Below are 56,793 nucleotides of genomic sequence, written 5' to 3'. Positions count from 1 at the left end.
TCTGATCACGACGCTGACGGAATCACGCAGCCGCGTCCCTTTTCCGCCCGTTTTCGAGGCGCTTCTGATGGAGACGACGATTGAACTGCTCCGGGAAGCCGGAGCCCGGCTCCCGACCAAAATCGGCCAAACGATCGGCATCGTTGGCGGTATCGTCATCGGACAGGCGGCCGTCCAGGCGGGTTTTACGAGCAATATCCTGATTATTGCGGTGGCCTCTTCGGCGATAGCCTCTTACGTGATTCCCAGCTATACAATGAGCGCTTCCATCCGGCTGATCCGCTTCGGTCTGGTTATCGCCGCCGGCGTGCTCGGCAATTTCGGCATAATGGCCGGTATCGCACTGGTCATCATCCACCTGGCCAAATTAACGAGCTTGGGCGCTCCATATACGATTCCCGTCGCCCCCCTCAAATTAAAGGACTGGAAGGACATCTTTATCCGCGCCCCTTTCTGGAGCCTGAAAAGCCGACCTGCTCAATCCTTGTCGATGAACAAAAAATACAACAAGCTCAAAAAGTAGGTGGTTGCTTTGTCCAGGGAAAGATTGTATACCCACCATGTCGGATTTCTCGTTTTCAATACGCAGATGGGCGTCGTGTTCTTCACTCTTCCCCGGATCGCGGCCACCTATTTCGGAACGAACGGATGGGCATCCATGCTGATCGTCTGTGTAATCGCCACCTTCAATATCTACCTGATTTCGCTTGTCAACAAATTAGGCAAGGGAGAGTCTTTCTTCGATATCCTAGAGAAAGCGATTTCCAAGTGGGTGCTGGCGCCGCTTTACCTGTTCATGACCGCCGTGTTCAGTATGATCGGGTGCCTGGTAGTCAAGCAGTATGTGCTCATTTACCAGCTTCTGATTTTTCCGTCTACGCCCGATATCGTGTTGAAGCTGGTAGTCGATCTGCTTGTACTGCTTCTTCTTCTCAAAGGAATTTATACCATTTCGAAAGCGAACATCATATTCTGTCTGCTTTTGCTGCTGCTTGCCCCGATATTCGTTGCTTTTACGACGGAGTTTGATTCGGTCCGGCTAACCACCTCCCTTTTTAAAGATGGAGAGAACAGTGTCAAGGGATTCATCACCATGTACAGCGCGTCTATGGGTTACGAGATCAGTCTCTTCTTCATTCCCTACGCAAGCAGGAGCGTCAAGTGGATGCGGGGAGTTTATATCGGAAATTTCGTGGTTACGTTCGTCTATCTTATGGTGACCTTCATCTGTTACGGCGTGTTCAGCTATGTCCAGCTTAAACTTCAATCTTTCCCGCTGCTGGATTTGCTTGCTTATTTGAAATTTCCGTTTATGGAACGCATTCAGAATTTCCTTTACAGCGTTTTTCTGATTTCGGTTATCGTTACGTCCTCCATGTATTTCTGGACCAGCAAAGAGACCCTTAGCAGGCTGGTTCCCAAAATAAAAGGGACCTATCTATCCGCAGCCATCATGTTTGCCACGTTTTTTATTTCCTATATGGCCCAGACCCTGACCGTCGTGGAGAAGTGGTTCGGTTATCTCAGTGTCATGATTATTGCGCTGGCGTTCTTTCTTCCGGTATTTGCCCTCGTTGTCCTACTTTTCCGTAAAAGGAGTCTGCCGAATGTTTAAGATGCGGCATCTTTTTCTTCCTTCGCTGCTTTTCCTTACCGGATGCTCAAGCGACCAGAATATACTGGAAAAGATCGGATACATCCAATCCGCCGCTTATGACTGGGCGCCCGACAACAAAATGAAGGTCACCCTCAGTATCCCGGTGATCGAGAGGGAGTCCCGGGACGGATACGACGAAATACTGACCATTACAGCTTCGAGCAGCAAAGCGGCGAAAAACCTGCTGTCCCGGAAAACGAGCCGGACCCTGGTCAGCGGCCAGCTCAGAAACCTGCTTTACGGCATCGAGCTGGCCAAAACCGGGCTGCGTCGGAACATGGACTCCATTTTGCGCGATCCTTCCATCTCCAAGAGATCCAACATTATCCTGACGGAAGGCGAAGCGCACGATATCATCAACCGGGATTACACGGGGCATCCCAAAACGGAACAATATGTAGACAAACTGCTTCAAAAAGAATTCCAGCTTCAGAATACGCCGCGCATTCTCCTCCATCAATTTATCCGGGATTATTTTGATGAAGGCATCGATCCCATCGCGACCGTCATCCGCATTTCCGGTAACGATTTGGAAGTCAGCGGGATCGGTTTATTCAAAGAAGATGTGTATATCACGAAGCTGCCTACGAAAGACATGATCTTTTTCAATCTGCTGTACCAGAATCAGAAGCAGGGCGAATTTTCATTTACCCTGAACGACGAGGATACCAAATCGATCATGTTCAATGCCATCTCCAGCAAGCGGAAAATTAAAATCCGCCGAGATGAGGAGGGCGTTCTTCATGCGGATATACAAATGGTAGTCCATGGAAGCGTCCTTGAGTATATCGGCAAACTAAATTTAAGCACGGATGACAGCGCCAAGGTCGAGAAGATGATGTCGGCCTATATCTCGGAGCATTCCGAGAGGGTCCTCTCGTTTATGCAAAAACACGGCGTCGATAGCATCGGGCTTGGCCGGTATGTCTGGAACGAACTGGGGTATGCGGAGTGGAAGAAGCTGGACTGGGCAGAGGCCTATCCGTCCGTACAAGTCCATGTCAATGCCGATTTCCATATCAAAAATTTCGGTAATTTCTTTGATTGAACGCAGACAAATGCAAGAAAAGGCGCGGCAGCCCGTTTTGATGGGTGCCGCGTCTTTTCTGTTGATTTCTCCGAAGTTCGAATTTCCGCCGAAGTACTTATTTTTCCTCCATGCCTTGTGCGTAAGGAGCTTTCCTTGTATACTGTCTTAGCAAACATATGTTTGCATTCCTATCATCGTCAGTCAACGGAGGCATTATGAAAGGTTCAACTCATCTCGCAATCGGCACTGCCATCGGACTTGCCGCGTCCGCTTTTCATCCCTTTACCCCAACGAATTTTGCGGTGTACATATCGGTGGCCGCTTTCTCCGCGTTGAGCGCGGATCTGGACGGTCCCAGCATGCTGAGCAGCAAGCTCGGCAAAATTTCCAAATGGCTGCGCGAAGTGTTTCTGTGGGGAGGCGCTTTGCTTGTAGCAGCCGTGGCCTACCTCTTTTTTACGGAGCATCAGTTTTACCCGGAACGGATGACGATCGCGGTCATGATTTTTCTGATCGGCTTCGTGACCAAGGAAGGAATCATCCGCAACGCGCTGGTCAGTCTGGTCGGAGCGGGCCTCATTTACTGGGGCTGGAATACTCAAATGAGATGGCTGATCGGACTCGGCGCTTTTGTCGTCTGGGCTCCCTGGTTGAAACACCGCGGGATGACGCACACGGTATGGGCGCTTGCGGCTTGGGGCGCCATCGGCATGGAGCTGGAGAAACAGCTGCAGCTGGAAGGCATTATGATGGTCGCCGTCGCGGGCTACTTCTCCCATCTGTTCGCCGATACCTTGACGCCAAGCGGTGTGAAATGGCTGTATCCGTTCTACAAAAAGTCTTTCAAAATCCCGTTTTTGTAGGTTTTGAAGGGCATCGTCCTCCATCGTCGTCTTATTAGGCAGATCACATAAGGACGGTGGAAGACATTGAATAAATCACCAGATTTTACAGCATCGTTTTTTTATTTGCTTGCTCTACTTCCCATGGGACTGTTCGGCTTTGTATATGCAGTCGTAGGGATAGCATTGTCAATCGGGCTTATGCCGATTTTTATCGGATTCCCGCTTCTTCTGTTTGTACTGCGGACGAATCGGAACCTGACGGACCTGGACGCCCGACTCGCCTCCCGGCTGCTCGGCCTGGAACCGCAGACCAAGGCGGAAACGTCCGGCGGCACTCATCGGGGAGAACGGAAGTCCTTCTGGGCCCTGCTCGGCGCGGAGCTGGTCGACGCAAGATCGTTCAGCGCGCTGCTTTGGCAGTTCATCCGGCTGCCGCTTGGCATTCTCGCTTTTGCGTTCGCGGTCTCGATTGCCTCGGTCGTCCTGGCTCTGCTGGTTTCTCCGATTGTGTACTGGGTTCTTCTTCAGACCCTCCACATCGATATATTTCAGGATCAGCTGAACTTCTTCCTGATGAACGAACGAATCGATTCCATGCAGCTTTCCCTGATCCATACGGGAATCGGCATCCTGGCAGCTCCTGTCGGCGTGATCGCTATCCGCAAACTGGCCCAGTTCATGGGCTCTATCGCCGTGGAGATGACCCGCATCGGGGCGCCGGCGTATCATTCCGCTCCCCGGTTCCGATAGTATAAAGAGCTGTCTCCCTCAGGGGAAGACAGCTCTTTTTTAGTACATTCTTTTCCGCTGTGGCTCCTTCGGGATTCTATCCCAAACGACAATGAGCAGAGTAGCCAGCGGCCCGATCAGCAGCGAAATGAAAAACCAGTTTAATCCGCTCCTGTTTTTCCCTTGGGCCAGACCCGCATTGATGAGCGCCAGTGTCAGCCAGCCGATCCCGTTTTCCCCGTTTACCTCCAAAGTCGCGTCCCTCCATTCCCCGCATGCTTGAGCCTCAGGAAATAATCGGAGAAATAAGCGATTCATTTCCCGGGCAACCGCATAAAACGCTAAGATAATCGTTCAGATGACATCCTTCTCCAAACCCTGTAATTCCGCTTCAAAAATGCAACTCCCACGCCGAAAAATCATTCGTTTTCCGTGAGAGGAAAATAGTCCGATACCCGGGATTCCAGGAGTTCGATGAGCTCCTCGTCCATAAATCCGTACTCGTCCGGAATCTCCAGGCAAATCACCCGCTTATGCCTCACGATAGAGCCGAATTTCTCCTCGATTCTTCTTTTATGCTTCTTCTCCATGACGAAAATAACGTCCGCCCAGCCCACGTGACCTTCCGTCACCTTTATTCGCGCGTTCTGTTCCGTTCCGGCGGAACGGACCTGCCAATCTTTTAGCCCGTTAAACACTTTCTCAGCCGTTAAGCTTCGCCACCTGTTGCGGCTGCAAAGAAATAATAGTTTAATGGTCCGCCTCTCTCCCTCGTAACGCGAAATTCAGCAGGAGCCGGCCTTCGCAGATGTTACTTACCAGATTTAATGCCGAAATGCTGACAAACGCGAGTCCCCCGTAATCAAACAACTCGGCCCCTTTGTATAACGATAGGGTACGGTAAAGGCTGATGGGCTCCCGCCCCGGAAAGCGGAACGTATACTCGTTCTCCACCTGGGTCATTACGTTTTTAAAAACCTGTACGGACAAGTATAATTCGCCTTCCAGACGAATGAGAGCATATTCCTTATGACTTTCCGGATAAACGTCAAAATCCGCAGATTCTACCGCATATTCCGGCGAATGTTTCATAATCAAGTGAAGCTGGTCCCCCGTTATCGGTACTCCAAGTGCTCTCAGATACGCCCCCTGTTGAAAATCCACAAGCTTAGACAAGGACATAAGTATAAAACCGCCCACTAGACTTATAAACGCTGCCGGCAGATTGCCTGCCGAAAAAGAGAAAAACGTTCCGAACACGAGCAGAAACAAGCCTGCGATGCTTTGAATAGTCGTCACGGCGACTTCCTTCCTAGAACCGGATTTGTTTGAGCTGGGTCAGCAGGCGGTCGGCCTTTTTCCGGATTGTGCTCCTGTTGTCGGGGAGAAGCTGTACCCCGGCAATGGCGGCGATTTCCTCGCTTACTTCACCGATTGTCAAAAAATCCGTATCTATGTGATGTTTGAAAACTTCCTGCGAGAGTCCCTCCCTGCAGCGGTCAATCTGACGGGCCGCCCACGAATTCGCGCCTTCTCCTCTCGATCTTAATCGTTTGAGTAGCGTTTCCTTGGATGCGCAGAGGGCGAAATGGTGAACCGTCCTGTTATCCCGGCGCAGCCTTCCCACGATCTCGTCGAAATAAACCGGGTTGACGAGCGTCATCGGAACGAGGATAACGCCGTCAAATTTGCCGCTTATGTAGTTCAGCATGCCGTAATTGCTTTCCCGCCACATCGGATAATCTTGAAAATCATCCAGCGCCGTGGAAGAAGGCACATTTTTGCGTATAAAATAGCCCGCGTTTTCGGGATCGTATAAAAACGAGCCGGGTATCCGCCGGTGCAGTTCGTATGTCGTTTGGGACTTACCGGATCCAAAAGCGCCGTTCACCCATATAATCACGTAAGTCACTCGCTTTCCTGAAATGTGTGAAACCGCTCTAGCTCTCCAGAGTCAACACGGCCACCGAGTATTTATGCGGAATAGGCAACACCGCGTCGAAGTCGGACAGATTCCGCAGCAGTTCGCCGCTCGCCTTCATGCGGAGTTCCTCGGATTCGTTGGCCAGCCAGGAAACCGACCTGATTTTGCCGCACCAGTCTTCGTGGGTATAGGCAAGCGTATAAGCCTGTTCCCATTCGTGCCTGAGACGGAATCCATGCCGCTCCCACTCCTCAAACCAATTTACGGGAAAACCGCTTCTTCTTTCCCTCACTTCCGCGTTCGAGCCTGCCGGCTTCAGGACGATTCCGTTTTCTTTCAAAGTGCGGAACGTGAGCCGAACAGCCTCCGATGTGGATTCAAATACGGAATTGATCACGATGAGGCTGCCCCCGGGCATCAGATGCCGCCGGATATTTCCCAGCGTTCGATCGCGATCGAACCAGTGCCAGGCCCGGACGGCCGTCACGAACGAGTACGTCCCGGGCAGCCGGAATTCCTCGGCGGCGGCCTGTACGTACGGAATTTGTTCCAGTCCGGCCTGACGGGTTTGCGCGACAGCCGCTTCGATCAGCTCGGCCGAAGGCTCGATCCCCGTAACTTCTGCCCCGCGCTCCGCAAGAGCTCTGGTGAAAATACCGGTGCCGGAGCCGAGATCCAGTCCCTTCCTGCCCCCAAAATCGGTCCCGCGCGCTTTCAGCTGACGAAACAGCAGATCGGGAAGGGCATCCCGGTATTTCGCGTAGTCGCCGGATACTTTTCCGAAATTAGTTGTCATGATCTTTCACCTCTGCTATCTACCTTACAGGCAAAAGCAAACGATGTAAAAATCATCCTTTTAATCGGTGAGATAACAAAAAGTTTTCTCCCTACTCGTACTCGGCCATCCCTGCGAATACAAGACGGTCCGCTCCGGACGCGGCACTTTTTCCCCGGTTTTTTAAGGGGTAGCCGAAATTGAATAGGAGCACCACCGTATTCCAGGCGGTTCCCTCCGGAAGTCCTTGCGCCTCGAACTCAGGAATGATCTTTTCGTCGTACGAACATCCTGCCAGCAGCTCAGCTAACGAAGAGGTTTCTTCCAGGGCTAGATAGGCTTCGAAAAAATCTTCGTCGAACCAGTTGATTCCGAAGTCGGCGAAAAATGCCGGCAATACGCTTTCTCCGTCTTCATCATACGTAAATTCGGTATACTGCCTGAGGCCTTCATCCTCGCTGAACTGTCCCACCCACAAGGAAACAAAGCCGGGGCGTTCCCCGGTAAGCTCCTTTTCTTCCTCAGCGTTTGGCATTAAACCGGCCTCCTATATACGTAAATTATGCTGACAGCCTCAATACATTCTCTTCTCATAGCTGTCCTTCAACCCTATGGAAACCTCATCCGCCGTAATGTCCGGACGATTGGCGTGAGCGGCAATCATTACCGGCACGGAGGGCAGCGCCGCAGGCCAGGTCTTCATGTCCCACAGTTCGGACCGTTTAAACGCTTTCGCACAGTGGAGAAAAACCTCTTCCACCTCGACCCCGATCGCCAGCTTCGGAATCTTGCCGTGCGCCTCAAGCGGAGCGAGCAGATCGGGTTCTCTCGTCAGGCACGCTTTTCCGTTGATCCGCAAGGTTTCTTCCAGGCCCGGTATAATGAAAATAAGTCCGATATGCGGATTCTCCAGGATATTCCGGTATGTATTCATGCGCCGGTTGCCCGGCCTTTCGGGGATAATCAGATGATGATCGTCCAGCACCTTCACGAAACCGGGCGCATCGCCTCTCGGCGAAACGTCGCAATTTCCCCGGAGATCGGCCGTTGACGCAAACAGGATAGGCGACAGCCCGATAAACTCCCGGCAGTGCCGCTCCATATAAGTGATTTTCATCGCTTCCACGATTTTGTTGGGGTACCCCAGCATCTCCCGCAATTCCGCTTCGGCTTCGATCCGGTCCTCAAAATAGTCCATCTATTCAACCTCCTTTCATTGGAACAATTTTACTTTATTTTTGATTATATCGGATTTTGTATCCCGCTTGCATCTTTTCGGGTTAAACGAAAAAAAGCCGGTAATCCGCCCAAGCAGATTCCGGCCGTTCACTTTGGGAGAGCAGCGCTACTGCGAACCCCCTTTACCGCGTATGTAAGACGGCGCATGGACCGTATCAATAAGCAGCAGCCCGTCAAACTGGTCGCGTGGAATGAAGCTTTCCTGCATCAATCCCCAATCGAGTGAAAGACGGGGTTCGAACATCCAGGAAGTTCCGGGCTTGTCTTTACGATATTTGATATCTACAAACGTATAAGGGTGCCCGTGCTGCTTCAAAATGTCTTCGAGCGAGCCCCGTTCCGGCTTAACGATGGGATAGCTCTGCCCCATATTGTTGGCGGCTTCGCCTTGATACGCATACAGGCCGATCACGTAGCTCTGCTTCTTTAAGCGGGCCGGCATGCTCTCACCCATAAGGCTCAGACCCGAGTAGGCGGAATTTAAAACCGCCGAGTTTTTCTTCCGGATATGTACGTTGTGTCCCCAGACAATGATTTTCTTGTCCGGATAAATTTGTTCGGCAAGCCAGGTCAGATTAGCGGCCATCATCTCGTCACGCATCCTAACGGTTTCCTGGAAGGGGACGATATCGTTCTTCTTGAGCGCAAGGTTGCTTCGGATATTCGCTTCGGTATACGTTTGGATGACCTCGATGCGGTTATCCAGGACGCGCAGCGTCATCTCGATCAAGTGCGGATTGCGGGGATAGTCCGCTTTCAGCTTGTCGGCGTTCTCTTTCACAAACGTTCTCATGCTCGCATACGTTTCCAGCAGGCGCGGTTTCGCTTTGGCGTATCCCGCTTCGTCTTCACTGAAGCTCCAATCGCCCAGCTCCTGCTCCGCATCCGCGAATGCTCCGGCCAGTTTGGCGTCTCTGGACCCGATCCAGTCACGGACGAACTCCGAATACGGAGACTGAATTTGCATATCGAATCCGCCTAGGATCAAAGGTTTGTCCGTTTCGAGCGTCTGCTTGATATAGTCGAATAGAGGCAGCGTCTCCTTAGACCACCACACTCCGAAAATGGCCTCTTTCATCATTTGTTCCGGGGTCGAATCGGCGCTTTTGGCAAGGGCGGCGGACGCATTTCCAAGTCCCGATTCGAAAGCGATGACATCGTAACCGAGCTCCTGGTGCAGGTATTGAATGAGGCGGACTTTCGAAGAACTGTATTCCGCCGCCCCGTGTGTGTTTTCACCGAGGTAGACCAATTTTTTGTCGATCAGCAGCGGTTTCAGAAATTCCAGATCCTTGAACCGGTCTTTCTCTATGACGCCTTTCGCGCTTGCTTCAGGCTGGATGCGGTCCAGGGCATAAGCATGGCTTTGAATCCAGTTCGCCCAGTTTCGGCCGTATTGCTGCGTTGTGCTGACTACAGGCGGCTTGCTGTCCGCAGCGGTATCGGCGGCTGCCATTCCCGCAGCGGGAAAAGCGCAGACGGCGGCTATTGTCAAGGCGATAGTCGTTTTGATCGTTTTTAGTTTCAGATGATGTGAATACAAAAGAAATTCCCCCTAGTAAGTAAGCCGGTAAGTAAAAGCGTCCTAACGAAGATGACCACTTTTATGCTAAACCTTGCCATTTAAAAGGAGGAAGGGTTTTGTTTAAATTTCGTTTAAATTTCGGAAACGATCAGACGGATTTTTCTCGCGGGGCGCTGCCGCTTATGAGCGCTTCTCCCCTGCCTCGCTTCACCGCAGCGAATACGACGATACACTCAGCCAGCGTTCCGACTGACTGGGCAAACGCACCGATTGCCCCGTTCCAGCCCGGCGTTATCACAATCAGCAGAACAAGCGAGACGAGCATCACGGTAACGTTGGCCGATTGCGAATAGACCATTGTCCTCGTTTCCCGGCGAAGCATAAGAATCCCGTTGCCGTAATCGAGCCAGGGAAACACAAGTGTGAGAATCATAAACACGCGCAGCGTTTTGATCACTTCCTCCATCAGCCGGTCGCCGACACCGATGACTTCGTTCAGAAACCAGGGCCCGGCATTCGTATAAGCGAGCAGCCCGATCAGAACGGACGGAATAAAACTGATGACCAGCACGAAACGCTTGACGCGTCCCGGATGAATCCGGTAGAAATTCAGGACAATCTGATGAATATACGAAAAAAAGCTTTGGACGAGCTGCGTCAAATTGGAGGCGACCGCGAACGCCGCGATAGCGATAACCCCATCTCCCGCCTTGCCGAGTAAAGCGTTTAGCGAAGGTCCGATCACGACCGCAATAAACGACGAGAAGAGGAGCGGCTTGTAAAAGCGGAAAACATCGCCCGTTTTTTCAACGGTGTGCTCCGGATTCTTCTCCGGTATTTTGTGTTTAAGCAGCGCACTGCCCTCCCACACCGCGACGGCGCTCTCGATCACCATGCCGACGAGGAAAATGATCGCGCCCACGCTGCTTCCGGTAACCCCGTGTACCCGTATGTAGTACTGCGCGACGAGATACATGCCGAAAAGACGGACGACCATCCCGATCGTGAGCCAGAACGTTCTTTTGTTATAAATAATCAAGCCGTGATAAAGGCATCTCAGCCCGGAAAACAGGCTGACGAACATGAGAATCCGGTAAACGTTCAGAACGTTTTCGAGCTGTGCGCCGCCGATTCCGAAAACGGCGCCCATCAGCCATTTTCCGGGCGGTAAATAAGACAAGATCAGTCCGGCCGCCATAATGGACGCGAATACGTAAAACGCGACCCGCCGCATGGCGCGAAACGAGACCCGGTCGCGGACAAGCGCGGAACACGTCTGCCTGAGCAGCACGGCCGGCTTCTCCGTTATCCCCAGAAGGCTCATCGCAATGGCATATCCCGCGATAACATGTTCGGGATCGGGCGCCCGGGCAAGCGTACTGTTAATGATCGAATGGGACATCGTGACCAGACTGGCCGCTATGCCGAGCGGTACGAAGAAGACAAGCAGCTTCCAGAAGGTAACCGCTTCATGAGCCGGGGACGCATGCTCATCTCCCCGGTCTGAGCCGGCGGAAATTCCGGCCGGTTCGGCTTTCTTGAGACTTCCGGTTTCCTGTAAATCATCGGGTTCATCATCTGACATAGCGCTGCTCCTCACTCACGAAGTTTGGACTAGAGATCAAGCGTAAGGCACAAAGTTACTTCGATTGTAGCACAAATAAACGCCCATCCCCCCGATATAGTTATAACTTCGTAAAAAGTGACAAGTATTTCTTATTGAAAAACAACCTCAATCCCTTATAAACACACAAAAAAAACCGCAGAAGCTGCGGTTTCGTACTTTTTATTTTTAGGGCGACCACCAGTTCCAACGGCCCAGAAGTTTCATCAAGGCAGGCACCAGAATCATGCGGATCAGAGTGGCATCCAGAAAAATGGCCCCCGCAATACCGGTTCCCAGCTGTTTGACCCCCGCTACGTCCGCTCCCGCAAACGGAAGCGTGACGGCGATCATGATAGCCGCCGCCGACGTAATGATCCGACTTGTGGAGGCCAGTCCCGCTGCAACCGCGTAATCGTTGTCCTGCGTCTGCCGGTAAACTTCGGCAATTCGGGCGACCAGGAACACTCCGTAGTCCATGCTGATGCCGAACACAAGGCCGAAGATGAATACGGGAATCATGATCGCGATAGAGCCGCCGCCATCGGCCGCCCCTTCCTGAAAAATCCAGGTCAACAGACCGAATGAAGCGGTAATGCTGAGAACATTCATCAGGAGCGTTTTAAGAGGAATGAATACGGACCCGAACGCCTTGTACAGCAGGAAAAAATTCGTAACGAGGACAAACAACAGCACCTTATGCAAGTTGGTAAAAATCGCGTCGTACACTTCCTGACGATACTTGGTCTCTCCGCCCAGTTGAAAAGGAATCTGCTCTTGATTTCCCGCGGCCTCCCATTTGCGCAGCCACTGTCTCGTTGCTTCCGAATCGGGATCGGTGCGAAGGTAAACGTCCATGACCAGCTGATTTTGATGAAAATAAAAGGGAAGCAAGGCGGCTTCGTGACGGACACCCGGCCTTTCAAGAAACAGAGTGAGCTGTTCGCCGTTCATGCCCAGTCTGGAGAAAACCGAATCCACCCGGACCACTTGCGGGTCCCGTTGAAGACGCTGAAACAGCCGGTAAGCATGCTGCCAGTCAAAACGTTGTCCGCTGTGCGCACCGGCATCTTTCGCGCCCAGAAGAAGGGTCGCTTCCGGCGAAGGAAAACGGACGGCCAGCCGTTCGGCTGCGGCGCGCGATTCCGTGCCTTCGGGAAGCGAAGCCGCATCCGGAACCGCCATCTTCATCCGGCCCACCGGCAGGATGAAGATGATAACGATCAGGATGGCGAGCAGCGCCATCCGCAAGGGTCTTTTCATAACGACCGCAGACAAGCGATGCCAGTACCGGCCGCCGTTAACGGGAAACCGGGCAGCGTTTTCCGCTTCAACCCTTGTCCGCAGCAAAGACAACACCGCAGGCAGCAGCGTAAATGACAAGAACACGGAGACAATCAGAACGGTAAAGGCAGCCCAGGCGACCGAGGCGAACATCGGGAGAGGGATGAACAGGATGCCGAGCAGGCCAAGCGCCACACAACCCGCCGAATACAATACCGCTCTTCCCGAAGTCCGCATAGTAAATCGAAGCGCCGATTCGGCCCTGCCGCAGCTCAGTTCTTCCCGGAACCGGCTCACCAGCATCAGGGAAAAATCGATACTCAGCGCCAGCCCCACCATCGGAATGACGTTGAGAACGAAATTGGACAAATCCGTCACCATCCCGATCCAGTAAACGATTCCCATCGAGACGACGGTGGAAACCAATCCGAGTACGACCGGAATCAAAGCGGTCGCCGCTCCGCCGAAGGCTATCCACAAGATAAGAAACGCAGCCGGAAGCCCGATCAGCTCCGCTTTTCTCATATCTCTTTCACTCGCCTCATTCACATCCGCCTGAACGACCGGCTTCCCGGTGAGCTTCCACGCGAAGCCGGGATGAGCGGGCAGGCGTCCGCGCAGCTCCCCCAGCACCTCCTGTTCATTCCGTCCGGTAAAGCGGATATCCAGCAGCGCATAGGCCTTGCCGGAACGCAGCATTTCCTCCTGATCCAGGGGTGAAACGATCCTGTCCAGTCCAGGCAAGCCCTCGGCATTGCGCAGAACGGAGCGGATATAAGCTCTAAATTCCTCCTTCGGACCGGGCGCGTTCTGCTCGAACCAAAGAACGACCGGCTCGGCAGGCCGGTTAAAACCCGCGTCCAGCCGCTCCCTGACCGTGCCGAACGAGCCTTCGGGGTCAAGCCCGTGCCCCTGGAGCACGGAAGGAAGACTGTGGGCGTAGCCCCCGAAGAAAACGAGGCAGGCCGCCCAACAGGCGAGAATGATCTTCGGATAGCGGAAAGAGAGGACAGCCAGTCTATGCAAGCCCATGCCCTCCTCTCTTTGCGAATAGCAACCGAAGATTAGTATTCTCCTTCCGGCTTCAGCCGGGTGGCCTCCAATAATCCGGAGGCCATGCCCGGCGAAAGCTGCGCAAGACGCAGCAGCAAGCGCACCGCGGCCGGACTATCGAGGGAGGACTGCAGCAGCCGTCCCCACCTCAGCGGCCTCCCGAACGTCCGCTTAACGGCGCGGACGTACTGCTCTTCCCACCCGGCAAGGCTGAGCTTCCCCCGCAGATAGTCGTCTGCCAGGGGGGCGCACAGCCGCGCCGAGCGGAGGGCCATGGACATGCCGTCCCCGCACAGCGGGGGAATCATCACCGATGAATCCCCCAGACGCGGCACCATGTCCCAGGGGTTCAAGCGCCGGTTCAGCTTCACCGGCGCGACCGCTGCCTGTGCACCCGGCACAGGCAGCCCCCGCTTCAGCTTCGAATGAAGCGGGGGGCACCGCTGCGCGGCGGCTTCCAGCAGCGCGAGCACGCTTTTGCCCGCGCCGCGGAACGCATCCAGCGACAGCAGCGCGGAGACGTTGACGAGGCCGTCTTCTATGGGGCACAGCCCCAGGTAGCCGCCGGGAAAAAGATACAGCTCGACGATCGGCTCCATCTCGATTCCCGTGTAATGAGATTTGACGCCCATATAGTCGGGGGCGCTGCGTTTCCATGGGTTCAGGGTTCGGCGGGTACGCCCCGTTTGGGCGGAGTGGGCCGGTTTTCCCGGAGTTGCCGGGGTTGCCGGGGTTGCCGGGGTTGTCTGGTTTGTTGGGTTTGTCGGGTTTGTCGGGTTTGTCGGGTTTGTCGGGGTTGCCTGGTTTGTTGGGTTTGTCGGGTTTGTGGGGTCTGTCGGGCTTGAAAAGCCAGCTTGGTTTTTCCGATCTGCCGGGTTCAGCAAATTTAACGGCATGAAAGAATTTAACTGCCCCTCCGTTTCCGCACTTGTCAGGATCGACGCGCCTTGAGGCCTCTGCAGACTTCCCGGTACTCCGGAAAACCTCTCTCCGCCGGAGTCACCCGGGCAACAAGCACCGGTTACGAGAGCTTGCCCGTTCAATCCCCAAGCGGCAATAACCGTGCGGGCCCGGATGACCTCTACCCTGCCTTCTCTCTTCACTCTTACCTCGCAGCTCTCATCGGCGAGCCTCGTAACCGAGAGAACCGCCGCCGAGGTCAGGACCCGGGTTCCCGCCGCTTCGGCGGCTTCATGAAGCGCTTCGTCGAGCCGGAAACGGCTCAGTCCCATAGCGGTTCCCGGCAGCGGGATGTCAACATGGCCGCCTTCCGCGGAAATCAGCCGCGCCCGCTCCACCCGGGCCGGGCGAAGGGCCGACACGCGGTCCAGCAGGCCGGCCGCATCCAGCGTCTGCCGGACTTCCGGCGACAGAAACTCCCCGCACACCTTATGGCGTGGAAAGCTTTGCCGGTCCACCAGCAGCGTCCGCCATCCTTTCTCCGCCAGGCTTTTAGCGATCAGGCTTCCGGCTAAGCCCGCACCCAGAACGGCAACGTCCGTCTCGGTTACGTTCATGGCTTACACTCCGATCCCGCATCCGGCTGCGGCTGCCGGGGAATCACGACCGCATAGCGGAACAGCGGTCTCCAGGAGACGTGATAACCGGGCGTCTCCAGTGCTTTCCCGAGAACGGACCAATCCTCCGGCGAGAAGCCTTTGGCGACGGATAGCGGTCCGTCATGGCGGATGTAGCGGTTTCCCGACAAGACGCGGGAAGCCAGCCAGACGGCGGACCAGGCCAGCCAGTGACGGTGAATATCGTTAACGGCGATGCCGAGGCGGGACGCCCGGAGCATCGTGCGAACGACACCGGGGAGCTCATCCGGGGAGAAGTGATGGAGAAACTGGGTGCCGGTCACAATATCGGCGCAGCCTTCGGGAAGCTCGAACAAACTGGCACGCCGGATCTCCACTCTCGGTTCGCCGCGGAACAAACGCCGTGCCTCTTCGCAGGCTTCCTCTGTAATATCGCATAAGGTGACGGCCACGCGTATATTGCGGCCTTCCGCCCACCGGAGCACGTGACGGTTAACGTCGCCGGAGCCGGAACCGACATCAAGCACGGTCAGTTCTGCCGGTTTTCCGGCTGCCGTCCACAATTTTTCGATCCCGTACAAGGTCGGGCCGAACGCCGCAAACAGACGGTTGAGCCTGCGGAGATGCCGTAAAGCCTCCGTAAGCTCGGCTCCTCCGCAGGTGAGATCATCCATGTACTCCGCTTCCGGCGAACGGCTGTGCAAGCGGTCAAACGGCGGCATCCGCTGTTTTCTCCCGCGCAGCGCCTACCGGTATGTAGGTGAACCGGATAAGCTCCGCCGTAAGTCCGGGACCGAAGGCCAGAGCGATCCCGTCGGCGGCGTCCGCTCCCGCCGTTTGGAGCTGCGTCCGCATCTGCTGCAGGACGAAAAGTATCGTAGCGGAAGAGAGGTTCCCGAAGTCCCGCAGCACTTGTCTGCTGGGCGCAGTCTGCTCTTCCGTCAGGCCGTATACCTGCTCCACTGCATCCACGATCCCTTTGCCCCCGGGATGAATCGCCCACAGCTCGGGAAGGCGCTCCCCGCCCAACAGTTTACCGATCTCCTGTGGAATCCGGTTCGTAATAAGTTTGGGGATAGCCGGAGACAAATATAAGTCGAAACCGAAATTGCCGACTTCCCAAGTCATCTCCTCGGCCGCTTCCGGAATGAGAACGGAGCGGTGATTCCCCAGCCCGAATATCCCCTGCCTTGATTCTCCCGTCCGCCCGATTACGCAGGCGGACGCACCGTCCCCGAAAAATGACGCTCCGAAAAGAGCTTCCTTATCGCCGGACGGCTGTATATGCAGCGTGCACAATTCGACGCTTACGATCAGCACGTTCGCCTGCGGAGCGGAATCCGCTATTTCACGGGCCAGGCATACCGCACGCAGTCCCGCCGCGCATCCGATGAATTGAAGCGGAATCCGGGAGATTTCCCTGGACAAGCCCAGTTCTTTTACAAGCGAGGCGTCCAGGCCCGGCAGGAACTGCCCCGTACAGCTGACGGTGATCAGATGTGTGATGTCCGAGACGGAAAGACCACTGTCCGCCAGTGCCTGTCCGGCCGCTTGACGCGCCAGCGGCACCGATTCTCTTTTATAAAGCGCCATTCGTTCGGCAGTCGACGGGATAAGGCCCGGCTCCGTATCCGGCAGATAGCGGCATGAAGAAATCGGCCCCAGAAGACCGGGTTCGCAGGTGTACCGGGTTTCAACGCCGCACTGTTTGAACAGCCGTTTGGCCCAGCGGGCGGAATCGGGATAACGTTCCAAAGCCTGTACCAACCGGAGGACTACTTCCGATTGTTTTAGCGGGTAGGCCGGCACTGCCGTGCCTATTCCCAGAATTGCGGTTGCAGGAGTCGTCTGGTCCATCTACCGGTTCATCTCCTCGTCTATAAATAGGCCGGATCGGCCAGAAACAGCGAAAACGGCAGGCCGGTTCTCATGTTCAATCCGCCCTTCTACTCATCTGTATTCACAGCGGGCGAAGCTTAGTACAGGCTCTCCGTTTCGAGCGCAATGATTGCCGTGCCGCTCCATAGGCAAGTAACATGCGGCTGGCCGCCTTCATGTGACGCCGAGCATCGCGTGCCGTGAGCCTTGCGCGGCGCGAATATAGGTTTGATTCTTTTTTGCGCAGCAGCGTATTCGCAAGGACGTGTATCCGGGATACCCTGCCCTTGCCGTTCCCGCCAAATAAAAAAAGCCGCAGAAAGCGCGGCTTTTAAACTTATGAATTTTTGCCGAAAAAATAGCCGGTTAACTTCAGATACTCCGTGAAAGTAACCATCAGGCTCTTGTTATTGCCCCACCATTTCCCGGGAGTAAAACTTTTATCGGGGGCGGCCACGTAATGCAGCTGAATGCCGGAATCTTTGAACGCCCGGTCGAAAAGGAGCTTAACCCTTCTCATATGGTAGTCCGAAGAAACGACAGTCACGGATTTGAACGCGTGTTTCTCGATGACTTTTTTGGAAAACACGGCATTTTCATACGTGCTGTCCGCCCGGTCCTCCAGGACGATAGCTTGCTCGGGAACGCCAAGCTCCATCGCGTGTTCTTTCATGAGATCGGCCATTCTGCTGTTCCGGTACACTTCGCCCCCGGAAAACATGAGATACGGGGCAACTCCGTTTTTGTACAGCTCGGCTCCTTTCTCCGTCCTTTCCCCCCTGTCTCCAGAGAGAACGAGGATCACATCGGATTTAACCGGTTCTTCCGTATAGACGAGGAAAGAGCCCGCGTTTTTCACCGCGATCATCAGGACAATGAACAGTCCGAAAGCAAGTATGAGTTTAATTTGTTTTTTCGTCAAAAAGCCTCACTCCATTTACCGGATCCATGCCCCCTATCTTACCACAGATGGACGCCGCATTTCTTTCGGATCTCGTAAACGCGTAAAACGTAAAGCCTTCATTCGGCTCCGCGTTCTTCTCCGACGAACCCGTTGGCCGCAGCACCCTGGCCGACCACAAAGAGCAGTACGGCGATTGCGGCGAGCAGGAGAAGCGGAGTCGTCCACCCGCCTGTCGTGTCATGCAGGAACCCGAACAGAATCGGTCCGGCGGCGGCCAGCAGGTAACCGAATGATTGCGCCATGCCGGACAATTCGGCGGACTGCTGGGCGCTTCGCGTACGCAGGCTGAAGAACATCATCGCCAGACTGAATGCGCAGCCCCCGCCTATGCCGGCCAGGATGATCCACAGCGGCACGAGAGCAGTGCTTCCCAGCAGCAGTCCGAGAATCCCCGCGAGGAACAGCACGCACGTGAGCGTAACGAGGAAGCGCTGATTGGCCATTCTGGCCGCCAGAATGGGCACGACGAACGTGATGGGCAGAAGCGCAAGCTGCATCAGGGAAAGCATCCATCCTGCGTATTCGGCGGAAAGTCCTCTGGTGTTCAGGACAGCCGGCAGCCAGGCGACAAACGCATAGAAGAACGTCGACTGGAGTCCCATGAACAGGGTGACTTTCCAGGCCAACGGCGATTTCCAGACGGAAACAGCTTTGTTGCCGGAGGAATTCGCCGAAACGGCGGACACCCGGGCCGCCCCTTGGCGGGCTTTGCGGCTGCCGTTAACCAGCGGCAGCCAGAAGAGCAGGGCGAGAAGACTCAACGCGGCCCAGGCCCCCAGAGCGCCTTTCCAGCCGAGGCCGCTTGCCGCCGGTACGCTGATGCCGGATGCCGCCGCGCCGCTCAAGTTCATCGACACGGAGTACACGCCGGTCATCAGACCGATCCGTGCGGGAAAATCCCGCTTGATCAGACTGGGAAGCAGCACGTTGCATAGGGCGATGGCGACTCCCAGCAGGGCGGTTCCCAGAAAGAGCGTACCTGCTCCCGACGCCGAACGGAGTAAGATGCCGACCGTCAGGATTGCAGCCGCGGCGAGCAGGACCGCCTCGATCCCGTACTTGCGCGCCCATTTGGGCGCGAACGGGGAAATAACGGCAAACATCAGCAGAGGCAGCGTCGTCAAAGTGCCTGCCAGCGTATTGGAGATGCCGAGCTCTCCCTTAATGGTGCCGATCAAAGGCCCGACGGATGTGAGCGGAGCTCTCAGTACGGCTCCGATAAACAAAATGCCGACGATCAGCAGCCAGCCGGCGGTTCGCGCCGTATCTTGATCCTGCCGCGCCAGCGGCAGTTCTTCGGGTGGTGTCATTTCTCTGGTGTTCATGATTGTTCCTCCAAGCGTTTCAGATCGTTTCTCGAGTGCGAGATATATTCGTGGACCGCCTCTGCGGCTTCTTCTACATCCTGACGGATGATGGCGTCGATCATTTTGGCGTGACTGCGGCGATAAAGTCCGATTTCCGGGATAAGCCCCGACAAACTCCGCACGGAATGATCCAGCGCTTCGGTCATATGCGCGTAAAGCTCGCTGAACAGCTCGTTATGCGCAGCTGTGACGACTGCTTGGTGAAGCCGGATATCCGCGCCCGAGTAGGCCTCCATGTCCCGGGATTCCTCCGCCGCCGCGCACGCATCCAGATGAAGCTTTAAGGAGTCGATGTCTTCATCCGTTCTGCGCTCCGCCGCAAGTCTTGCCGCTTCGCGCTCCAGCGCCTGCCGTACTTCCAGTGTCTCTGCCAGGGTGGATTGCCTGACCCGCTTCTGCAGAACGACGCCTAGGACACTGGACGAGCACACATACGTGCCGTCCCCCTGCTTCGTCTGAAGCAGCCCCGCATGAACCATGGCGCGCACGGCTTCGCGGATCGTATTGCGGCTGACGCCGAGCGCCTCCGACAGCTCCGGTTCCGGAGGAATACGCGTTCCGACGGGCCACTGGCCGGATTCGATTAAAGTTTGCAGCTGATCCGCAACCTGCTCGACCAGCGTTAATTTTTTCGGTTTCTCCAGCATATTTCGAAAACCTCCAAACATAGGATGATTGGTCTTTATCTAAAATAGCACAACGAGAGCGATCTGTAAACCACCTCGCGCCATCGGTTTCCGGTGTGTATCGTAGCATTCCTTTATGGTAGCCGCCCGCATGACCTCTCTTCGGGATGCCCTTGGTTTTCGACAAGACGGCCTCATCTGCTGCCCCGGAACATCTTCCGCCGATAAAAAAGGATTGTCCCATAATGAGACAATCCTTTGATGAATTCCCCGCCGGAGCAAATGCCCGGTATCCTCCGGGGTTCGATAAGATACGTTTTTTACAAGCGCCGCCCGTTTCGGGATTCGATATCACAAATCCGCAACAGGCCTCCGGTCAGGACGAAAGCTCCTTACCCTTGGTCTCGTCCCCCCAGAAGAGCACGGCCAATGCGCCGATCAGGATCATGACGAAAAAAAGGATGAAAATCGCCTGAATGCCGATTCCCCAGCCTACGAGTACACCGACCAGCAGCGGGGCGACGATGCCTCCTATCCGTCCGAACGAGGCGGCAAGTCCCGCACCCGTCGAGCGGATCGCCGTCGGATACAGCTCCGGCGTATAAGCGTACAGCCCGCCCCAGGCTCCGAGGTTGAAGAAAGACAAGCACATGCCCGCGGCGATCAGCATGCCTTCCGTGGAAGCACCGCCAAACCATACGGCGCTGAATGCGGTCAGCACAAGATAAGTGACCAGAACGAATTTACGGCCGAATTTCTCGATAAAATACGCGGCCGTAAAATAACCCGGAAGCTGAGCGAGTGTCATGATGAGCACATACTGAAAGCTTTTGACGAGCGTAAAGCCTTTCAGCACCATCACCGTAGGAAGCCACAGGAACATGCCGTAATACGAAAACACGACCGTAAACCACAACACCCACAGCATCACGGTCGACCGGCGGTAATCGCGGGACCAGACGGATTTCACTTTCGCGGCAAATGAAGTTTCTCCCGACTGTTCTTTCCGGAACCTCGGAGGATCTTCAATCGCCCGCCTCAAATACAGCGCGTAAAGCGCGGGCAAGGCCCCGATGACGAAGGCGGACTGCCAGCCGTACTTCGGGATGACGAAGTACGCGATCAGCGCCGCCAGAATCCAGCCTCCCGCCCAGAAGCTTTCGAGCAGCACGACCGCTCTTCCCCTGTCCTGCGCGGGCATACTCTCCGACACGAGCGTGGACGCGACGGGAAGCTCCCCGCCCAGCCCTACACCCGCGATAAACCGCAGGATGCAGAGGACGGTAAAACTCGTAGCCAAAGCGGACAACCCGCTGGCGGCCGAAAAAATAAGCAGCGTCCAGAGCAGGACGGACTTGCGCCCGTAGCGGTCGGCCAAATAGCCGGCTATCGCCGCCCCGAAGGCCATTCCGACCGAGTTAATGCTGGTCAGTACACCGACCTGCCCCGCACTGAGCTTCCAGTGGACCGTCAGAGCCGCGACGATAAACGAAATAATGCCTACATCCATGGCATCGAACAGCCAGCTTAAACCGGCGCTGAACAGCAATTTTCTCTGTTTAGGATTTTGAAGCATCGCGATAGCGCGCATTGGGCTTCTCCCTTGTCGTTTAGTAGGGTCCGCTTATTCTGCCCCTGTCCAAAGGGAACATTCCGGCATCCCCCTATTCTTTTCCAGTTAAGAGGATAAGCGGACCGGGTAATTCACTATTTTACCCCCATTCACTTAAATTGGCTAACCTTTTCAAGAAAAATAAAAGATGTTAAGAAACCGGGAGGAACAGACACCATGAGGAATAAAAACGAGCAGGAGAGAACTTCCGAAGAACAGCTTTTTAAGCAGTTGGAGAAATATCCCCGGCAGAAACTGCACAAAGAGGATGTCGAGCGCGTCACCGAAATGGTCCGCGACTATCAGGGGAAGATCAAAGCGCATCTGCACGAACAGCAGGAGAAAAAGACGAACCGCTGGGACCGGATGGCCGATCACGTTGCTGTCCTGGCCGGCAGTTGGTGGTTTGTTACGGCATCCGCCGTCACCATTACGGTGTGGATGCTCGTCAACAGCGAAAGAAATTCGTTGTTTATTTTGAGCTTCTCCCTGTCCATCCTTTCCCTGTTTCAATCGACACTGATTCAGAAAAGCCAGAACCGCCAGGCCGCCAAGGACAAACAGGAGCAGATGCTCGACATCGCCATCAATTATAAAGCCGAGCAGGAGAACCTGGAAATTCAGCAAAACTTAAAGGAGCTTGAAGTAAAGCTCCAATGGATCGAGCTCCGGTTATCCGCCCGCTCACGCGCCAAAAGCCGCCCCGGAAGGGCCAAAGCCCCGCGCGCAAAGCAGCAGAAATAAGCAGGTTTAAAACAAGCTCCAGTCAAAGCGCTCCGACAGCTTCTCAAGCAGATCGACGCCCGCAACGCTGTTGCCTTTGTGATTAAGCGCCGGCCCGATAACACCGATTCCGTACCGGCCGGGCACGAGAGTCAGAATGCCGCCGGAAACGCCGCTTTTGGCCGGCAGTCCGACGCTGATGGCGAACTCCCCGGAGGCGTTGTACATTCCGCAAGTGGTCATGAACGTTTTGGCGATCTGTACGAAGCGCCGCGGAATGAGCGTTCTCCCCGTGAGCGGGTCTTGTCCGTCAAAAGCGAGAACCAAGGCCATCCGCGAAAGATCGCCGCATGTGACCCGGATCGAGCAGTGGCGGAAATACACCTGAAGAACTTCTTCGACACTGCCGTCCAGAACCTCGTTCTCCTTCAGAAAATACGCCAGCGAACGGTTCATATGCCCGGTCTCATTTTCCGACCGGTATACCGCCTCGTCATAATCCAGCTTGTCGTTTGCGGCGATCTCCCGGAAAAACGCCAGCACTCTCGCCGACTTCGCCTCGGGTCCGTCGCCTTTGATTAACGAAGACACGGCGATCGCTCCCGCGTTGATCAAGGGATTAAACGGGATGCCCGGCTCGACCAGCTCCAGCTTCAGCATGGAGTTGAAATCGTCGCCCGTCGGCTCTTTGCCGACCTTGGAGAAGACGGTTTCTTCCCCGTGATCCATTAGCGCCAGTATCAGCGTAAACACTTTGGAAATACTCTGCATCGTAAAAGGCAGCCCGCAGTCCCCCGCGGACAAATGCTCCCCCTGCCCGTTCAGCAGATGAATGCCCAGTGCGGGCGCCGGTGATTTAGCAAGCTCCGGAATGTACGACGCCACGTTTCCCCGGGAAGTCAGCTTGCGGCTTTCTTCGACCCACTGCGGAAGCGCCGCCTGGATGGCATTGAATTCATGATCGGCATTCATGGACTTCCCTCCTCTATCTCCATTTCGTTTTATAATTTGTCGTGTTCTTTCCGCATTCCTTCTCGATAAAACAAGTATGACCGCCAAACGAAAAAAAGATGACAGAAACGCGGGGCGCTTCTGTCATCTTTTATTTAAATTCTTGCACTTCCGCAGCTTCAGCCGCTTCGGCATACCTGCTCAGCGTGAGGGAGAAAATCAAATCCGTTTCTTTCTGCCTGTCGCTCTCCGTCCAGATTTGGCCTTCCATGAGGTCGACCAGCTTCTTGCTGATTGCCAGATCCAGACTCGTTTCATAGATGGGAACGGAAGATCCGCCCGCTTTGCCGCCGGCCGTTTCCAGCAGGAACTCCAGCTTATCGGGTGTAATGAGCGGCGCTTTGACGGCAAAACGGATATGATGAACATCGGGATGGTCCGTATCCGGCAGGTTGACCGCCGCGAGGGTAAGTTCGCCGGATCGGGCGTTCTTGGAGGCATGATCAAGCAATTTGACCAGCACATCCCGGATCTTCACCGGATCGCCGACTACGACGGAAGGAAGTCCGGACGCCGCGTCGAGGCGGATTGTTCGGCCTCCCGTATTTCGGATTTCGTACAAATTCACGACTTCTTCCAGAGCAGGAAGCAGTTCGAAGGGCTCCGCCTCCACAGCCACGCCGCCCGATTCCATTTTGCTGTAATCCAGAATGTCCGTTACGAGAGTAAGCAGCGACTTGTTGCTCGTTTCAATGATGTTCATATAACTCTTCTGCTCTTCGCTCAGCTCCGTATCCTGCATCAGATCCGTCATGCCCATGATGCCGGTCATCGGGGTCTTGATCTCCTGCCCGATCATGGCAAGAAGCTTGCTCTTGATCCGAGACGACTGCTCGGACGCCGCATGGGAATCCCGGAGAATCTGCTGGGCTTCCCGCAGCTCCGCGACCGTATGTTCAAGCTCCACCACGTGGGCAAGAAAGACCGCCATGGCGCTCAGCGTTTTGAGATCGGTCTCCGAAACGGGATAAGACGGATGATCGAGAATACAGATCGTGCCGTAAAACTGACCGTTCTTCAAAATAATCGGCAGCCCGATAAAAGAACGGCTTCCGAGCGCACGGGTTACTTCCAGATCCGCGGTAAGGGGACTTGAAGCCGTGTCGGAAATAACGAGAGGCTCGTTCGCACGGCGTCCCACAAGACTGCAGTAGCTGATGTCGAAAGGAAGCTCATCCCCTTCCTTCACGAGCTGTTCCCGCCGGTTGAACGCCTTCAGAATCGTATTGGTCCGGCCGTCGTTCGTTGCGACAAAAATGGTATTCACTTGAAGCAGTCCGCTGACGACTTCAATTATATGAGCGGCGGCTTCCTCTATATTGTTATAAAAACCGGCTGGGTCCTGGTGCCTGTTTGTCATAGCTATCACACAGCTTTCTTTACTTTCAGATAACGATCTTTCTAAGTGTACTATATTTCCGGCTCTTTCAGGCATAAAGGTTTTGAAAAAAACAGAATATTTCTAGAATTCCCATCTAAATTCACGGGAATAACAACGGTTATCGGAAAATCGCAAGATTTTGAAAGAAATCATGGGATAATTAGCCTTACACAAACAAGTGGACCTTCTTCTCAAAAGGGGTGTCGTAAACCTTTCCCTTCATAAGCTGTTCCAGATAAGGACGGATCAGGTCCGCCTGCGTGGAATGAAAGCTTTCGCCGCCCCACCGCTCGATCGTTCGCTGCTGGGTTTCTACGATGGCGATGTCCTGATTCAAGGCTTTTTTCAGAAAAGGGGTCAGCACCCGCTTCTTCAGCCCGTTCGTGAACCGGCCTCGCTTCATCGTGATAACCGCATAAATATCCTGATAAGCGAACGAAGTCGGCCTCATCACGGCCGTAATAAGCAGCGTCAAGCCTTTGGCGGAAGAGTATTCGATCTGGGCGACGCCGGGCATATAAAACCGGCCGAAGCTCCGCTGCCTGTCCCGCTCGAATAAACGCGAGATAAGACCGGCCTGTCCGGATTCGCCGGTATATTCGATTTCGACGGCGGTGCCCTCCGCCCGGATGCGGGCGTTCACGGTCTGGCGGCCGCTGTCCGTACGGATGAGGCCGGCGTGGACATAGTGCGTGTGCGTGGCGTCCAGCAAATTTTCCGCCGCGTTAAGCAGCGAACCCCGGACGGCCGTTTTCCAGACGAAGGAGTAATACTCCGGGTTGTTCATAAACGGCAGGGCCAGAGGCTCCGGAACGGATACTTCCTGCGGTCCCCCTGACCGCGCCCCTCCGCCGAGCCGGGCCCACAGAAAGCCGTCCCGCTCCCGCAAGGCCACCGGCGACGCGTCGTGGTGGGGACCCGGCTTGAACGTGCACAGCCCCGGTACCCGGGTGCAGGCTCCTGTCCCGTCGAACTCCCACCCGTGGTAAGGGCAGACCAGCTTCCCCGCTTTCAGCCTGCCTCCCGAAAGCGGCACGTTCCGGTGCGGGCAGCGGTCCAGCAGCGCGTGCGCGCCCTCTTCCGTGCGGAACAGGACGAGCGGTACGTCAAGCACCGTCAGCCCGAGCGGCTTCCGCTTAAGGTCCCGCGACGGACAAAGCGGGAGCCAGTGCTTTTTCAGCTCGGCATAGAGAACTTCCTTCTCGGCGTCCGTCTGGCAAACATCGTTCCTCGTCAGATTCATAATCGGTACTTCCTCATCACGGGTACCCCAACTCCATTCAAAAGATGACTCAATCCGAGCCATACGGCCCGCCGCCTCAGAGGCAGATGCCGGATGTAGACGGCGCTGTATTCGATGGCCGGGCGGCCTCCCCGGATCCGTTTGAAGTGCGCGGCGCCGGAGCTTAAATGCAGCAGCTTCCTTTCCTCGGCGGCCCGGGTCAGCACCAGGCTCATCAGCATCCGGTACAGCCCTTCCTTCTGCGGAAGAGCGGTGTTGTAACCGACCAGCGGGGCCGTAATGACACCGGCTTTATCGAAACAGCCGATTACGCCCTGCAGCACCCCCGAACTGTCCCTCAAACCGCGGATCCGCAGCAGCCCGTGCCGATGGCAATTGGCGATGTAAGCCTCCGTGAAACGCGGATTCAATCGGGAATATTTACGGATGTACAAATCCTCGTAAAGCTCCACGATGCGCGGATAATCCGACGGCTCAATCTCTTCGTGCTCCACAAACCGCAGCGGCGAGCGCCGAAGCAGCTTTTGGTCCCATACATTGTTCGGTTTGTGCAGGTAATCCGGCTCGCGCCCCTCGAAAAAATACACCTGCCGGCTCGGAACGAGAATCCACCCCAGTCCGGTCAGGTCTTTCATCAGCTGCGGATTCGTCACCTCGTTCAGCGACCTGAAAATGACCGCATGCGACGGAAAACGTTCCAGCAGATCGGCGGTCAGCACACGGACATCCTCTTTCGGCAGCTCTTCATACAAATTCGTCGAGAGCAGCCAGTTATTGACGTGTACGTTCCGGTTGATCCGGGCGCTTTTCAGCAGCGGCGAAAGAATGCCGATCACTCCCCGCAGCGCGCCTTTCAGCAGCTCGCTTTTGAAAAGAACCAGCTCTTCCAGCGCGTAGGACACATAGGTCGAGTACGGCGAACATACATAGGAGTTGTCATACTCCGTTTCGTTCACCGTCACGGGAAGCAGCTGCTCCCCGGCCCGGACCAGTTCCACCTTCGTCCGGACATTCCGGATATACGCACCGGCGCCGTTGCCGATCAGCGGCTCGGTGTAGGCCGCCGTCATTTTGTTAGCCGGATGATTTTTACCCGGGCCGGTTTCATTCGAGGGGGAATCCCCCGCTCCAGCTCTGCTTCGCGGCGTTTGTCCCGCCTGCCATTGTATAGATTCAGCCGGCTGTGTCATTCGCTACCTCCCCGGCCGTTTACGTGTAACGGCTGTCTAATTCTTCGTCCAGCGAGCTTCTTCCCCGGCAAAGCGCCTCGAAGGAATCCGCCACCCGGACGCATTCGTCGTACCCGAGATTTCCCGAATGAGCGGCAAGGATAGGATATTCGCCTTCCACCGGCGCTTTTCGCATATCGAAAAGATAATGGTTGCCGCAGCCGTCCATCGCAAAAGAAACGGATAACGGCATGTATTCGGGCAGCTCGTACGCCAGATTCATCTCACGGAATTCGGAGGTGGAGAAAAACTGGAAATATCGTTCCCCGGTCCGAAATTCCCCTCCGTCCGAGTAACGCAGAAATTCCGCATACGCGCCCGGCAGTTTCCCCTGCGGTATACGCCATTTTGTCGGATCGATCGGGATATATTGATTGTAAAAGGGCGAGTTTACCGGAAAAGGGTTCTTCTGTCTCGCGGCGATTTCCCGATTTTCTTCTTCCGTCAAAGGCAGCTTCCATGTTTGATGGAAGCTCTCAAGAACTTCCTCCGCGGCCCCCGCTTCTTTAGCGAACACTTCGTCGAAAAAATAGTCCCGCAACGGCAGGCACCTCCTCTTCTGTCTTTGGTCTTAGCTTGAAAGAAAGGCCGCCGCAGCGCGGCACGCCTTCAGTACAAAGCTTCTCCGTCCCATTCGATGTCGGCGGTTGCCGCATCTTTAAACGGAATCCGCCTGCGCAGCGAGTCGAAAACCGTTTCGGCCAGACTGCCCGCATGCAGCAGCGGCACCCACGGGTCTTGCCTGCTGAAAAGCACATCGCGCCCATGCCGGAAATCGTGGAACCACCGCCCGATTCCCGAGGGGCTAAAGCCGTGGTAAAAGGGATTCGCCAGCATCGCGTACCCGATCATCGGTGGAGCTTCCGCAGGCTTCGGGCATTCGGGGCTTCCGGGGCTTCCGGGGCTTCCGAGGCTTCCGAGGCTTATCCGGATTGCCGCCGGATTTTCCAAGGAAGTACGGCTGCCGGCAAAAAGCTTCCCCTCGGTCACTTCGGAAAGCCGTTCTCCCCTGCGGCCGAACGGCTTCATCAGCCCGGCGGTGTCTGCGAGATGCAGTCCGCTCGTCGCCCTCGGGTTGCATTCCAGCACATGCAGGGTGCCGTCCTTATCTTCTATGTAATCGAATGCCACATGCCCCGTAAAATCCAGCTTGCGGACCAATTCGGCCGCGAAGCGGTCGATTTTCTCGCGATGCACCGGCTTGAAGTAATAGCCGGAAGCCTGGCCGAGCCGGTACAGAGGCTCGTAGGAACCGTACGCGGCGATTTCTCCGTCCACGGCCAAGTGATAGCTGCACAGCTCCCGGCCGCGGATGTACCGCTGCGCGATCCAGGGCCGGTGCGCGGACGGCGCAAAGCCCTCCGGAAGCCGGGAAGGAGCCAGAAGCGCCTCCGAAGCGAAGCGGCTGTACACCGGTTTGAACGCGAATGCGGACGGATCGCCGAGTTCTTTCAATTGAGCGGCGGATATAAGCAGCTTCGTCTCTGGCGTCTGCGCGGACATTCCTTCCGTCAGTCCGGAGAAGTTCCATTTGTTGTGCAGCGAGTTCAGAACTTCGAAATCGTCGCAGAACACGCGGCAGTACCGGGCCAGCTCTTCCCGCCCATGGGCGATATAAAAGATTTCCTCGCTCGTAGGCAGGAGCAGATCGATTCCGGCAGACCGGATAATGGCCGCGAGCGCGGCAATAAATTCCCGGTATCCTTCTCTAGGAGAAGGAACATGGAAGAATTCTTTTATCGCCCGTGAGCCGCGGCACACCGGAAATTTGACACTGTCCGCGGCATATACGTTCCACCCGGAATCCCGGAACCGCCTCGCCAGATCCAGAGCCGCGTAGGATCGGCAGCCTGTGAGGAGCACATTCATCTGCTGCCGATCCACCCTTCTCTTGCCGTCATATCCGGCTCTACGGCATAGGCGCGCTCAATTCTACGCAATTTCGTCAAGCCCGGCTGGAACGAGTAAGGCGCAAACGTGATTTCCGGAGGCCGGCAGCCGTGCCGGGCGAAAATCCCGGCCAGTTCCCGCCGGAGCGGTCCGGTGACGTCCGGCACTCCTTCTTTCGTGCGGACCGATACCTCCAGACGTTCCCGGTCACGCTGGATGACTTTGTATTCGGTGATTCCGTCCGAAGCCAGCATCACCGCCCGCCGGATGAAATCCGGGAAGACCGGAACGTCCTGTCCTCCGTCCATACTCCGGCCGAAGAACAAGTCGTCCGCGCGTCCGCTGACGGATTCGACCGCCGTGAACACCGAACCGCAGGGACAAGGTTCATCCCGGAGCGTGAGCAGATCGTTCAGCCGGTAGCGGATGATGGGCTGGGATGTACGGGAAAAATCCGTAATCACCGGCATAAAGGTCCGCCGCCCGGAATCTACGTACTCCCGCTGGATCACGGCGATATCCTCGTTGAGATGCAGCGTCCCGTGTTCGCAGGTTGCGCCCAGAAACCCTTCGGTGCATTGATAAATCTGGTGCAGCCGGGTGTTGAAAGCAAGCTCGATCACCTGCCGGTCGACCGGTTCCAGCACTTCCGCGACGGAAATGATTTTGTTCGGCGCAATCGCCAGTTCTCCCCTCTGCTTCGCTTCCGCCAGCAGCCGGAGCATGGACGGCGGGGCGATCAGGAGAGTCGGCTGCAGCCGGCCGAGCCGCTCGATATGCTCCGGGACCGGGCGGATCATGTCGAAGAAGCTGAACCGGATTCTTCGGGATTGCACCGTCTGGTACAGGTTGCTGTCCGCCCGGAGAAAGAAGGCGATCCGGTGCTTTCGCAGCAGGGAACCCGGCAGAGCTCTCGCCAGGGCGGCGCCCGCCCACGCCGCTCTTTCCTCGGCGCTGACGATGAACAGCCCGCGGTTGCCCGACGTGCCGGAGGAAAGCCCGACGGTAACCCCGTTCAGCTCGGGGGTAAAGTCGCGCTCCCGCTCGGCTTGAAGGGCCGCATGGAGCGCTTCGTCCTTCGTGATGCCCGCGGTGTTCAGCTCGTCGAAGGCGTCCATCATGGCCGTCTTGTCTATGGTCGGCCATTCTCGCCAGCTATCCGGCGGGAGACCTTCAAACAGGCGGGCGTAGAAAGGCGACTTGCGCCGGGTTTCTTCCAGAAATGCCCGGACCCGCGCGTTTTGCCAAGCCTCAAGGTCTTCCCGGCTTTTCCATCTTTGCCCGTTCCATTTGGTCAGGGCGTATTGTTTGAGCAGCAGGATGAGTTTCACAGGAGTTCAATGCCCTCCTTTCCGCAAAGTTCCCAGGCTTCCGCACAATGGGTAAAAAGAAGGCGCATCTCCGGCTGCCTGCGGTGCAGCTCCACGAGATTGCCGAAAGTAAGTTTGTAGTCCCGCCTGCCGTCGAACAAAATAAAAGCGGGCGGACTGGGCAGCCGGTTTTCCCGCACGGCCTGCGCCGACCAGCTTGCGTCCGCGCCGAGCAGCACGGGATTTCCGTCCGCTCCCCTCAGGAAGACGCCGATCTGGCGAGCGGCATGGCCGGAAAGATCCACGGCGGTCACACTCCCGTCGCCAAAAAGGTCCCAGCCCCGCTCGAACGGGCGGCACGCGGCGGGCAGCGCCGCTTCCGGGCACTGCTCCACCCAGTTTGCCCGGGCCTCGAAATCCGGAGGAATCAAGTCCGGGAGCACCGCTCTTTTTACCGCAGCCAGCCCTTTTAAGGAAGCGACCGAATCATAGCCCTCTTTCGAGCAGATGAACTTCGCGTTCGGAAAGTCCGCCAGCCCGCAGATGTGATCCGCATGAAAATGCGAAATTATGACCGCAGTCACATCCTCCGGAGCGTATCCGGCCGCCCTTACATGCTCCGCGGCGGTTAGATATTCCCCCGTCTCCACCGGAGTCGTCCAGCGGTACAGCGCATAGGGAAGCCGGCGTGTCGCCTCCGCAAAACGCGGGGAATATCCCGTATCAAACAAAATTAACCCTTCGGACGGATGTTCAAGCATGGCAAAAAGGCCCGGAAACGCGACGGACCGCCATTTCCCCCCGCGGAGTGACAGGATCTCCAACTGCTTGCAGGTACCCGTGCAGTGCATCGTCAGCTTCATGCGTGTCCCTCCCGTTCCCGCCACCACAGGCTGAACCGCCGGATGCCGTCCGCGACGGAAACCCGTGGCTTGTAGCCGAGCTCCCGCTCCGCTTTGGAAATATCCAGCGTCTGGCTGAAGGCCAGCAGCGCCACCGTGTATCTCGTGAGCATCGGTTCTTTGCGCGCGAAAGGAAGTGCGGCGAACGCTTCCATCGCCGCCGCCGCGCCGTAAGCTGCCGGATACGGAACCTTCCGGGCGCGGAAGGGCATCTCCAGCAGCCGGAAAAGCTCCGCCAGCAGCTCGTACACGTAGACGGGCTCTCCGTTGGTGATGTTATACTTCTGCCCGTTACAGGTCTTATCGGCGCGGGCGCAGCACAGAAGCGCTTCCGTCACGTTGTCCACGTAGGTGACATCCATAAACGCGCGTCCGTCGCCGAATACGGGCACGAACTTCTCCTCGTTAGCCCGCAGCAGACGCGGGAAAATCGCCGTGTCTCCGGGACCGAAGAGCCCTCTCGGCCGGATCGTAATCACCGGAAGACCGGCCCTGCGGGCGGCGTCCAGTTCGCTTTCCGCCAGACGTTTCGTCTGCGCGTAGGCATTGACGCCTCTCATCGGCAGCGGTTCTTCTTCGGAGATGCCGTAGCGGTCCCGGTAGTCGAAATAGATCGACGGGGTGGACACATTAACGAGCCGCCGGACGCCGTGCTTCATGCAGCCCCGGATGATCTGCCGCGTCCCGGTCACATTGGACGTGTAGAAATCGCGGTAAGCCCCCCACGGAGAGGACATCGCTCCGCAGTGGAAAACAATCTCGTGACCGCGCACGGCCTCCGGCATATCCTCCGACGCCAGGTCCATCCGCACGAAGTCGGCCCCTTCTTGCGCCAGCCTTCTTCCGGCTTCCGGGTTGCGGCCGACCGCCGTCACCTCATAACCTTCCTCCAGCAGGCGGCGGATCAGATTTCCTCCGAGAAAACCTGTCGCCCCCGTCACTAACGCTTTCATAATAACCATTCCATTCGATGTCGTAAGTGGTAATCTCTTTAAGCGGCACGCGTTTTGCCCGCGCTTCTCTCCATAAGTCCAGCAAAATCCGGCCTTGGGCCAGAGCAGGTCCCCAGTCGCCCGGACTGAAAATCACATCCCTGCCCCGCGCAAGGCTGGCGATCCAGTGACGCAGCCCGGCAGGCGTTCCGCACGCGACCGCTCCGTACATCAGCATCGCAGCGGCAATCATCGCGGGACGGCCTCCGGGTGAAGGGCTTATAACCGTGTCCGTGCAGTCCGTCAGGGCCCGGTCTATTCCCTCATCGGGCGTAAACAGATGCAGCCCGCTCGTTGCCCGCGGATTGCACTCAAGCGGATAAATAACGCCGGCTTCATTGACGATAAAGTCAAACGCGATCTGTCCCGTAAACCCGATTTCGCGGACAAAATGCTCCACCCATCCGAAGAGATCCTGACGTCCGCAGGTTTTGAAATAAATAGTCGCGCCCCGTCCCGCCGTGAAATCCGCCGCGTAATCCGCATACGCGGTCAATCGGCCCTTGTGGGCAATGGCATAGACGCAGTATTCCTGCCCTTCGACGAAATGCTGAGCGATCCAGGGATTCTCATGCGAAACGTTAATCCGGGGCCGTACTTCACCCGGACTGAACAGACGCAGGTGATTCGCGAATCTGGAGAAAACAGGCTTCAGCACCCATTTCCGCGTGCCCTCCCGTTCCAGAAGCGCGTGCATGTCCTCCTCCGTTTCCAGAAGGACCGTATGGGGTGCAGGCAGTGCCATCTCCTTTACCCGGCGGATAAAGGACGCTTTATCATGAAGGGCGATCAGCTTGCCGAAATCATCGGCCAGCACGGTGCAGCCCTGCAGCTTATTCTTTATTTGAGCGATGTAATAAATCTCTTCGCACGTCGGGATCAGCAGGTCGATGCTCTGCTCCAGAACGATTGCCTGCAGCGCTTCCGCAAAGGCGGACGGATTGTCCCGCGGTCCCGGAATGCGGATAAACTTCTCTATGCAGCGCGAAAAGCGCAGCAGAGGGCTTGCCAGACTGTCGGCCGCATAAATCGTATGGCCGAGGGCCGACAGCTGGCGGGCCAAATCCAGCGCGGCGGGCGCCCGGCCGCCGGTAATGAGGATGCGGCGGCTTCCGGACTTCTTGCTAGTACTCAAGAAGAAGCCCGCCCAGGGACAGCCCGGCCGAGATGCCGATAACGGCCGTCAAGTCTCCGCGTTTCAGCCGGCCCAGCCGGACCGCTTTGTGCAGCCCCATCGGCAGCGAGGCGGCGATCATATTGCCGTGATGTTCGATGATGTTCATCAATTTGTCGTCCGGAATCCGCAGCTTTCGCTGAAGCAGCCTCATCGCCATGGCGCTTCCCTGATGGGGAATGACGAGGGCGACGTCTTCCAGCGTGACGCCGGCTTCTCCGAACAGCTTTTTCAGAAAATCGGGCAGCAGCTTGGACGTCTTCTTAAACAAGGCTTCCCCCTGCATATCGAACAGGAAATCCGCGATACGATCCGGCTCGTAAGCGATCGAGGGCAGCTTGGAGCCGCCCCCTCGCACCTCGGAGAGCGCCGCGCCGGAGCCGTAGGTTTCTATACGGGAAGCCACGATCCCCGAGCTTTCGCCCGCAGGTGTTTTCCCGACTACCACGGCGGCCGCTCCGTCCCCGAACAGGATCGCGCTTTCCGACTGGCTGTAATTCAGGCCGACCGAGGCGATTTCCGGAGCCACCAGCAGGACACGCTCATACCGGCCCGCGTCGATCAGATAGGAAATCAGATCCAGACCGGCCAGAAACGACAGGCAGGTGGAGTTGACGTCCAGACACGGAATGCCCGAATCGCCCAGCTTCATTTCACTTTGGATCAGCGCCGCCGTACATGGAATGGGCTGCTCCGGAACCGCATTCGTACAAACGATGCAGTCGAGCTGCTCCGCCTCCAGACCTGCGTCCGCCAGTGCCGCGAAAGCGGCCTTCGCCCCCATCTGCGAAACACTTTCGTTTTCCGCGTAATGCCTGACTTTTACCCCCGATTTTTTATACACCCAGCCCTCGGGTTTGCCGAGCCTTATATCCAAATCTTCCGCGGTTACCCGCTTTTCCGGCAGATAGGCCCCGGTTCCCAAGACCTTCACTTGTCGAGTTTTCATGCTGTTCCCGTCGCTTTCCGTTTATTTTAACAAGCTTCCCGCAGCCCTCTGCATCTCCGCCCCTGGCGGAAACATGAAAAGGACCCGGTGCAGGCAGCGAGTCGAATTGACCTAGGTCTTAAGAATCACATTCGACATTTCACCTCGTTTTCCTGCTTTTGTTAAAGCCGATAAGAACTCTCTTATCCGGCCTCCGCCCTCTTTTTTCTATGAAAGGAGGAAGTAGACAGGGACACAAACGGGTTGGCCCCCCCTCGCATATCTTATTGCATGTCTTTCGATAGATTTTGATAAATGGAGATGAAGCGAGAATGAGCGAAGCTTCCGGAAGCGGCAGAACCCCCATTGATGTTCTGATCCCGGCTATCGACAAAGATTTGGAAACTCTTCCTTTCGTCATTGACGGACTCCGCCGGCATGTCAAACATCCGATCGGCAGCATCTATATCGTTTCGCCCGACAGTCCCCGGATCAAGAAACTTTGCAAGGTTAAAAAATGCAAGTTTGTGCATGAAAATTCCGTTCTTCCCCTGACGAAAAAAGACATCCGTTACCGTTCCAAACGATGGGACCGCTCAGGCTGGCTGTACCAGCAGCTGCTGAAACTAAACGGCGATAAAATTTGCGGCAACCGCTATTTTCTCGTCACCGACGCGGATACCGTGCTTATTCGCCCTCACCGGTTTCTTGAAAAAGGCAAGCAGGTGTTCTTTACCCGGAACTGGAGCCACCAGGAATATTTCCGCATTCATGCCAAGCTCCTGGGACAGAAAGCCACTTCCCGCCCTTCCTATGTCAACCACTATATGCTCTACGACAAAGTCAAGCTGTCCCGCCTGAAAAAGGCGATCTCGGCCCGTCACAAAATGCCGTGGTACAGGGCCATTCTCAAAAACCTGAACACGACCAAGCAGTTCGGATTTTCCGAGTTCGAAACGTACGGCAACTTCGTTCATGCCCGGTATCCGGGCACTTCCCTGTTAAAACCCGCCCGCAACAAGGAATTCAAAAAAAGCATCCGGTTCGTCCCTCACAGCGAAAGGGAGAAATGGGCCGGCAAATTCCGGTCGCTTTCGTTCCATAAACGGGGAGGCTACTATTTCAAAGCCAAAAAAGCCAAATAGCTGCCGGTCACCCGGCGAATTTTTCTTGACCAGCACTTTTCAGACAAGGAGGAAGGGTCGTGAAAATCATTTTGCTGTCGGGGGGATCCGGCAAGAGGCTTTGGCCGCTGTCCAACGAAATCCGGTCCAAAACGTTCTTGAAGCTGTTACCGGCGCCTGACGGCGGCAGAGAGTCTATGCTTCAGCGCGTGTGCAGACAGCTCGCTGCCGCCGGGCTGCTCAGCTCGACATCTATCGTTACCCACTTCAGCCAGCTTGAAATCGTCCGAAGCCAGGTCGGCGAAAAAATTCCGGTTTTGGCGGAGCCGCACAAAAGAGGAACGTTCACGGCGATCGGTCTCGCCAGCCGGTACCTGCACACCCAAGGCATAAGCCCCGACGAGATCGTCTGTTTTATGCCTGCCGATCCGTTCGTGGACGCCGCTTTCTTCGAGAAGGTCGCCTCCCTCCCCTCTGTGCTCGCACAGTCCGGCGCCCGCATGGCTCTGATCGGCACGAAGCCGTCCTTCCCGTCCACCCAGTACGGGTATATCGTACCGGTGCCTTCGCAGGACCGGGAGGCAGTACCGTATCTTTCCGTTGCGGAATTCGCGGAAAAACCGGACGAACAGGGCGCTTCGGCGCTCTTGTCCCGGGGGGCTCTCTGGAACAGCGGCGTGTTTGCTTTTGCGAATTCATTCATGCTGGAGGTTCTGGCATCGCGCGGTTTGCCGGACGATTACGGACAACTGCTCGGCTTGTACGACAAACTGCCGGAACTGAGTTTTGACGAGGAAGTCGTCGAGAAGACGAAGCCGATCGTTGTCCTCCCGTACGAAGGCAGATGGGACGACTTGGGGAGCTGGCAGGCGCTTGCTCCGCATTTGGAAAGCCGGGCCGTCGGCCCCGGCGAAGTATCCGACGATTCGGCGGATACGCACATCGTCAACGAGCTTTCCTCCCCCGTACATGTCATCGACTTGTCCGGGATTATCGTGGCGGCAAGTCCCGACGGAATTCTCGTAGCCAGCAAAACAGGCAGCAGCCGGATCAAGCAAATCAATCCGGGTAAAGGCAGAGCTCCCATGTACGAGGAGTACAGGTGGGGTACCGTCACTACGCTCGGCAGTATGAAGGACAGCGCTACAACGGAGGTTGTCATCCGCCGGATCACCCTGCTGCCCGGCAGATCTTTTCCCTACCGGGCCCACTGCAGGGCGAAAAAAAGCTGGACGCTGCTGTCCGGTTCCGGCCAAATGATAATGGACGGGCATTTAGCCGTCGTCAAAGCCGGGGACGTCTTTTATCTGGAATCGGGCACAGGGCATGCCCTGCTGGCGGATTCCTCCGGTCCGGTCGAGCTGATCGAGATCGAATTCGGTCCTGAGGGCGAAAAGCCCGCGTCCGCCGCCCCTTCTCTATCTTGGGAAGAAGCGCTGCTGCTGTGCGGGGACGGCCGGGAACCCGATCCCGGGAAGGGATGAGGCCATCTTGAGATGGCCTTTTTGTATTCCGCTCTGAAAGCAACTGATGTGGGACACCCGTGGCCGGCCTTTAAATCGTGAAAAAAGGAAGAAAGGCATGCCGTTCGCCCTTCTTCCTTTTCTTTTTCCTTCTATAATCGTTCTCTTACGTACTGCGGGTGACCGCTGTCATAAGACGCCGTCCCCCGTCGGGGAGTTTTCTTGCTTTTGTGTTTCCACCGCTTGCCGCCCTTTCCCGCTTCTCAACCGGAGGCGGTTAGCTTTGCCTTTCCCGTTTAGTCATTCACTCTCACATTCTTAGTCTCGTTCTTGCTTTCGCCCAGTCCGTCGAGAAATTTTTTTACAACGGCATAATACCCGTCGGGATCGTCGGAATGAACTCCGTGGCCGCAATCTTCAAACATTTCGAGGAAAGTATTCGGCCGCCGGGACTGCATCCATTTCGCCTGTTCGGCGTTCATGACAAAGCTTTTTTTACCGTGAATGAGCAGGATAGGACATGTCGACGACAGCCAGTCTTCCCACCACTGCCCGTTGCTGTTTTCCTGGGAAGACTTCATTCCCTTTAAATCGGTCCGGAATCCCCAGCCTTTCTCATCCTCAAACACGCTTTCGGAAAAATAATCGATCGCTTTAAGTCCCAGCCGTGCCAGCGAATCCCTCAGATCTTGCAAGGTCGGAGAACGCTCGGGAAGTTTCTCGGCAAAAGAAAGGTCGGCGTCAATTTCCGCCCCGATATCTTCCACGATCACGGCCCGGACATATTCGGGATGACGCGCCGCGAACTGATACGCATTGATGCCACCGAGCGAGTGGCCCAGGATGACAACGGGCTGATCGCCCAGCTCCTGACGGACCAGATTCAGGATATCGGTGACGTAACTCTCTCTGGAATAATCCGTGTCGGCCGGATGCCCGCTCCAGCCGTGTCCCCGCTGGTCGAGACCGATGACCCTCCAGTCTTTTTGCAGCCGGGAGGCCAGGTCCGTAAACGTTCCCGCATCGTTCATATGTCCGTGCAGCAGCAGAAGTACCGGTTTATCGGCACCGCCGTAATCCACGTAAGAAAGCTCGTTGGCTCCGGATCTGAAATAGCTGCGTTTTGCGGATGAATGTTCCTTGCCATGCTCCATCTTGTAATCTCCTCTTCCTCGTCAAATTTTTGCTTTCTGGACTTCCTTTCGGGAATCTTTCCTGGACTTTGAACTCAGTATAACGCATAATAGTGACAACTCTTGTCATAATTAAAAAAATGGAGCCTATACATGTCCAAATCAAAACGACTCATGGAACTGATGATGACGGTGAACCGGAAGCGTAAGTTTACGGTGGGAGAGCTCGCGAGGGAATTCGGCGTTTCGCAGAGAACGATTCTGAGGGATTTGCAGGAGCTGGGCGAATTAGGGGTTCCTCTCTATTCGGAGGTCGGTCCGCACGGCGGGTATCAAGTGCTGAGGGAAAGACTGCTGCCTCCTATCGCCTTCACCGAAGAAGAAGCCGTGTCTATCTTTTTCGCCGTTCACGCCCTCCGGCATTATTCCTCCCTTCCGTTTGAAACGGAGTCCTCCTCCGCCTTGAAAAAATTTTACGCGTACATGCCCGAGGATGTCCGGGAACGGATCGATCAGATGAAGAACCGGGTAGATTTTATCACACCGGCGCGGAAGGCTGTCTCTCCTTATTTATCCATTCTGCTCGATGCGGCCGTTCAGCAGAAAGTGCTGCTCATCCGGTATCAGTCCCGGGAAAAAAGTTCCGACCGCGAAATCCAGCCGATCGGCATTTTTACGAGAAACGGCCTCTGGTATTGCTCCGCCTACTGTTACCGGTCGGAAGGGATGCGTGTGTTCCGGTGCGACCGCATTCATTCGGCTATCCCTTCTGCATCGGAACCGCTTGATCTCCGCCATATCCATCTTGAAAACAAGGCATCCGCGGGACGCAAAGAGCGGAACGAGGTACGTGTATTGGCGGAATTGACCCTTGAAGGGGTCGAGGCGTGCGAGGTGGAGCCGTGGCCGGAACCGAAGCTTACCATGCGTGAAGATGGTACCGGCTGGCTTCTAGGAACCATTTCCAGGGAGGATCTCCCGTATTTCGCGAGATTTTTTATCGGCTTGGGCGGTGAAGCAACCGTGAAAGATTCGCCTGAGCTTCTGGCGGAAATGAAAGCCATGCTTGCCGAACTGCTCGGCAAATACAGCTGAGATCCGGACGCTGACGGTTGGCTCGCTGACGTCCGGCTCGCAGACGCATGGTCGCAGACGCAAATAAACCGGATCGTAAACTTCACGATCCGGTTTATTTGGCGTTTTTATCGCTGAGCGCGAACGACTATCCCCTCAAGCCCGGGAAACGCTTTTCCGCCGCCGCGACTATGTCCGCATACACGTCCCTAAGCTCGCGTATCGTCAGCAGCTCGGGAGCGGCTGCGATTTCTTCCGCGGTATGGTTGGCCAGCACGCTGTTCAACCCGTCCAGATTAAATTTCAGTTCTTGATGAGACTGGCTCAATTTCTCCAGAACCACCCCGATTAGCGTCTGATAGTGCTCCATGTCAATCTCCCATCTTGTTAAGCTTCCGTCGCCGCCTGCCGGAAAACCGGAGCAAGCGCCGGATACAATTCCAGATAGCGCGCATATTTGGACTCGTAATGCGCCTTTTTTTCCGCATCCGGACTAAACGTTTCGCATTTCCGTCTAATTTTAAGCCGCTCGCACAACCGGTCATAGCTGCTTTCCCAGCCCAAGCCGGGAAATCCGAGCGCCGCTGCACCCAGACACGGCAAAAACTGCGATTCCGAGGGCACGGATACTTCCGTCCCGAACACATCTGCCAGGATCCGGCACCACTGGCGGCTCCTCGCTCCTCCCCCGATTAAGGTCAGAGAAGCAGCCCCTTCGGGCGCCCCGCGCAGCTCCATGACCTGCTTCATCGCGAAGGCGACGCCTTCCAGCACGGCGGCCGCCATATCGGCTTTCGTCGTGGAAGGACGCAGGCCGATGAAGCAGCCTGACGCCTCCTCATCCTGAACGGGGCATCTCTCCCCGTTCAGATAGGGCAGGAACAGGATCTTGTTCCTGCCCCGGTCGGATGCTTCCACGAGGCGTTCGGCCGCCTCGTATATCCCGCGGCCGTCCGTCCCGGCCGCTTCCGGTCCGAACACTTCGGCGGCCCATTGATGGGCATTGCCGGCGTTCGTCAGCGGAGCGACATTGATGTAGCGGCCGGGCTCCGCGTAAGCGAGGTTGAACAGGCCCGCCGACGGGTCCGCCACCCCGCCGGATACGCCGGCTATCCAACCGGTCGTTCCGATGTAGGCGTACACCTCGCCGGGCTCGTAGACACCGGCTCCGAGCGTAGCGGCTCCCGCGTCGCCGATGCCGCACAGAACGGGCGTGCCCTCGGCCAGGCCCGTAAGCCGGCTGCCTTCCGCGTGCACCCGTCCGGCCGTCTCCCCGGAAGGGAGGATGTCCGGCAGCTTGCCGGCGGGAAGCCCCATCCGCGCGAGCCAGTCCTCCCGCCACTCCCGCCGCCTGATATCCATGCACCCTGTGGTCGCCGCGGAGGTCGGGTCCGTAACGAAAGCCCCGGTCAGGCGCGCGATGACGTAATCCTTCGAAGAAATCAGATAGCGGCTTGTACGGGCGCAGTTGTCCGCTTCATGCGTTTTCAGCCAGAGCAGCTTAGGGAACGTCAGCGTTCCGTCCATCCGATTGGCCGCGCTTCGGAAAATTTCTTCTTCCCCGATTTCATCGCGGATCATCCGGGCTTCCGCTCCCGCGCGGCTGTCTGAGTACAGGATGGCCGGACGGACAGCGTGCCCCTGCCCGTTCACCGGGATACAGTCCTGCATTTGCCCGCTGAACGCGACGAGGCCGATTTGCCCGGCGCCGATTCCGTCCCGAAACCACTCGCTCACAATCGTGCCTACCGCTTTAAACCACTGCTCCGGTTCCTGCTCGATAAAGGGCGGCTCCTGGCGGCAGGTGAGGGAAACGTTCTGCTCGTGAAACAATTCCCCGTCCCTGTTGACGAGAATTCCTTTTACGTGGGTCGTGCCGATATCAAAGGAGGCTATGTATGTCATGATTCCGATTCCCCCGGCTCCTGAAATCTTTTCACCCATTATACCAATATCGGGACTCCGCCTACAAAGAAAAAAGAGGCGTGCCTGCCCTTCCGGACGGCATCCTCTCTTAACTTCGGCAGTCGGGCCGCTTGTTCACGCTCTAGGCGGCTTGTTGTACCCATTGTCGCCGTATGGCTGAAGACGGTCCAGCCACTTCCGCTCCATCTTTTTCAACGCGTCCTTTAAGTCGAAATAGCCGGTTTTTTTCTTCTCGACGATTTCCAGGACTTCGAAGACAAACTTCTCTTCACCCAGCTCCGTCCAATCTTTCTGAAGCTCCTTGTTCAGATGGGAGCCTATGTTGAGTTCAAAAGTCCGCCCGTTTATATTTTTGAAATTGGGGGAACTTTCCACAAAAATTTTGTCGTTCGTCGTATTGCGGATTTGATACACCCCTGCTTCCGTCTCCATCTCCTTAAACTGCCGAATCAGCTCTGCCCTTCTGTCCATCGCTCTCTCCTCTTTCATTTTACTAAACAATATATAGTTTCGTTTGTATTATATTAGATATTGTAAACCACTGTTTGATTGCAAGTCAATGAGTAATTCTTCTGATTTTGCACATCCCCTTATCCCCGTCCGCCTCCTCTAAACAAGCTGTCCGAAGATGTCGATATAAATAAGGTTGTTCCCGATTGCAATTTTGGGATCAGGGAACCCGATTTACATGAACAAGGAGACCGCTTGAATGTCGCTCAGTTTACGCACTACGTTTGCCCTCGTATCCGCCTTGCTCATCTGTCTTCTGACAGTGGTGCTGAGTACGGTGATCGGCAAAAAAACGACCCGTCAGGTCGAAGAATCCATCGGCGTCTCGCTCTCCCAGGTCGCTTATCAAATGGCGGACAAGCTGGACCATTTTATGTGGTCGCGCGCCGGTGAAATCGACGTCCTGAGCGAACTGCTTTCTGACCGGGAAGCCTCCGGTGACGCCAAAGAGCTTCGCAATTTGCTCGAACAATTGAAAAAAAGCTTTCCCTCCTACACCTGGGTCGCTTTTATCGATCCCGAAGGAAAAGTGACCGCTTCGACGGACGGCATTTTGACGGGAACCAACATCGCCTCCCGTCCCGTTTTTACCGAGGGGAAGAAAGGGCGGTTTATCGGGGACGTCCACGAAGCCGTCCTGCTCGCCAAACTTCTGCCCAATCCGTCGGGCGAACCGCTTCAGTTCGTCGATATCAGCACCCCGGTCTACAACAAGCAGGGTCAGCTCACCGGTGTACTCGCCGCCCATCTCAGCTGGGAGTGGTCCCGGGAAGTCGAAGCCACGCTTCTGCAGCCGCTTAAAGACAAAATGAAACAGCTCGAAGTGCTCATTGTGAGTAAAAAAGAAAACACGGTCCTTCTCGGACCGAAAGAATCCCTGTATCGTCCGCTGGATACGGTCAGCATCCGCCAGGCTCAAGCAGGAGGCAACGGCTGGCTGACAGAGACGTATCCGGGCGGGCGCACCTATTTGAGCGGCTACGCATACGGAGACGGCTACCTGGACTATCCCGGCCTGGGCTGGTCCGTTCTCGTGAGGGAGCCCGCAGACGTCGCGTTTACGTCCGTTCGCGAACTGAAAACGTACATAACTGCAGCCGGTATTATCCTGTCCCTCGTATTTGCGGTGCTTGCCGCATTTCTCGCCGGCTGGGTCGTCCGTCCGCTGCAAAAAATTACCCGGTCCGCGGACCGGCTCCGGAAAGGCGAGCCTGCCGCATTCCCCGCTTTCACGTTTATCCGGGAGATCCGCATCTTATCGGATTCCCTGCGCAACCTCGTCGACAACTTGACAAAGACCGAGAATGCTCTGGACCAGATGTCCGATCTCGCTCTTCACGACAAGCTGACGGGACTGCCGAACCGGATCGCCTTGGACGCTTATCTGGAGCAGGCGATGCGGCAGGCGAAAGAGAACGGGACGACACTGACCTTTCTTTATTTGGATCTGGACGGGTTCAAAAAAGTAAACGATTCGCTGGGACATCTATTCGGAGACAAGCTTCTCCAGCAGACCGCCCTCAGGCTCACACAAGGAATGAGTACGGACAGCATCCTTACACGGGTGGGCGGAGACGAGTTTGTCATCGTCCTTCCGACGGGCGCTTCCGCTCCCGATCCCGCCGCCATCCGTCTGGCGGGGAGCATTCTGGAGAGAATGAACGAGCCGTTTCTGGTGGACGACCAAGCGTTAAGAATCGGCTGCAGTATAGGCGCAGCGGTATGGCCGCTTCATCATAAGGATCCGATCGAAACGATGCGTCTAGCCGACCAGGCTCTGTATATGTCCAAGCGCAGCGGGAAAAACTGCATGACGTTCAGCCCCGATTCCCGGGAGAACGCGTAACTGCATACCAAAAAGGCGGTTTTCCGGGGTGTCGTCCCCGTGAAACCGCCTTTTTACCCGTTAAGGACCCGAACGGGCCGTCTTCGTGCCGCGCTGAAGCTCGGCGATGCTTAAACCGTAGCTGAGCTGCAGATGGGGATAGTCGGGGAAATTGGCCCAATCCCCGCCCCATTCGAAACCAAGCTCCTTGGCAATCGCGACGACCTGCGTCCAGTCTTTGCGGCCGTCGCCGTTCAAGTCGGCATTCATGTCCCAAATGATTTTGCCGGATTTCGTTTTCAGGGCAAAGTCGATTGCCAGGCCGTAGTTGTGATAAGACTCGCCCGCCTTGGCGTGCGTCACAATTTTCCCTTCGCTTGTCCGCCCCTGGCTGTACAGCTTGTCCTGTTCTTCCATGCTGCGGAAATCGTCCGTAATGACGACTTGAATGCCGATAGCCGCCGTTTTGGCCAGCAGCTCGTCCATTTTCCGGACGACTCCCGGGTCCACCCCGGTCAGCAACCGGGCGCTGTCCAATCCGAGCTCCTCGAGATTTTTCTCGCCCGTTTTGGTCATCACGAGCTGAATCAGCATGATCGCGGACATTACGGCGGCCAGAACGGCGAATGCGGCTCTGAACAGACGCATTTTCGCGGATATTCCCGGCTTCTGTCTTCTTTTCAAAGCTCCGGCATCTCTCACTTCACTGCGTCGACCCGCTGCCAATCGCTATCCGTAAACTGGCCCATATACCAGAGGGAAACCCCTTTTAAGCCGTAATAGCGCGCCAGCCAGATTTTGCGGTCCAGACTGTCGGAATCCTCGTAAAACAATTCGTGCGCGCCTCCATCCGTATACCGGATATGCCCGAGCAGATAAGGAACGGATAAGGTCGACTGGACTCCGGGTTTCTTCAGACGCTCTTCCACGGCCGAACTCGCCGGCGAGGCGTAGGTCGTCGTTCCGCCCTGATCGATAAACTGGTCCGTTTTCTTGCTGATGCCGAGAACCAGCTTCTCCGCCGGGACGCCCGCTTTAATCGTATCCCTCACGGCTTCGGCCACTAGCGGAAGAGGTGCGGACGGGAGCCGGTCCGGCTTGTACAGAAAACCGTACGCCATGAGAATGACCGTGTCCGCCGTCTTACCTATGGACGGAAGATCGTAACCTTCGAAATAGTAGGTCGGAGGCACCGCTACGGTGAGCGTTTTGCCTTTCGCCGCTTCCTTGACCTCGCTCAGGAAGGCGGCAAACTCCGCTTTCTTATCCGCTCCGTACAAATCCTCAAAGTCGATGGAAACCCCGGTGAAGCCGTACTTCGGATCGGAAAGAGCTTCCGCAATCGCTGCCGTAAACGCCTTACGCGCTGCGGCATCCCCCAAAAACTCTTCCACGCGGTGCGATTTGTTGGCAAAAATCATCAGATCTTTGGAAACGTGACTGGAGCTTGCGGCAGCCGTCACTTCTTCCCAGCCGTCCGGCCGGTTAAACTTGAACGGATCGCCTGACGAACCGAGCTTCGCGGAGCCGGCCCCTTCGTAATTCAGGTGCCACCAGCCGAGGGCTACGCGGTCCAGAAGAGGCATTTTGCCGAGGCTGTTGTACGACTGCACGGCATAAAACCCCGTCACCTCCAGCGGCTTGTTCCCGGCTTCCTTATGCAGCAGCCGGTTGATGACCGCAGCCGCTTCCTGGCGGCTGAGCTGCTTGTCCGGCTCAAGGCCGTTCTCGCTGCCTTCCAGCATTCCGCGGTTCACCGCATAATAGACGTAAGGCTTCAGCGCCTCGTCGACTCCCGCCGCGTCCGCGAACGCCCGGCTGCTCTGTTCCCGCTTCCAGCCGCTCTCCAGCCAGCTTGCGCGCTCCGCTTCGCTCAGCTTGTCCAGCAGCAAGCTTCCCATCGCGTAGGCCACCTCTTCCCTGCGGATCGGCGCTCCCGGATGGAAGGCTCCGCCGCTGTCCACCATCGCTTTGATCCAGCCGCGCTGAAGAGCGGCGCCGATCATCGGATAGGACCAGCGGTCCCGGCCGACATCCTTAAGGGTGACGGGATGATCCGCATCATACCCGGTTTTCGCCGCCGTGACGAGCAGCTTGATAAATTCTTCACGGGACATCGCCGCAAGCGGATGAAACCCGCCGTCCTGATAGCCGTCCAGCGCCTGCACGGCCGCTAGCGTATAAATATGTTCGGCGGACCAGGCGCTCTCCGGCACGTCCCCGAACGGTTTCAATCTCGATTCATAGGCGTTCGCCGTGGCCGAACCTGTCAGCATACAGCCCAAGACGGCTGCCGCCATCCATTTTTTATTCTTCATTATGTGCCCTCCCCCTTGTTTACTTTGTATTGGACGCAGAAAATGACGAAAAGTTACGGTCTCCGTTCCCGGACGGCACATGAAAAAAGCCATCCTCCCGGATGGCCGTCCCTAAAACCTTTCCTTAAAACACTTCGCTCGTAAGCCGCTGCTTCAAAATAGACGCGAGCTCCTCCGCCGTCTCCCAGACGAAAGGCCGAATTTTCTCGGAAGGAGATGCGGTCGCCTCATCCCCGATCCGTCTGGACGTCCAGATGACAGGGATATTGCGCCCGAGCGCGTATCCGCCCGCCAGAAACACTTCCGGCCCTTGGGCGCCCAAGTCCGCGATGAGGAGCTTGCTGTCCGCGATCATTCGGAGGCTGTAGTCCGCTTCCTTTTCCCTGGCGGTTCTCTCCGACGTGCGCGGCTCGTAGCCGCACTGCTCAATGACGGGCAGCACTTTCTCCGTCCACTGGAGACGGGTCTCCCCGTCTTCGGGAAGCAGGACGAAGCACGGCTTAAGCCGCTTGCCGCCCAGGCTTTCTTCGGCCGTTTTCCAGCCTTGCGCCGTCAGTTTGAAGCTGGAGCCCATGCGTTCGAGAAGCCGTTCTTCTTTTAACTTCTCGATGATATAGATCAGCTCCTGCAGGTTGGGCGAATACGTCAAGTTGTAACTCTTCGGGAGCTGCTGCAGCACGACGGCTTCGTCCGGACCTTCGCTGTGCCTGTGAAAAAATTGCAGAAGCCGGATGCCTTTGTCTTCTATCGTAACCGGGACACGGGGCGAGTTCCGGATTCCTTCCAGATCGTCCATGGTAAGGCGAACCGTCTCCCCGCAGTCCGTAAGCTCCCGGATGTAGGCGGATATGACGGGAAACATGAGATGTTTGGTCTGATAAGACAAAACACTGTAAGGGTCGTAGCTGTCCCGGTGAAGTCCGTAGGAGCCATCCGGCGAGCAATAGCATCCCGTATATAAATCGTACCCGTCCTCACGGCCGATCGGCACGATTTGATCGCAGAATAAACACCGTTTTTTTTCCATCCTTCCAATCCCCCTTCTCCTTTACCTTTCGTACCGCGTCGAGGATATGGGGGTGGCGGGCGGCAACTTCCAGTAATCTACCAATGCCCGGCGGTACCCTTTTACCGGTAAAGACCTGACTCCTTCCGGCATGTATGGTAACATAGAACGGGTAAAGGACCTATAACCAAGAACGTGCTTAAAGATCAAGGAGAGCTGCCCATGTCCCAGAACCGCCGTTTAACGACCGACCAGGATTTTAAAGAAGCCATGGACCGCCAATCGCCGGTCCGCGTGTTCAAAAACGATCATATTATCGATACGGGAGCCGTCATTACCCGCTTCGACGATTCCATGGTTGTGGTGCAGACCCGGGTCAGCGAACTGACTTATCACGACCGTCTCGGCTGCGAGTTTTTCGAAATGAGAAAAAGATAAAGACATAAAACAAGACTGTCTCCCGAGGGGAGACAGTCTTTATCGTTAACCAACCGCAACCAGCATGGCGGGTTCTTGGACGGCCGGTTTCCAGGACGCTTTCTCATCCAGCACACATGCGAATGCCGGACCGCAGTTTGTCGGAATGACCCATACCGTGTGATCGTGGATGACCGAGCGCGGCAGGTGATAACCGGACAAGCCTGCTTGAATCACGGACGCGTAATCTTCCGGGCTGCCTGCGCTCAGCTTCAGCCTGATCGTGCCGTACACTTTGAAACGGCCTCCTTCGCGGATATCCTCCACTCGCGTCCACTCGACCGCATCTACGGACTCCATCCGGAAATCGGCTTTCTCTCCCTGCTCGTTGACCATCTGAACGGGGCTAAGATCAATGCTTTCCCTGTTTAAGATGAAAGCAGCCGTTTCGGCAGCCTGCGATTTATTGGCTGCGGACACGACTAAAGACAGTGAAGCCTGGAACAAAATCACGGGTTCTTCTCTTCTCTCCATAAACAATTAATCTTCTCCTTCTGTGCATGTCAATTAGCGTTTGCCTGTCATAGACGACCTACTCTTTGAAAACACTCTACAAGATACCTATGACGGAACCCGCTTGGATATGTGCGATTACGCGCATGAATGTGATTATAGATCTTGTCGGCCGAGATGTTTGTCAAACCCTCGGCGATTATTTTCCAATTTTTTGTTGGAAAATAGAAAAAGACAAGTCGGAAATTTTCAGTGTCCGGAGCTGCTCGCCCCGTCTCTCTCAATCTATCGGTTTTAATCCGGAAACTCCGGATTTCTCTGCGGGCTGATCTCCGGAGGAACCGTCGGCTTGATTTCCGGCGGAGCTGCCGGCGGTGTTTCGGGTACCGTTCGCGGAGCCACTTCCGGCACATCGTTCGGTTTGATTTCCGGCGGTGTCTTGGGTGTTATCTCAGGAGTCTCATTGGAAAAATCGGCCTTGCGGGCTTCTTCATTCTTACTCATCATCTAATGAACACCTCCTCTCTCCTTACTTAACCAATCCCGGATAGTTTGAAAGAGCGATTTAACAAAAAAACCTTCGGCACACAGGAAAATATGTTAATATTATGAAAAATATAAGTTTTTTGAGGGGGCATAAAAAATGGAGCGCTTTTTCGGCGCAAACGAAGCGGAGGGCTTTACCGCTTTTTCGGGAGCGCACTGGGCGGCTTTAACGGTTTTTGCGGCCCTCATTCTTGCGCTCTATGGTTCGAGGAATTGGTTCACTCAGGGGAATCGGGCTCTGCGGGGACGAATCGCCATCGCCATTATTCTGGTGTTGTGCGAAACGGGTCTGAACGTGTGGTACGCGGCGGAGGGAATCTACGACGTCCGGTACACCCTCCCGCTTGAACTTTGCAGCATTTCCCTTTATCTCAGTGTGTTTATGCTGCTTTTCAAAAGCAGGCTCCTGTTTCAGGTGGTTTATTTCACCGGAATCGGCGGGGCGCTCATGGCGCTTGCTACGCCGGTACTCTGGTACGATTTCCCGCATTTCCGTTTTTTTGAATTTTTCGCCGCTCATATCGCTATTATTCTCGGGGTTCTTTATCTGATCTGGGTAGAGGGCTTCCGCCCGACCTTCAAATCCGTGTTCCTGGCCATGGGTTACCTCAATGTGCTGCTGCTCGGAGTCGGGACCGTTAACCTCCTGACCGGGGGCAACTATATGTTCCTGGCACGCAAGCCCGAAACGGCTTCCCTGATCGACTATCTCGGCCCGTACCCGTGGTACCTTCTGTCTCTGGAAGCCGCGGCTTTCGTCATTTTCCTGCTCATGTACGTTCCGTTCTCTCTTGGCTCCGCCCGGCCTAAAGATCCCCGGCTCCCGCACGTCCGGTAGTTGTCCGGCCGCCAGCTTTCCACTGCCGCTTTCGTATCCGCACAACAAAAAAACCGCAGGTTCCGTTCCGGATGGAACGGGTCTGCGGGTTCGAAAACCGGAAGCTTCCGGTTTTTTTATTTGTAGGAAACCAACAAAGCTTAGCGTGTCTCCACGCTCTTTTAAACGCGTGTAGGCGGGTTTCATTAAGCTCCGATCGGCTGGAGTTCAAGCTCCAGTTCGTCAATCGCTTCGTGATAAGCCTGCAGCGACTCCCGGACGATCTCGTCGAGCATGGGACCGCTCGTTTCCGGCAGCAGCGCGCGGGCGTAAGCCCAGGCGTTTTCTTCGATGCGCAGCGCGATCCGACTGCGCTCCAGCTCACTGTCCGACGCGTCCATCAGGGACGCCAGGCGGTCCAGATCCGCGTCCTCGGCATGACCGATTTCGTGGGCAAGGACGATGTCGACATACGCCTCCAGCAGGTCGTGCGATCCGTACAGCTGCATGCACTGCGCTTTGATTTCTTCTATATATAAGGTGATGAGATGACGGCCCATATTGTACTTTCCGCCGGCCATCCGTCCTCCGGGAAAATGCGACTCCAGCGTGACTTGAACCTGACTGTTCGATTCGTGCAAAAGCCGTGCGACACGATCTTCAATCAACCGATTTTTCAACCGATCCTTCAATCCCTTCTTCGATAGTCTTCGTTAGTCTTACCCGCTATTATATCGAATCCGGGAAAGGAAATAAACCATTTATTTACACGCTGTCAGTCGGGCTGAAACAAAAAAAAGACTCCGGTTATTTACCGCCGAAGTCTTTTTGCTGGAGCTCCCAGCCTGCCTTGCGCTTATTCCCAAGGATATTTGGTCAAGAGGAAGTCCGCAAACGTTTTGCTGGCTTCTCTTCTGACCTTACGGATTTCCGCGCGGTGTTCGGCGGTCTCGTAAAGCTTGTTCTCTTCTTCCGTTTCGGGGATGACTCTCGGAACCGGAACCGCCTTGTTGTCGTCGTCCAGGCCGACAAAGGTTAGAAAAGCGGTCGCTGCGATTTTTCTTACGCCGGTCACCAGGTCTTCCGTAATGACTTTGACGAACACCTCTATGGACGTCCTGCCTGTCCAGGTGACGAAAGACTCCAGGGAAACCGAATCGGTCGGACGGATCGGGTATAGAAAATCGACGGAGTCCGTCGAGGCCGTAACAGCCGTAACCCGGCAGAGCTTGGATGCCGAGATGGAGGCAATATCGTCGATATAAGACATCAGCTTACCGCCGAACATCGTATTGTGGTTGTTAACATCGGGAGGGAATACACGGGCTACTTTCATACATCTTGTTTCTTTGACAAATTTGCTTTCCATTATGCAGACGCTTCTTTCGTAGTTAGAATTTGGTAAAGGGTTCTATTCCGCGGGGATAACCCTGAATTTTGACGGACTCTCAGTGTAACAATTTCCGTAACGGTTTGTCAAAGCACCTTTTAAGTTTTTCCGCTAAGCTCCCGTTTCATCCAGCAATCTCCTGTAAATGAAGCAAATAAAGTAAATGAAGCGGCCCAGGCAGCCCATGGGCACCTAAACACAAAAAGAAGCTGATTTTCGCCAACCGAAAACCAGCTTCTTTTCTTATTTTTTGTACCCTTTGATATAACCGATCCATTTCGTCAGCACATCTTCGATTTCCGCGATACGGAAGGGCTTGCTGACATAATCCTGCATCCCGCTCGCGAGGCAGTTCACCCGGTCCTCTTTGCGGGCGTAAGCCGTAACGGCGACGATGACGGGACTGGTGTCACCGGGAGCCGCCTCGCGGATTCTTCTTGCCGCCTCAAGGCCGTCCATGTTGGGCATCGCGATATCCATAAAGATAAGATCGTAGGCTTTACGCGCAAAAGCTTCGACCGCCACGGCCCCGTCCTCCGCGATGTCGGGGTCGAACCCGCGTTTTCTCAGAATGGTCTGCAGGAGCTTCCGGTTCATCGGATTGTCCTCCACGATTAGGATGGACAAGTCCTCCCCATCCCCGGAATATCTCTGCGAAGGAGCCGTAGGCAGCAGCGAAAGTGCCGGAAATGCCGGACCCGGCGAATCCGAGAAGCGGAATAACAGATAAGCGCCGGTCAGATCCAGTTCCTTCGAAACGGCTATTTTCTCCGGAAGCCTGATTTTTCGTTCCGACGTGTACGTATATCCCCGCGGTTTAGGCTTTTCGGGCCTGGGTCCGGAGGAACTTCCGTCCGCTCCCCCGGACGGCCAGCCGCCCTCTGCCTGATTATACGGCATTTGCTTTCTCGTTCCATGTACGTGTATCAAGAGTTCCGGATTCCTCCTTTTGACGATTTGAATCACTAAAAAGCAAGAGCCAAGAAACGCGCTTCCGCGCGATCTTGGCTCATGACCAGCGTATGTAAGATATCTGGGCATTCAGTCCGTATGATTTTATTTAAATGTATAGACAAGAACGCTTCTGTCCCTCTCGAAATCCCAGTCCAGATACAAACCGGTCACCGTTCTTCCAATCGCTTGTTCCATATCTACATCATGCAGTAAGAGCTTCTTTTCGAGAGACGTTTTGGCGACCCTCAGGGCATTCTCGTACCCCGTATTAATCAGCTCTTTTTCCAGCATGATGAGCAAGCCTTCCCTGACGATAATGAGTGTTCTCGGATTCGTCCAGAACGAATAAATATGGTCGGGAATTTTTTGTACGTGCGCCGTTACATCGCTCACCTGCTGATGAACTTTCTCGTATCCGGCGTATTTCTCCTGTATATCCGCATCGAGGGATTTATTCGTCAGGCCGATCATGATGCCCGAGTGGTCTTCCAAATCCCAGTCATAATAGATTTCCTCGATCGCAATACCTACGGTCTGAGTAATGAATTCCTTCAAGTCCGGCAGCAGCACATCCATGACCATTTGGCGGGTTTCGCGGACGGCTTCGCCTTTCTGCTTATCCAGCAGAATCATTTCCACTGCACTCACGAAATTCCGGAAATGTAGAGTAATGCCGTATTCATTATACGAGATAAAAATGGACTCAGGTCCTTTGCCAAAACGTTCCCTGAGCATTTTTCCCGTCTGGCTTGATAATTGGCTCAGTGCAGTCTTCTTCTCCAAAAGTAACCTTCCTTTAAACCGTTGGCGTCTACGTCCAAGGATCCTAAATTTGTCTGCCCAAAAATCAATGGCGTTCATGTCCAGTGATCCAATAGAAATTATAATACAATTTGCGCGTTTTATAAAGGAATTCTTATCCTGCCCGATTCCGGACTTTTTATGAAAAAAAGAACAAGCCGCCCGGCTTGGACGGCGGCTCCACATTCCGTTCATTAAAGCGCTTACCCTTTTACCGCGCCCGATTGGACGCCTTTTATAAAATAGCTCTGGAAGCTGATAAATACGGCCAGAATGGGCAGCAGGGCAATGACCGAACCCGCCGCGATCAGCCTGGTATTCGTGACGAACGTTCCTTTGAGCTTGTAAAGACCGAGTGTGAGCGGATAAAGGCGGTCGTCCTCAATGACGAGATACGGCCACAAAAAATTGTTCCACGAACCGATAAAGCTGAGAATGGCAAGCGTGGCCAACATCGGCCTTACCATCGGCATCATGATCAGCAGGAAGATCCGGATCACACCCGCCCCGTCGATCACGGCCGATTCTTCGATTTCTTTGGGGATGCCGAGGAACCCCTGTCTCATCAGAAAAATGCCGAAGGCCGAGACGGCGGCGGGCAGGATGACGCCTGTATACGAGCCGAGAAGATGCAGCTTGTTCAGAATCAGATAGACGGGAATCATGGTCACCTCGCCCGGAATCATCATCGTCGCGATAATGATTAGGAAGACGGCTCCCTTCCCTCTGAAAGTCATCCTTGCCAAAGGAAATGCCGCCATGGAGCAGAATACGACCGGAAGCAGCACCCCGAAGAAAGCGAGTACGGTGCTGTTCCATACGTACAAGGGCAGCGGCAGGGAATTCCACACCGTCGCGTAGTTTTCCAGCGTAAACAGCTCGGGTATAAAGCGTGGCGGCATCGAGTAGATGGTCTCGTTCTGCCCTTTTAAAGAAGTGGACAGCGTCCACAGAAAAGGAAGAATCATGACGACCGCAATCAGAGTCAGGCACACGTAAGAAATAAGACGCCGGACTCCCCGGCGTCTCTTCCGCCTTGTCCGCCGGCCCGGGGCGGGCGGCACAGCTGCCGGTTCTAACCGCATCGCGTCCCTCACTCTCCTTCCATCGAACGCTTGTTAACGAGCGTTAACAGCAGAATGACGATAAACAGCACAAACGAGATGGCGCTGGCGTAGCCCATATCGAGCTGCTTGAAAGCTTCGTCGAACACCCTATACACAACGGTCGTCGAAGCCCCGATGGGCCCTCCCTCGGTCATGGTCAGCATGAGCGTAAACTCTTTGAAGGCGCCCATGGTGGAGACGACCGAGACGAAGAAAACAACCGGCTTCAGCATCGGAAACGTGATGCGGACATGCTTGCTCCAGAACCCGGCGCCGTCCAGCTCCGCCGCTTCGTACAAATCTTCCGGCACGGCCTGCAGTCCGGCCAGATAAAACAGCATATAATAGCCGAGACCCTGCCAGACGGTGACGATTGCGAGACTCGGCATCACGAAATATTTACTCGTCAGCCATTTCACCGGCTCCGCTCCGAACAGGCTCAGCATATAATTGAAAATGCCTTCGCTCTGAAACATCCAGCCCCACAAGAAGGCTGTGACGACAACCGATACAAGCGCGGGAAAATAGTAAATCAGGCGGAAAACCTTCACGCCGGTCAGTCCCTGATTAACCAGGATGGCAAGAAATACCGGAAGAATAACCAGCGCGGGCGTAACGAGAATCCAATAATAGAACGTATTGAACATCGCCCGCCAAAATTCCGAATCCCCCATCAGGGTCTGGTAGTTGGCCAGTCCCACCCATTCCATCGGTTCGAAGACGTTATAGGACGTAAAGCTGAGATAAAGAGCCGCCGCGGAAGGGAAAATGCTGAACAGGAGCAGCAGAATCCCGGCCGGCGCCAGGAAAGCCCAGGCGTGAATCGTCTTGTACATTTTGAAGAGACCTCCTAGTCCGTCAGCCGCCGGACTGTACACGTGTACAGCCCGGCGACGGAATCTTGTCTTCTTCCGCAAAAAATCGTGATGTCCGGTGACGTGACTTCACCTATTTAAGCAGCTTGTTGACGGCCGCTTCCGCGTCCTCCAGCGCTTTGGCCGGATCTTTATCCTCCAGCAGCACTTTCTGGAACTCATCGTTGATGGCTTTGTTGATTTTCGAAATATTCTCGACCGGCGGGAACATGTTTTCCGAAATTTCCAGCTGTTTGGCCGCGTAATACAAGCCTTTCTCGGCGGGGTCCGCTGAATCTTTCCCCTTCGTGAAGAACGGATCTTCCGCCGCTTTCTTAACGGAGGGGAGAATGGCGACGATTTGGGCGAACTTCAGCTGGTTCTCGCCGTTGGTCAGGAACTTGGCAAAATCGGCGGCTTCTTTTTTATGTTTGCTTTTGGCGGAAACGGCGATATTCATGATGGCCACGTTCACCTTGCCGCTGGACCCGACCAGAGCGCCCGCCGAATCCGATTTGGCGTACACTTGAGGCGACAAATCCTTCACCTGCCGGAACAGCTGCGGGCCCGTTCCCCAGAACGCGATTTTTTCCTGGGCGTACCACTCCTGGGGCTTTGCCTGGTTCAGCAAAATTTCATCGGGGATAAGCCCCGCTTTATAGCGCTCCTTGAATTTCTTGAAAATTTCAAGCGTCTTTTCGTTGTTAAAAGCCGCTTTCTTGTAATCGTCGCTGACGAGCTTGATCCCGTTCTGAGGCAGATATAAGTGGATGTCTTTCAAGGTGTTCCCGTAGGCGCCCGTTTTTTCTTTGATCGCCTTGGACATTTCCCACGATTCTTCTTCCGTCTTCGGCGGAGCGTCGAAGCCCGCTTTTTTAAGAAGTTCCTTGTTGTAAAGCTGGACGCCGTTCGACAAATACCAGGGCAGAGCGTACGAGACTCCCTGAAACTCGCCGGCCGACCATACGCCTTCGAAGTAGTCCTTTTTCACGTCCGCAGCGAGTTCATCCATATTGGCAACCGCGCCGAGAGCGGCCAGCTTTTTCAAATAATCCGTGTTCAGGTTCAGCACGTCGGCCAAGGAGCCGGACGCTGCGGATGTAAGCGTTTTCTGTTCTACGGCCTCGAAAGGAATATCCTGCCATTTCACCGTAACGCCGGGGTTCTTACTTTCAAAATCTTGGATGACACCGTTCAAGTAATCGTCGAATGTCGGGCTTAACGCGATCGTCCAGAACGTAATTTCCTTCTTATCTCCCTTACTTGACCGCTCTGCGGAAGCGCCCGGCGATCCAGACGTACCCGGTTCCGTTCCGGATTTCGAGCAGGCGGCCGTGAACAGCAGCAGTACGGCGATAACCAATGGAAGCCATCTTATAGATCTTTTCAACAAAAACCCTCCCCGGAGTATAATCGGATAATTTTACCGAAACATTCTTTAAAATACGGAATATTATTCCCGATTTAAAAGAAATCGCTTACCAATTGATTGGAATTATTCTCTGCCCTCTTCCAATGCTTAAAAACGTTCTTCTTTTAATAGACGCGGCGGAGCGCCCATTTATACATCTTTATTCGGTCCATAAGGCCACGGGCAAAAAAAACAGCCCCCGAAAGGGGGCTGCCGATCGTCCGCATGCGCTTGGCATCCGGCTGCTTACTGGAGAGTCAGCGAATAAACGGCGCGTTCCGTTCTCAGCACGACGCTGTCTTCGCTTAAATCCGCCACGGAGAGGCCTTCGAGCGGGATAACAAAGGTTCCTTGAGGAAGAGCTTCTTCGCTGCCGTTATTGAGAACCGTTCCTTCCCCGTAAAGAAGTAAAGCGCTGCCGTTCGTATAGTCGTCCGGAGCATCGGGCTGATACTCCCGGTATTCAAACTGACTCAATTGAAGATCGACCCGGTCGATATCTTCCTGTTCTTCTTTGGCGATCCGGATTGCCTTGTTCGTGTGGGCATTTAACCAGTCCGTGACGGGCTGGAGCTCGTTAGCCATGGGTAACCCTCCTTCTCGTAATGAGGCTCTCTCTTCTTTTACCCCGATTCTGTATAAGTTGAACGAAATCTTTCGTTTTCATTCTCCGGACCGCCGAAGCAGGGAGTCATCAGCCGATATAACGGGATAAAACCGATTGGTATACGGATTTGGGCCGCAGGCCGACAAGCTTCTCCACCGGCTCGCCCCGATGCAGGACAAGCACGGTAGGCATCGACATGACGCCGAAAGCAGAAGCCGCTTCCGGTGAATCGTCGCAATCGACTTTCAGCATGTTCACTTTGCCTTCATACTCGTTACTCAGTTCTTCCAGAATAGGAAGAAGCGTTTTACAAGGCGGACACCACACTGCGGTAAAATCGATAACGGTCACGCCTCCATCGGAAATATGGTCCAGGTATGTTGCATCGTTGACGGTTGTCAGGCTCATTGAACTTTCTCCTCCTTGGTTTTATCGTTTAAAATATAATCGATTCTTTCTTCCAGATTCGATTTGATGTTCTGCAGCACCCCGATCTGCTCTTCGATTTCCGAAAGCTTTTGCTTGTAAACCGGAAGCACTTCGGAACAGAAGGCTTCATTGTTCAT

General features: G+C 55.4%; 59 protein-coding genes (2 of these 59 cut by a window edge). 12 read left to right on the top strand and 47 right to left on the bottom strand.

Annotated features, from left to right (window positions below; all coding sequences use genetic code 11):
- The 5 genes from ABH899_RS13670 to ABH899_RS13650 form a co-directional block, all read left to right on the top strand.
- Nucleotides 1–523, top strand: the 3' end of a protein-coding gene (locus ABH899_RS13670; RefSeq protein ID WP_009672856.1) for a spore germination protein. The gene continues 956 nt to the left of window position 1, outside the view; the window shows 523 of its 1,479 coding nt (coding positions 957–1,479); the start codon falls outside the window, past its left edge; its stop codon occupies nt 521–523.
- Between the two features lie 9 nt (nt 524–532).
- The gene (locus ABH899_RS13665; protein WP_369996953.1) at nt 533–1,615 is read left to right on the top strand and encodes a GerAB/ArcD/ProY family transporter; all 1,083 of its coding nucleotides are present in this window, start codon (nt 533–535) and stop codon (nt 1,613–1,615) included.
- On the top strand, nt 1,608–2,705 hold the full coding sequence (locus tag ABH899_RS13660; RefSeq protein ID WP_369996951.1) for a Ger(x)C family spore germination protein: 1,098 nt from the start codon (nt 1,608–1,610) through the stop codon (nt 2,703–2,705). Before ABH899_RS13665 ends, ABH899_RS13660 begins: the two co-directional genes overlap by 8 nt.
- 197 nt (nt 2,706–2,902) lie before the next feature.
- The gene (locus tag ABH899_RS13655; RefSeq protein WP_369996949.1) at nt 2,903–3,550 is read left to right on the top strand and encodes a metal-dependent hydrolase; all 648 of its coding nucleotides are present in this window, start codon (nt 2,903–2,905) and stop codon (nt 3,548–3,550) included.
- A gap of 66 nt (nt 3,551–3,616) precedes the next feature.
- Nucleotides 3,617–4,282, top strand: coding sequence for a sensor domain-containing protein (locus ABH899_RS13650; RefSeq protein ID WP_369996948.1), 666 nt, complete (start codon nt 3,617–3,619; stop codon nt 4,280–4,282).
- A 39-nt stretch (nt 4,283–4,321) separates the two neighbouring features.
- On the opposite strand, the gene ABH899_RS13645 is transcribed toward ABH899_RS13650, so the two are convergent.
- The 17 genes from ABH899_RS13645 to ABH899_RS13565 all read right to left on the bottom strand — a co-directional run bounded on the left by ABH899_RS13645 (nt 4,322) and on the right by ABH899_RS13565 (nt 21,628).
- Nucleotides 4,322–4,513 (bottom strand): hypothetical protein, encoded by a 192-nt coding sequence (locus ABH899_RS13645; protein ID WP_009672779.1) that lies wholly within the window; start codon nt 4,511–4,513, stop codon nt 4,322–4,324.
- 167 nt (nt 4,514–4,680) lie between these two features.
- Nucleotides 4,681–4,959, bottom strand: coding sequence for a protein tyrosine phosphatase (locus tag ABH899_RS13640; RefSeq protein ID WP_369996947.1), 279 nt, complete (start codon nt 4,957–4,959; stop codon nt 4,681–4,683).
- Between the two features lie 52 nt (nt 4,960–5,011).
- A complete protein-coding gene (locus ABH899_RS13635) occupies nt 5,012–5,560 on the bottom strand; it encodes a hypothetical protein (protein ID WP_369996945.1) in 549 nt (182 codons plus the stop codon).
- Between the two features lie 13 nt (nt 5,561–5,573).
- On the bottom strand, nt 5,574–6,164 hold the full coding sequence (locus tag ABH899_RS13630; RefSeq protein WP_369997407.1) for an AAA family ATPase: 591 nt from the start codon (nt 6,162–6,164) through the stop codon (nt 5,574–5,576).
- Between the two features lie 37 nt (nt 6,165–6,201).
- On the bottom strand, nt 6,202–6,981 hold the full coding sequence (locus ABH899_RS13625) for a class I SAM-dependent methyltransferase (protein WP_369996944.1): 780 nt from the start codon (nt 6,979–6,981) through the stop codon (nt 6,202–6,204).
- 91 nt (nt 6,982–7,072) lie between these two features.
- Entirely contained in the window at nt 7,073–7,495 is a 423-nt protein-coding gene (locus ABH899_RS13620) for an immunity 22 family protein (protein ID WP_369996941.1), read from the bottom strand.
- Between the two features lie 39 nt (nt 7,496–7,534).
- Nucleotides 7,535–8,158, bottom strand: a complete 624-nt coding sequence (locus ABH899_RS13615; protein WP_369996939.1) for an MSMEG_1061 family FMN-dependent PPOX-type flavoprotein — start codon at nt 8,156–8,158, stop codon at nt 7,535–7,537.
- 147 nt (nt 8,159–8,305) lie between these two features.
- On the bottom strand, nt 8,306–9,742 hold the full coding sequence (locus ABH899_RS13610; protein WP_369996937.1) for an erythromycin esterase family protein: 1,437 nt from the start codon (nt 9,740–9,742) through the stop codon (nt 8,306–8,308).
- Between the two features lie 130 nt (nt 9,743–9,872).
- Entirely contained in the window at nt 9,873–11,309 is a 1,437-nt protein-coding gene (locus ABH899_RS13605) for a multi antimicrobial extrusion protein MatE (RefSeq protein WP_369996935.1), read from the bottom strand.
- Between the two features lie 207 nt (nt 11,310–11,516).
- Complete coding sequence (locus tag ABH899_RS13600) at nt 11,517–13,643, bottom strand: MMPL family transporter (RefSeq protein ID WP_369996933.1); 2,127 nt, start codon at nt 13,641–13,643, stop codon at nt 11,517–11,519.
- Between the two features lie 32 nt (nt 13,644–13,675).
- Nucleotides 13,676–15,181: an NAD(P)/FAD-dependent oxidoreductase gene (locus ABH899_RS13595; protein ID WP_369996930.1), complete on the bottom strand. Its 1,506-nt coding sequence runs from the start codon at nt 15,179–15,181 to the stop codon at nt 13,676–13,678.
- A complete protein-coding gene (locus tag ABH899_RS13590) occupies nt 15,178–15,924 on the bottom strand; it encodes a methyltransferase domain-containing protein (RefSeq protein ID WP_369996929.1) in 747 nt (248 codons plus the stop codon). The genes ABH899_RS13595 and ABH899_RS13590 overlap by 4 nt, the downstream gene beginning before the upstream one ends.
- Complete coding sequence (locus ABH899_RS13585; RefSeq protein WP_369996927.1) at nt 15,911–17,059, bottom strand: type III polyketide synthase; 1,149 nt, start codon at nt 17,057–17,059, stop codon at nt 15,911–15,913. The genes ABH899_RS13590 and ABH899_RS13585 overlap by 14 nt, the downstream gene beginning before the upstream one ends.
- Nucleotides 17,060–17,417: 358 nt before the next feature.
- Nucleotides 17,418–18,002 carry a YdcF family protein gene (locus ABH899_RS13580; protein WP_369996926.1) on the bottom strand — a complete coding sequence of 195 codons (585 nt, stop codon included), beginning with the start codon at nt 18,000–18,002 and terminating at the stop codon, nt 17,418–17,420.
- Nucleotides 18,003–18,100: 98 nt separating this feature from the next.
- Nucleotides 18,101–19,369, bottom strand: coding sequence for a CynX/NimT family MFS transporter (locus tag ABH899_RS13575; RefSeq protein ID WP_369996924.1), 1,269 nt, complete (start codon nt 19,367–19,369; stop codon nt 18,101–18,103).
- Nucleotides 19,366–20,058: a FadR/GntR family transcriptional regulator gene (locus ABH899_RS13570; RefSeq protein WP_009672910.1), complete on the bottom strand. Its 693-nt coding sequence runs from the start codon at nt 20,056–20,058 to the stop codon at nt 19,366–19,368. The genes ABH899_RS13575 and ABH899_RS13570 overlap by 4 nt, the downstream gene beginning before the upstream one ends.
- Before the next feature lie 355 nt (nt 20,059–20,413).
- Nucleotides 20,414–21,628 carry an MFS transporter gene (locus tag ABH899_RS13565; RefSeq protein WP_369996922.1) on the bottom strand — a complete coding sequence of 405 codons (1,215 nt, stop codon included), beginning with the start codon at nt 21,626–21,628 and terminating at the stop codon, nt 20,414–20,416.
- A 198-nt stretch (nt 21,629–21,826) separates the two neighbouring features.
- Here ABH899_RS13565 and ABH899_RS13560 point away from each other — a divergent pair, with 198 nt between their 5' ends.
- On the top strand, nt 21,827–22,393 hold the full coding sequence (locus tag ABH899_RS13560) for a DUF1003 domain-containing protein (RefSeq protein WP_369996920.1): 567 nt from the start codon (nt 21,827–21,829) through the stop codon (nt 22,391–22,393).
- A gap of 6 nt (nt 22,394–22,399) precedes the next feature.
- Here ABH899_RS13560 and glsA read toward each other — a convergent pair whose 3' ends face one another.
- The 11 genes from glsA to ABH899_RS13505 all read right to left on the bottom strand — a co-directional run bounded on the left by glsA (nt 22,400) and on the right by ABH899_RS13505 (nt 34,453).
- Entirely contained in the window at nt 22,400–23,344 is a 945-nt protein-coding gene (gene glsA, locus ABH899_RS13555; RefSeq protein ID WP_369996918.1) for a glutaminase A, read from the bottom strand.
- A gap of 130 nt (nt 23,345–23,474) precedes the next feature.
- Nucleotides 23,475–24,743, bottom strand: a complete 1,269-nt coding sequence (locus tag ABH899_RS13550) for a GAF domain-containing sensor histidine kinase (RefSeq protein ID WP_369996916.1) — start codon at nt 24,741–24,743, stop codon at nt 23,475–23,477.
- A 187-nt stretch (nt 24,744–24,930) separates the two neighbouring features.
- Nucleotides 24,931–26,007 (bottom strand): Rieske 2Fe-2S domain-containing protein, encoded by a 1,077-nt coding sequence (locus tag ABH899_RS13545; RefSeq protein ID WP_369996914.1) that lies wholly within the window; start codon nt 26,005–26,007, stop codon nt 24,931–24,933.
- Complete coding sequence (locus tag ABH899_RS13540; protein ID WP_369996912.1) at nt 26,004–27,197, bottom strand: GNAT family N-acetyltransferase; 1,194 nt, start codon at nt 27,195–27,197, stop codon at nt 26,004–26,006. The genes ABH899_RS13545 and ABH899_RS13540 overlap by 4 nt, the downstream gene beginning before the upstream one ends.
- Before the next feature lie 19 nt (nt 27,198–27,216).
- On the bottom strand, nt 27,217–27,777 hold the full coding sequence (locus tag ABH899_RS13535; RefSeq protein ID WP_369996910.1) for an SMI1/KNR4 family protein: 561 nt from the start codon (nt 27,775–27,777) through the stop codon (nt 27,217–27,219).
- Nucleotides 27,778–27,845: 68 nt separating this feature from the next.
- On the bottom strand, nt 27,846–29,105 hold the full coding sequence (locus ABH899_RS13530) for an ATP-grasp domain-containing protein (protein ID WP_369996909.1): 1,260 nt from the start codon (nt 29,103–29,105) through the stop codon (nt 27,846–27,848).
- Nucleotides 29,102–30,457, bottom strand: coding sequence for a F390 synthetase-related protein (locus tag ABH899_RS13525; protein ID WP_369996907.1), 1,356 nt, complete (start codon nt 30,455–30,457; stop codon nt 29,102–29,104). Before ABH899_RS13525 ends, ABH899_RS13530 begins: the two co-directional genes overlap by 4 nt.
- A complete protein-coding gene (locus ABH899_RS13520) occupies nt 30,454–31,299 on the bottom strand; it encodes an MBL fold metallo-hydrolase (RefSeq protein WP_369996906.1) in 846 nt (281 codons plus the stop codon). Before ABH899_RS13520 ends, ABH899_RS13525 begins: the two co-directional genes overlap by 4 nt.
- Nucleotides 31,296–32,291, bottom strand: a complete 996-nt coding sequence (locus ABH899_RS13515; protein ID WP_369996903.1) for an NAD-dependent epimerase/dehydratase family protein — start codon at nt 32,289–32,291, stop codon at nt 31,296–31,298. Before ABH899_RS13515 ends, ABH899_RS13520 begins: the two co-directional genes overlap by 4 nt.
- Complete coding sequence (locus ABH899_RS13510) at nt 32,215–33,465, bottom strand: ATP-grasp domain-containing protein (protein WP_369996901.1); 1,251 nt, start codon at nt 33,463–33,465, stop codon at nt 32,215–32,217. The genes ABH899_RS13515 and ABH899_RS13510 overlap by 77 nt, the downstream gene beginning before the upstream one ends.
- The gene (locus tag ABH899_RS13505; protein WP_369996898.1) at nt 33,455–34,453 is read right to left on the bottom strand and encodes a beta-ketoacyl-ACP synthase III; all 999 of its coding nucleotides are present in this window, start codon (nt 34,451–34,453) and stop codon (nt 33,455–33,457) included. The genes ABH899_RS13510 and ABH899_RS13505 overlap by 11 nt, the downstream gene beginning before the upstream one ends.
- Nucleotides 34,454–34,764: 311 nt before the next feature.
- Here ABH899_RS13505 and ABH899_RS13500 point away from each other — a divergent pair, with 311 nt between their 5' ends.
- Together ABH899_RS13500 and ABH899_RS13495 are read left to right on the top strand one after the other, a co-directional pair.
- Complete coding sequence (locus ABH899_RS13500; RefSeq protein WP_326053089.1) at nt 34,765–35,577, top strand: DUF6492 family protein; 813 nt, start codon at nt 34,765–34,767, stop codon at nt 35,575–35,577.
- 59 nt (nt 35,578–35,636) lie between these two features.
- Complete coding sequence (locus ABH899_RS13495; protein ID WP_369996894.1) at nt 35,637–37,040, top strand: sugar phosphate nucleotidyltransferase; 1,404 nt, start codon at nt 35,637–35,639, stop codon at nt 37,038–37,040.
- Nucleotides 37,041–37,315: 275 nt separating this feature from the next.
- Here ABH899_RS13495 and ABH899_RS13490 read toward each other — a convergent pair whose 3' ends face one another.
- The gene (locus ABH899_RS13490) at nt 37,316–38,173 is read right to left on the bottom strand and encodes an alpha/beta fold hydrolase (RefSeq protein WP_369996891.1); all 858 of its coding nucleotides are present in this window, start codon (nt 38,171–38,173) and stop codon (nt 37,316–37,318) included.
- A 132-nt stretch (nt 38,174–38,305) separates the two neighbouring features.
- Here ABH899_RS13490 and ABH899_RS13485 point away from each other — a divergent pair, with 132 nt between their 5' ends.
- Complete coding sequence (locus tag ABH899_RS13485; RefSeq protein WP_369996889.1) at nt 38,306–39,247, top strand: helix-turn-helix transcriptional regulator; 942 nt, start codon at nt 38,306–38,308, stop codon at nt 39,245–39,247.
- Between the two features lie 127 nt (nt 39,248–39,374).
- Here the strand turns inward: ABH899_RS13485 and ABH899_RS13480 are convergent, their stop codons facing one another.
- The 3 genes from ABH899_RS13480 to ABH899_RS13470 form a co-directional block, all read right to left on the bottom strand.
- Complete coding sequence (locus tag ABH899_RS13480; protein ID WP_369996887.1) at nt 39,375–39,596, bottom strand: hypothetical protein; 222 nt, start codon at nt 39,594–39,596, stop codon at nt 39,375–39,377.
- A gap of 17 nt (nt 39,597–39,613) precedes the next feature.
- A complete protein-coding gene (locus tag ABH899_RS13475) occupies nt 39,614–41,131 on the bottom strand; it encodes a xylulokinase (protein ID WP_369996885.1) in 1,518 nt (505 codons plus the stop codon).
- 135 nt (nt 41,132–41,266) lie between these two features.
- Nucleotides 41,267–41,623, bottom strand: a complete 357-nt coding sequence (locus tag ABH899_RS13470) for a GIY-YIG nuclease family protein (RefSeq protein ID WP_369996882.1) — start codon at nt 41,621–41,623, stop codon at nt 41,267–41,269.
- Between the two features lie 238 nt (nt 41,624–41,861).
- Here ABH899_RS13470 and ABH899_RS13465 point away from each other — a divergent pair, with 238 nt between their 5' ends.
- Nucleotides 41,862–43,508, top strand: a complete 1,647-nt coding sequence (locus ABH899_RS13465) for a diguanylate cyclase domain-containing protein (RefSeq protein ID WP_369996879.1) — start codon at nt 41,862–41,864, stop codon at nt 43,506–43,508.
- A 60-nt stretch (nt 43,509–43,568) separates the two neighbouring features.
- On the opposite strand, the gene ABH899_RS13460 is transcribed toward ABH899_RS13465, so the two are convergent.
- The 3 genes from ABH899_RS13460 to ABH899_RS13450 form a co-directional block, all read right to left on the bottom strand.
- Nucleotides 43,569–44,189, bottom strand: a complete 621-nt coding sequence (locus tag ABH899_RS13460; protein ID WP_369996877.1) for a M15 family metallopeptidase — start codon at nt 44,187–44,189, stop codon at nt 43,569–43,571.
- Complete coding sequence (locus ABH899_RS13455; RefSeq protein ID WP_369996874.1) at nt 44,186–45,805, bottom strand: glycosyl hydrolase family 18 protein; 1,620 nt, start codon at nt 45,803–45,805, stop codon at nt 44,186–44,188. Before ABH899_RS13455 ends, ABH899_RS13460 begins: the two co-directional genes overlap by 4 nt.
- 124 nt (nt 45,806–45,929) lie before the next feature.
- Nucleotides 45,930–46,832 carry a hypothetical protein gene (locus tag ABH899_RS13450; RefSeq protein WP_369996872.1) on the bottom strand — a complete coding sequence of 301 codons (903 nt, stop codon included), beginning with the start codon at nt 46,830–46,832 and terminating at the stop codon, nt 45,930–45,932.
- A gap of 201 nt (nt 46,833–47,033) precedes the next feature.
- Between ABH899_RS13450 and ABH899_RS13445 the strand changes: the two genes are divergently transcribed.
- Nucleotides 47,034–47,249 carry a hypothetical protein gene (locus tag ABH899_RS13445; protein ID WP_009672844.1) on the top strand — a complete coding sequence of 72 codons (216 nt, stop codon included), beginning with the start codon at nt 47,034–47,036 and terminating at the stop codon, nt 47,247–47,249.
- Between the two features lie 45 nt (nt 47,250–47,294).
- On the opposite strand, the gene ABH899_RS13440 is transcribed toward ABH899_RS13445, so the two are convergent.
- Nucleotides 47,295–47,762: a hypothetical protein gene (locus tag ABH899_RS13440; RefSeq protein WP_369996869.1), complete on the bottom strand. Its 468-nt coding sequence runs from the start codon at nt 47,760–47,762 to the stop codon at nt 47,295–47,297.
- A gap of 273 nt (nt 47,763–48,035) precedes the next feature.
- Nucleotides 48,036–48,248, bottom strand: a complete 213-nt coding sequence (locus tag ABH899_RS13435; RefSeq protein ID WP_369996866.1) for a hypothetical protein — start codon at nt 48,246–48,248, stop codon at nt 48,036–48,038.
- Between the two features lie 136 nt (nt 48,249–48,384).
- Between ABH899_RS13435 and ABH899_RS13430 the strand changes: the two genes are divergently transcribed.
- The gene (locus ABH899_RS13430) at nt 48,385–49,125 is read left to right on the top strand and encodes a YwaF family protein (protein ID WP_369996863.1); all 741 of its coding nucleotides are present in this window, start codon (nt 48,385–48,387) and stop codon (nt 49,123–49,125) included.
- A gap of 185 nt (nt 49,126–49,310) precedes the next feature.
- Here the strand turns inward: ABH899_RS13430 and ABH899_RS13425 are convergent, their stop codons facing one another.
- From ABH899_RS13425 to ABH899_RS13380, 10 genes are all read right to left on the bottom strand, one after another.
- A complete protein-coding gene (locus tag ABH899_RS13425) occupies nt 49,311–49,784 on the bottom strand; it encodes a hypothetical protein (protein ID WP_369996861.1) in 474 nt (157 codons plus the stop codon).
- Between the two features lie 176 nt (nt 49,785–49,960).
- On the bottom strand, nt 49,961–50,473 hold the full coding sequence (locus tag ABH899_RS13420) for an acyl-CoA thioesterase (protein WP_369996858.1): 513 nt from the start codon (nt 50,471–50,473) through the stop codon (nt 49,961–49,963).
- Between the two features lie 264 nt (nt 50,474–50,737).
- The gene (locus tag ABH899_RS13415) at nt 50,738–51,424 is read right to left on the bottom strand and encodes a response regulator (RefSeq protein WP_369996855.1); all 687 of its coding nucleotides are present in this window, start codon (nt 51,422–51,424) and stop codon (nt 50,738–50,740) included.
- 126 nt (nt 51,425–51,550) lie between these two features.
- Complete coding sequence (locus tag ABH899_RS13410) at nt 51,551–52,231, bottom strand: Na-translocating system protein MpsC family protein (RefSeq protein ID WP_369996852.1); 681 nt, start codon at nt 52,229–52,231, stop codon at nt 51,551–51,553.
- Nucleotides 52,232–52,452: 221 nt separating this feature from the next.
- Nucleotides 52,453–53,334, bottom strand: a complete 882-nt coding sequence (locus tag ABH899_RS13405; protein WP_369996850.1) for a carbohydrate ABC transporter permease — start codon at nt 53,332–53,334, stop codon at nt 52,453–52,455.
- 8 nt (nt 53,335–53,342) lie between these two features.
- A complete protein-coding gene (locus ABH899_RS13400; RefSeq protein ID WP_369996848.1) occupies nt 53,343–54,191 on the bottom strand; it encodes a carbohydrate ABC transporter permease in 849 nt (282 codons plus the stop codon).
- Nucleotides 54,192–54,303: 112 nt separating this feature from the next.
- On the bottom strand, nt 54,304–55,599 hold the full coding sequence (locus ABH899_RS13395; RefSeq protein ID WP_369996845.1) for an ABC transporter substrate-binding protein: 1,296 nt from the start codon (nt 55,597–55,599) through the stop codon (nt 54,304–54,306).
- A gap of 267 nt (nt 55,600–55,866) precedes the next feature.
- The gene (ymzB, locus tag ABH899_RS13390) at nt 55,867–56,205 is read right to left on the bottom strand and encodes a protein YmzB (RefSeq protein WP_369996842.1); all 339 of its coding nucleotides are present in this window, start codon (nt 56,203–56,205) and stop codon (nt 55,867–55,869) included.
- A gap of 109 nt (nt 56,206–56,314) precedes the next feature.
- A complete protein-coding gene (locus ABH899_RS13385) occupies nt 56,315–56,635 on the bottom strand; it encodes a thioredoxin family protein (protein WP_369996839.1) in 321 nt (106 codons plus the stop codon).
- Nucleotides 56,632–56,793: the final stretch of a MerR family transcriptional regulator gene (locus tag ABH899_RS13380; protein WP_369996836.1), read on the bottom strand. It continues 210 nt past the right edge of the window; the window shows 162 of its 372 coding nt (coding positions 211–372); the start codon falls outside the window, past its right edge; it ends in the stop codon at nt 56,632–56,634. The genes ABH899_RS13385 and ABH899_RS13380 overlap by 4 nt, the downstream gene beginning before the upstream one ends.

The sequence above is a fragment of the Paenibacillus sp. RC84 genome, assembly GCF_041260495.1.
In the GTDB taxonomy this organism is placed as follows: Bacteria; Bacillota; Bacilli; order Paenibacillales; family NBRC-103111; genus Paenibacillus_F.
Note: the sequence above shows the minus strand (reverse complement) of the source record. Positions and strands in the feature narration are given on the sequence as shown.

Excerpts from the sequence above, each read along its gene's own strand:
- ABH899_RS13660 (WP_369996951.1), top strand. The coding sequence starts at position 1,608 with ATGTTTAAGATGCGGCATCTTTTTCTTCCTTCGCTGCTTTTCCTTACC.
- ABH899_RS13655 (WP_369996949.1), top strand. The coding sequence starts at position 2,903 with ATGAAAGGTTCAACTCATCTCGCAATCGGCACTGCCATCGGACTTGCC.
- ABH899_RS13625 (WP_369996944.1), bottom strand. The coding sequence starts at position 6,981 with ATGACAACTAATTTCGGAAAAGTATCCGGCGACTACGCGAAATACCGG.
- ABH899_RS13620 (WP_369996941.1), bottom strand. The coding sequence starts at position 7,495 with ATGCCAAACGCTGAGGAAGAAAAGGAGCTTACCGGGGAACGCCCCGGC.
- ABH899_RS13615 (WP_369996939.1), bottom strand. The coding sequence starts at position 8,158 with ATGGACTATTTTGAGGACCGGATCGAAGCCGAAGCGGAATTGCGGGAG.
- ABH899_RS13605 (WP_369996935.1), bottom strand. The coding sequence starts at position 11,309 with ATGTCAGATGATGAACCCGATGATTTACAGGAAACCGGAAGTCTCAAG.
- ABH899_RS13600 (WP_369996933.1), bottom strand. The coding sequence starts at position 13,643 with ATGGGCTTGCATAGACTGGCTGTCCTCTCTTTCCGCTATCCGAAGATC.
- ABH899_RS13595 (WP_369996930.1), bottom strand. The coding sequence starts at position 15,181 with ATGAACGTAACCGAGACGGACGTTGCCGTTCTGGGTGCGGGCTTAGCC.
- ABH899_RS13590 (WP_369996929.1), bottom strand. The coding sequence starts at position 15,924 with ATGCCGCCGTTTGACCGCTTGCACAGCCGTTCGCCGGAAGCGGAGTAC.
- ABH899_RS13585 (WP_369996927.1), bottom strand. The coding sequence starts at position 17,059 with ATGGACCAGACGACTCCTGCAACCGCAATTCTGGGAATAGGCACGGCA.
- ABH899_RS13575 (WP_369996924.1), bottom strand. The coding sequence starts at position 19,369 with ATGAACACCAGAGAAATGACACCACCCGAAGAACTGCCGCTGGCGCGG.
- ABH899_RS13570 (WP_009672910.1), bottom strand. The coding sequence starts at position 20,058 with ATGCTGGAGAAACCGAAAAAATTAACGCTGGTCGAGCAGGTTGCGGAT.
- ABH899_RS13565 (WP_369996922.1), bottom strand. The coding sequence starts at position 21,628 with ATGCGCGCTATCGCGATGCTTCAAAATCCTAAACAGAGAAAATTGCTG.
- ABH899_RS13560 (WP_369996920.1), top strand. The coding sequence starts at position 21,827 with ATGAGGAATAAAAACGAGCAGGAGAGAACTTCCGAAGAACAGCTTTTT.
- glsA (WP_369996918.1), bottom strand. The coding sequence starts at position 23,344 with ATGAATGCCGATCATGAATTCAATGCCATCCAGGCGGCGCTTCCGCAG.
- ABH899_RS13550 (WP_369996916.1), bottom strand. The coding sequence starts at position 24,743 with ATGACAAACAGGCACCAGGACCCAGCCGGTTTTTATAACAATATAGAG.
- ABH899_RS13545 (WP_369996914.1), bottom strand. The coding sequence starts at position 26,007 with ATGAATCTGACGAGGAACGATGTTTGCCAGACGGACGCCGAGAAGGAA.
- ABH899_RS13540 (WP_369996912.1), bottom strand. The coding sequence starts at position 27,197 with ATGACACAGCCGGCTGAATCTATACAATGGCAGGCGGGACAAACGCCG.
- ABH899_RS13530 (WP_369996909.1), bottom strand. The coding sequence starts at position 29,105 with ATGAATGTGCTCCTCACAGGCTGCCGATCCTACGCGGCTCTGGATCTG.
- ABH899_RS13520 (WP_369996906.1), bottom strand. The coding sequence starts at position 31,299 with ATGAAGCTGACGATGCACTGCACGGGTACCTGCAAGCAGTTGGAGATC.
- ABH899_RS13515 (WP_369996903.1), bottom strand. The coding sequence starts at position 32,291 with ATGAAAGCGTTAGTGACGGGGGCGACAGGTTTTCTCGGAGGAAATCTG.
- ABH899_RS13505 (WP_369996898.1), bottom strand. The coding sequence starts at position 34,453 with ATGAAAACTCGACAAGTGAAGGTCTTGGGAACCGGGGCCTATCTGCCG.
- ABH899_RS13500 (WP_326053089.1), top strand. The coding sequence starts at position 34,765 with ATGAGCGAAGCTTCCGGAAGCGGCAGAACCCCCATTGATGTTCTGATC.
- ABH899_RS13490 (WP_369996891.1), bottom strand. The coding sequence starts at position 38,173 with ATGGAGCATGGCAAGGAACATTCATCCGCAAAACGCAGCTATTTCAGA.
- ABH899_RS13485 (WP_369996889.1), top strand. The coding sequence starts at position 38,306 with ATGTCCAAATCAAAACGACTCATGGAACTGATGATGACGGTGAACCGG.
- ABH899_RS13480 (WP_369996887.1), bottom strand. The coding sequence starts at position 39,596 with ATGGAGCACTATCAGACGCTAATCGGGGTGGTTCTGGAGAAATTGAGC.
- ABH899_RS13475 (WP_369996885.1), bottom strand. The coding sequence starts at position 41,131 with ATGACATACATAGCCTCCTTTGATATCGGCACGACCCACGTAAAAGGA.
- ABH899_RS13470 (WP_369996882.1), bottom strand. The coding sequence starts at position 41,623 with ATGGACAGAAGGGCAGAGCTGATTCGGCAGTTTAAGGAGATGGAGACG.
- ABH899_RS13465 (WP_369996879.1), top strand. The coding sequence starts at position 41,862 with ATGTCGCTCAGTTTACGCACTACGTTTGCCCTCGTATCCGCCTTGCTC.
- ABH899_RS13455 (WP_369996874.1), bottom strand. The coding sequence starts at position 45,805 with ATGAAGAATAAAAAATGGATGGCGGCAGCCGTCTTGGGCTGTATGCTG.
- ABH899_RS13450 (WP_369996872.1), bottom strand. The coding sequence starts at position 46,832 with ATGGAAAAAAAACGGTGTTTATTCTGCGATCAAATCGTGCCGATCGGC.
- ABH899_RS13445 (WP_009672844.1), top strand. The coding sequence starts at position 47,034 with ATGTCCCAGAACCGCCGTTTAACGACCGACCAGGATTTTAAAGAAGCC.
- ABH899_RS13440 (WP_369996869.1), bottom strand. The coding sequence starts at position 47,762 with ATGGAGAGAAGAGAAGAACCCGTGATTTTGTTCCAGGCTTCACTGTCT.
- ABH899_RS13435 (WP_369996866.1), bottom strand. The coding sequence starts at position 48,248 with ATGATGAGTAAGAATGAAGAAGCCCGCAAGGCCGATTTTTCCAATGAG.
- ABH899_RS13430 (WP_369996863.1), top strand. The coding sequence starts at position 48,385 with ATGGAGCGCTTTTTCGGCGCAAACGAAGCGGAGGGCTTTACCGCTTTT.
- ABH899_RS13420 (WP_369996858.1), bottom strand. The coding sequence starts at position 50,473 with ATGGAAAGCAAATTTGTCAAAGAAACAAGATGTATGAAAGTAGCCCGT.
- ABH899_RS13405 (WP_369996850.1), bottom strand. The coding sequence starts at position 53,334 with ATGCGGTTAGAACCGGCAGCTGTGCCGCCCGCCCCGGGCCGGCGGACA.
- ABH899_RS13400 (WP_369996848.1), bottom strand. The coding sequence starts at position 54,191 with ATGTACAAGACGATTCACGCCTGGGCTTTCCTGGCGCCGGCCGGGATT.
- ymzB (WP_369996842.1), bottom strand. The coding sequence starts at position 56,205 with ATGGCTAACGAGCTCCAGCCCGTCACGGACTGGTTAAATGCCCACACG.
- ABH899_RS13385 (WP_369996839.1), bottom strand. The coding sequence starts at position 56,635 with ATGAGCCTGACAACCGTCAACGATGCAACATACCTGGACCATATTTCC.